This is a genomic window from Chelatococcus sp. GCM10030263 (genome assembly GCF_042666455.1).
GTDB lineage: Bacteria > Pseudomonadota > Alphaproteobacteria > Rhizobiales > Beijerinckiaceae > Chelatococcus.
On the sequence record NZ_JBHTDB010000009.1, the window covers coordinates 1 to 56,110 of the forward strand.

At 64.8% G+C, this 56,110-nt stretch carries 50 protein-coding genes, 1 tRNA gene and 2 pseudogenes (1 of these 53 cut by a window edge); 25 read left to right on the forward strand and 28 right to left on the reverse strand.

The genetic code is table 11. The features are described 5' to 3' along the window. The first annotated feature begins 15 nt into the window (after positions 1-15). Positions 16-92, forward strand: a tRNA-Met gene (locus ACFQU1_RS18875). Between the two features lie 153 nt (positions 93-245). Here ACFQU1_RS18875 and ACFQU1_RS18880 read toward each other — a convergent pair. Together ACFQU1_RS18880 and ACFQU1_RS18885 are read right to left on the reverse strand one after the other, a co-directional pair. Further along, positions 246-731, reverse strand: a complete 486-nt coding sequence (locus ACFQU1_RS18880; RefSeq protein WP_378135527.1) for a hypothetical protein — start codon at positions 729-731, stop codon at positions 246-248. A 541-nt stretch (positions 732-1,272) separates the two neighbouring features. Continuing rightward, the gene (locus ACFQU1_RS18885; protein ID WP_378135530.1) at positions 1,273-1,947 is read right to left on the reverse strand and encodes an alpha/beta fold hydrolase; all 675 of its coding nucleotides are present in this window, start codon (positions 1,945-1,947) and stop codon (positions 1,273-1,275) included. 111 nt (positions 1,948-2,058) lie between these two features. Between ACFQU1_RS18885 and ACFQU1_RS18890 the strand changes: the two genes are divergently transcribed. Next, the gene (locus ACFQU1_RS18890; protein WP_378135532.1) at positions 2,059-2,853 is read left to right on the forward strand and encodes an AraC family transcriptional regulator; all 795 of its coding nucleotides are present in this window, start codon (positions 2,059-2,061) and stop codon (positions 2,851-2,853) included. Between the two features lie 69 nt (positions 2,854-2,922). Here the strand turns inward: ACFQU1_RS18890 and ACFQU1_RS18895 are convergent. Then, positions 2,923-3,495, reverse strand: a pseudogene (locus tag ACFQU1_RS18895) (NADPH-dependent F420 reductase); the annotation flags it as partial. Positions 3,496-3,640: 145 nt separating this feature from the next. Then, positions 3,641-3,946 carry a putative quinol monooxygenase gene (locus ACFQU1_RS18900; RefSeq protein ID WP_378135534.1) on the reverse strand — a complete coding sequence of 102 codons (306 nt, stop codon included), beginning with the start codon at positions 3,944-3,946 and terminating at the stop codon, positions 3,641-3,643. 130 nt (positions 3,947-4,076) lie between these two features. Here ACFQU1_RS18900 and ACFQU1_RS18905 point away from each other — a divergent pair. Continuing rightward, positions 4,077-4,697 (forward strand): annotated as a pseudogene (locus ACFQU1_RS18905) (LysR family transcriptional regulator); the annotation flags it as partial. 25 nt (positions 4,698-4,722) lie between these two features. Then, positions 4,723-5,004: a LysR substrate-binding domain-containing protein gene (locus ACFQU1_RS18910; RefSeq protein ID WP_378135536.1), complete on the forward strand. Its 282-nt coding sequence runs from the start codon at positions 4,723-4,725 to the stop codon at positions 5,002-5,004. Positions 5,005-5,292: 288 nt separating this feature from the next. Here the strand turns inward: ACFQU1_RS18910 and ACFQU1_RS18915 are convergent, their stop codons facing one another. The 6 genes from ACFQU1_RS18915 to ACFQU1_RS18940 all read right to left on the reverse strand — a co-directional run bounded on the left by ACFQU1_RS18915 (position 5,293) and on the right by ACFQU1_RS18940 (position 9,987). Next, on the reverse strand, positions 5,293-6,111 hold the full coding sequence (locus ACFQU1_RS18915) for an SDR family oxidoreductase (RefSeq protein WP_378135538.1): 819 nt from the start codon (positions 6,109-6,111) through the stop codon (positions 5,293-5,295). Between the two features lie 23 nt (positions 6,112-6,134). Further along, on the reverse strand, positions 6,135-6,938 hold the full coding sequence (locus ACFQU1_RS18920; protein ID WP_378136761.1) for an HpcH/HpaI aldolase/citrate lyase family protein: 804 nt from the start codon (positions 6,936-6,938) through the stop codon (positions 6,135-6,137). 78 nt (positions 6,939-7,016) lie between these two features. Next, complete coding sequence (locus ACFQU1_RS18925; protein ID WP_378135540.1) at positions 7,017-7,748, reverse strand: amino acid ABC transporter ATP-binding protein; 732 nt, start codon at positions 7,746-7,748, stop codon at positions 7,017-7,019. Further along, entirely contained in the window at positions 7,729-8,385 is a 657-nt protein-coding gene (locus tag ACFQU1_RS18930; RefSeq protein WP_378135542.1) for an amino acid ABC transporter permease, read from the reverse strand. Before ACFQU1_RS18930 ends, ACFQU1_RS18925 begins: the two co-directional genes overlap by 20 nt. Beyond that, a complete protein-coding gene (locus ACFQU1_RS18935) occupies positions 8,382-9,104 on the reverse strand; it encodes an amino acid ABC transporter permease (RefSeq protein WP_378135544.1) in 723 nt (240 codons plus the stop codon). The genes ACFQU1_RS18930 and ACFQU1_RS18935 overlap by 4 nt, the downstream gene beginning before the upstream one ends. Before the next feature lie 70 nt (positions 9,105-9,174). After that, positions 9,175-9,987, reverse strand: a complete 813-nt coding sequence (locus ACFQU1_RS18940; RefSeq protein ID WP_378135546.1) for a transporter substrate-binding domain-containing protein — start codon at positions 9,985-9,987, stop codon at positions 9,175-9,177. Positions 9,988-10,379: 392 nt separating this feature from the next. Between ACFQU1_RS18940 and ACFQU1_RS18945 the strand changes: the two genes are divergently transcribed. Then, positions 10,380-11,150 (forward strand): FadR/GntR family transcriptional regulator, encoded by a 771-nt coding sequence (locus ACFQU1_RS18945; RefSeq protein WP_378135548.1) that lies wholly within the window; start codon positions 10,380-10,382, stop codon positions 11,148-11,150. 119 nt (positions 11,151-11,269) lie between these two features. Next, positions 11,270-12,187 (forward strand): NAD(P)-dependent oxidoreductase, encoded by a 918-nt coding sequence (locus tag ACFQU1_RS18950; protein ID WP_378135550.1) that lies wholly within the window; start codon positions 11,270-11,272, stop codon positions 12,185-12,187. Between the two features lie 210 nt (positions 12,188-12,397). Here the strand turns inward: ACFQU1_RS18950 and ACFQU1_RS18955 are convergent, their stop codons facing one another. The 5 genes from ACFQU1_RS18955 to ACFQU1_RS18975 form a co-directional block, all read right to left on the reverse strand. Then, positions 12,398-13,153, reverse strand: coding sequence for a CoA-transferase subunit beta (locus ACFQU1_RS18955; protein WP_378135552.1), 756 nt, complete (start codon positions 13,151-13,153; stop codon positions 12,398-12,400). Further along, a complete protein-coding gene (locus ACFQU1_RS18960) occupies positions 13,150-14,043 on the reverse strand; it encodes a CoA transferase subunit A (RefSeq protein ID WP_378135554.1) in 894 nt (297 codons plus the stop codon). The genes ACFQU1_RS18955 and ACFQU1_RS18960 overlap by 4 nt, the downstream gene beginning before the upstream one ends. A gap of 23 nt (positions 14,044-14,066) precedes the next feature. After that, a complete protein-coding gene (locus ACFQU1_RS18965) occupies positions 14,067-15,566 on the reverse strand; it encodes a tripartite tricarboxylate transporter permease (RefSeq protein WP_378135556.1) in 1,500 nt (499 codons plus the stop codon). A gap of 10 nt (positions 15,567-15,576) precedes the next feature. After that, positions 15,577-16,035 (reverse strand): tripartite tricarboxylate transporter TctB family protein, encoded by a 459-nt coding sequence (locus ACFQU1_RS18970; RefSeq protein WP_378135558.1) that lies wholly within the window; start codon positions 16,033-16,035, stop codon positions 15,577-15,579. A 100-nt stretch (positions 16,036-16,135) separates the two neighbouring features. Continuing rightward, positions 16,136-17,113, reverse strand: coding sequence for a tripartite tricarboxylate transporter substrate binding protein (locus ACFQU1_RS18975; protein WP_378135560.1), 978 nt, complete (start codon positions 17,111-17,113; stop codon positions 16,136-16,138). Between the two features lie 248 nt (positions 17,114-17,361). On the opposite strand from ACFQU1_RS18975, the gene ACFQU1_RS18980 reads away from it, so the two are divergent. Continuing rightward, positions 17,362-18,405, forward strand: coding sequence for a LacI family DNA-binding transcriptional regulator (locus tag ACFQU1_RS18980; protein ID WP_378135562.1), 1,044 nt, complete (start codon positions 17,362-17,364; stop codon positions 18,403-18,405). Between the two features lie 102 nt (positions 18,406-18,507). Continuing rightward, complete coding sequence (locus ACFQU1_RS18985) at positions 18,508-19,662, forward strand: iron-containing alcohol dehydrogenase (RefSeq protein ID WP_378135564.1); 1,155 nt, start codon at positions 18,508-18,510, stop codon at positions 19,660-19,662. A 37-nt stretch (positions 19,663-19,699) separates the two neighbouring features. Here ACFQU1_RS18985 and pcaF read toward each other — a convergent pair whose 3' ends face one another. From pcaF to ACFQU1_RS19005, 4 genes are all read right to left on the reverse strand, one after another. Continuing rightward, entirely contained in the window at positions 19,700-20,902 is a 1,203-nt protein-coding gene (gene pcaF / locus ACFQU1_RS18990) for a 3-oxoadipyl-CoA thiolase (protein WP_378135566.1), read from the reverse strand. 133 nt (positions 20,903-21,035) lie between these two features. Further along, a complete protein-coding gene (locus tag ACFQU1_RS18995; RefSeq protein ID WP_378135568.1) occupies positions 21,036-22,328 on the reverse strand; it encodes a TRAP transporter large permease in 1,293 nt (430 codons plus the stop codon). Further along, positions 22,328-22,855, reverse strand: a complete 528-nt coding sequence (locus ACFQU1_RS19000; RefSeq protein ID WP_378135570.1) for a TRAP transporter small permease — start codon at positions 22,853-22,855, stop codon at positions 22,328-22,330. Before ACFQU1_RS19000 ends, ACFQU1_RS18995 begins: the two co-directional genes overlap by 1 nt. A gap of 27 nt (positions 22,856-22,882) precedes the next feature. Then, positions 22,883-23,902, reverse strand: a complete 1,020-nt coding sequence (locus ACFQU1_RS19005) for a C4-dicarboxylate TRAP transporter substrate-binding protein (RefSeq protein WP_378135572.1) — start codon at positions 23,900-23,902, stop codon at positions 22,883-22,885. Positions 23,903-24,327: 425 nt separating this feature from the next. Between ACFQU1_RS19005 and ACFQU1_RS19010 the strand changes: the two genes are divergently transcribed. Continuing rightward, the gene (locus ACFQU1_RS19010) at positions 24,328-26,451 is read left to right on the forward strand and encodes an acetate--CoA ligase family protein (RefSeq protein ID WP_378135574.1); all 2,124 of its coding nucleotides are present in this window, start codon (positions 24,328-24,330) and stop codon (positions 26,449-26,451) included. Positions 26,452-26,691: 240 nt separating this feature from the next. Here ACFQU1_RS19010 and ACFQU1_RS19015 read toward each other — a convergent pair whose 3' ends face one another. The 3 genes from ACFQU1_RS19015 to ACFQU1_RS19025 form a co-directional block, all read right to left on the reverse strand. Continuing rightward, positions 26,692-27,522, reverse strand: a complete 831-nt coding sequence (locus ACFQU1_RS19015; RefSeq protein WP_378135576.1) for an enoyl-CoA hydratase/isomerase family protein — start codon at positions 27,520-27,522, stop codon at positions 26,692-26,694. Between the two features lie 104 nt (positions 27,523-27,626). Next, entirely contained in the window at positions 27,627-28,676 is a 1,050-nt protein-coding gene (locus ACFQU1_RS19020) for a cyclase family protein (protein ID WP_378135578.1), read from the reverse strand. A gap of 9 nt (positions 28,677-28,685) precedes the next feature. Beyond that, positions 28,686-29,453, reverse strand: a complete 768-nt coding sequence (locus ACFQU1_RS19025) for an enoyl-CoA hydratase/isomerase family protein (protein ID WP_378135580.1) — start codon at positions 29,451-29,453, stop codon at positions 28,686-28,688. Positions 29,454-29,680: 227 nt separating this feature from the next. Here ACFQU1_RS19025 and ACFQU1_RS19030 point away from each other — a divergent pair, with 227 nt between their 5' ends. Then, positions 29,681-30,781: a hypothetical protein gene (locus tag ACFQU1_RS19030; protein ID WP_378135582.1), complete on the forward strand. Its 1,101-nt coding sequence runs from the start codon at positions 29,681-29,683 to the stop codon at positions 30,779-30,781. A 79-nt stretch (positions 30,782-30,860) separates the two neighbouring features. On the opposite strand, the gene ACFQU1_RS19035 is transcribed toward ACFQU1_RS19030, so the two are convergent. Then, a complete protein-coding gene (locus ACFQU1_RS19035; protein WP_378136763.1) occupies positions 30,861-32,360 on the reverse strand; it encodes a SulP family inorganic anion transporter in 1,500 nt (499 codons plus the stop codon). A 420-nt stretch (positions 32,361-32,780) separates the two neighbouring features. On the opposite strand from ACFQU1_RS19035, the gene ACFQU1_RS19040 reads away from it, so the two are divergent. From ACFQU1_RS19040 to ACFQU1_RS19075, 8 genes are all read left to right on the forward strand, one after another. Beyond that, positions 32,781-33,443 (forward strand): GntR family transcriptional regulator, encoded by a 663-nt coding sequence (locus tag ACFQU1_RS19040; RefSeq protein WP_378135584.1) that lies wholly within the window; start codon positions 32,781-32,783, stop codon positions 33,441-33,443. Between the two features lie 112 nt (positions 33,444-33,555). Beyond that, positions 33,556-34,665, forward strand: a complete 1,110-nt coding sequence (locus tag ACFQU1_RS19045) for an isocitrate/isopropylmalate dehydrogenase family protein (RefSeq protein WP_378135586.1) — start codon at positions 33,556-33,558, stop codon at positions 34,663-34,665. An 82-nt stretch (positions 34,666-34,747) separates the two neighbouring features. Next, on the forward strand, positions 34,748-35,815 hold the full coding sequence (locus ACFQU1_RS19050) for an amidohydrolase family protein (protein ID WP_378135588.1): 1,068 nt from the start codon (positions 34,748-34,750) through the stop codon (positions 35,813-35,815). 50 nt (positions 35,816-35,865) lie between these two features. After that, a complete protein-coding gene (locus ACFQU1_RS19055) occupies positions 35,866-36,894 on the forward strand; it encodes an aldo/keto reductase (RefSeq protein WP_378136765.1) in 1,029 nt (342 codons plus the stop codon). Between the two features lie 74 nt (positions 36,895-36,968). After that, positions 36,969-37,964 (forward strand): TRAP transporter substrate-binding protein, encoded by a 996-nt coding sequence (locus ACFQU1_RS19060; RefSeq protein WP_378135590.1) that lies wholly within the window; start codon positions 36,969-36,971, stop codon positions 37,962-37,964. A 173-nt stretch (positions 37,965-38,137) separates the two neighbouring features. Further along, positions 38,138-38,674 carry a TRAP transporter small permease gene (locus ACFQU1_RS19065; protein ID WP_378135592.1) on the forward strand — a complete coding sequence of 179 codons (537 nt, stop codon included), beginning with the start codon at positions 38,138-38,140 and terminating at the stop codon, positions 38,672-38,674. After that, entirely contained in the window at positions 38,671-39,927 is a 1,257-nt protein-coding gene (locus tag ACFQU1_RS19070) for a TRAP transporter large permease (protein WP_378135594.1), read from the forward strand. The genes ACFQU1_RS19065 and ACFQU1_RS19070 overlap by 4 nt, the downstream gene beginning before the upstream one ends. Positions 39,928-39,949: 22 nt before the next feature. Beyond that, positions 39,950-40,702: an SDR family NAD(P)-dependent oxidoreductase gene (locus ACFQU1_RS19075; RefSeq protein ID WP_378135596.1), complete on the forward strand. Its 753-nt coding sequence runs from the start codon at positions 39,950-39,952 to the stop codon at positions 40,700-40,702. Positions 40,703-40,716: 14 nt separating this feature from the next. Here the strand turns inward: ACFQU1_RS19075 and ACFQU1_RS19080 are convergent, their stop codons facing one another. After that, positions 40,717-41,475, reverse strand: a complete 759-nt coding sequence (locus ACFQU1_RS19080; protein ID WP_378135598.1) for a PRC-barrel domain-containing protein — start codon at positions 41,473-41,475, stop codon at positions 40,717-40,719. Between the two features lie 741 nt (positions 41,476-42,216). Between ACFQU1_RS19080 and ACFQU1_RS19085 the strand changes: the two genes are divergently transcribed. From ACFQU1_RS19085 to ACFQU1_RS19095, 3 genes are all read left to right on the forward strand, one after another. Continuing rightward, entirely contained in the window at positions 42,217-42,687 is a 471-nt protein-coding gene (locus ACFQU1_RS19085) for a hypothetical protein (RefSeq protein WP_378135600.1), read from the forward strand. A 153-nt stretch (positions 42,688-42,840) separates the two neighbouring features. Continuing rightward, the gene (locus ACFQU1_RS19090; protein WP_378136767.1) at positions 42,841-43,374 is read left to right on the forward strand and encodes a superoxide dismutase family protein; all 534 of its coding nucleotides are present in this window, start codon (positions 42,841-42,843) and stop codon (positions 43,372-43,374) included. Positions 43,375-43,587: 213 nt separating this feature from the next. Further along, entirely contained in the window at positions 43,588-44,796 is a 1,209-nt protein-coding gene (locus tag ACFQU1_RS19095; RefSeq protein ID WP_378135602.1) for a saccharopine dehydrogenase family protein, read from the forward strand. Here ACFQU1_RS19095 and ACFQU1_RS19100 read toward each other — a convergent pair. Then, positions 44,720-46,351 (reverse strand): GMC family oxidoreductase, encoded by a 1,632-nt coding sequence (locus ACFQU1_RS19100; RefSeq protein ID WP_378135605.1) that lies wholly within the window; start codon positions 46,349-46,351, stop codon positions 44,720-44,722. The genes ACFQU1_RS19095 and ACFQU1_RS19100 overlap by 77 nt on opposite strands. Before the next feature lie 352 nt (positions 46,352-46,703). Here ACFQU1_RS19100 and ACFQU1_RS19105 point away from each other — a divergent pair, with 352 nt between their 5' ends. The 4 genes from ACFQU1_RS19105 to ACFQU1_RS19120 all read left to right on the forward strand — a co-directional run bounded on the left by ACFQU1_RS19105 (position 46,704) and on the right by ACFQU1_RS19120 (position 53,325). Beyond that, complete coding sequence (locus ACFQU1_RS19105; protein WP_378135607.1) at positions 46,704-47,669, forward strand: LysR family transcriptional regulator; 966 nt, start codon at positions 46,704-46,706, stop codon at positions 47,667-47,669. Between the two features lie 111 nt (positions 47,670-47,780). After that, positions 47,781-48,581, forward strand: coding sequence for an ImuA family protein (locus ACFQU1_RS19110; protein ID WP_378135609.1), 801 nt, complete (start codon positions 47,781-47,783; stop codon positions 48,579-48,581). Beyond that, positions 48,481-50,043, forward strand: coding sequence for a DNA polymerase Y family protein (locus ACFQU1_RS19115; RefSeq protein WP_378135611.1), 1,563 nt, complete (start codon positions 48,481-48,483; stop codon positions 50,041-50,043). Before ACFQU1_RS19110 ends, ACFQU1_RS19115 begins: the two co-directional genes overlap by 101 nt. Positions 50,044-50,055: 12 nt before the next feature. Further along, positions 50,056-53,325, forward strand: coding sequence for an error-prone DNA polymerase (locus ACFQU1_RS19120; RefSeq protein WP_378135613.1), 3,270 nt, complete (start codon positions 50,056-50,058; stop codon positions 53,323-53,325). A gap of 3 nt (positions 53,326-53,328) precedes the next feature. Here the strand turns inward: ACFQU1_RS19120 and ACFQU1_RS19125 are convergent, their stop codons facing one another. From ACFQU1_RS19125 to ACFQU1_RS19135, 3 genes are all read right to left on the reverse strand, one after another. Then, the gene (locus tag ACFQU1_RS19125; protein WP_378135615.1) at positions 53,329-53,757 is read right to left on the reverse strand and encodes an endonuclease domain-containing protein; all 429 of its coding nucleotides are present in this window, start codon (positions 53,755-53,757) and stop codon (positions 53,329-53,331) included. An 82-nt stretch (positions 53,758-53,839) separates the two neighbouring features. Continuing rightward, positions 53,840-54,829: a tripartite tricarboxylate transporter substrate binding protein BugD gene (locus ACFQU1_RS19130; protein ID WP_378135617.1), complete on the reverse strand. Its 990-nt coding sequence runs from the start codon at positions 54,827-54,829 to the stop codon at positions 53,840-53,842. Between the two features lie 54 nt (positions 54,830-54,883). Beyond that, positions 54,884-56,110, reverse strand: the 3' portion of a protein-coding gene (locus tag ACFQU1_RS19135) for a tripartite tricarboxylate transporter permease (protein WP_378135619.1). It continues 273 nt past the right edge of the window; the window shows 1,227 of its 1,500 coding nt (coding positions 274-1,500); its start codon lies off the right edge, out of view — the gene reads right to left on this strand; it ends in the stop codon at positions 54,884-54,886.

The following is a 56,110-nucleotide window of genomic DNA, read 5'->3' on the forward strand; positions in this document are numbered from 1 at the left end:
CCAGACATCAGTTGACGCGGGGTGGAGCAGCCCGGTAGCTCGTCAGGCTCATAACCTGAAGGTCACAGGTTCAAATCCTGTCCCCGCAACCAACGATTCTTGCGAAAGCAAGGCACCCAAAACCCCGGCCTCCGAAAGGACGCCGGGGTTTTTCTTGTTCGCCGCGAACCGAAGGACCGCGGCGAGGTCGCCGCGCAGCACGATCGCCAGCTCTGCATCGTCGGGCGCGAGCGTCACTTGATCGATCAGCGTGCGGAACACCTCAGCCGCCTCGGCTCGCCATCCTCACTCTGCAGGCTCTCGTACAGAGCGGCTACGCGCTGGCGGTAGATCTCCGCTATGTTCGGATGCAATAGCGACGTGGGCTCTTCGGCGTTGGAAAGCAAGTCGATCAGCGCGGCCTTTCGCGCCTCGAGCCGCTTCATATCCTCGACGATGGCTTCGATCGGACCGCCTGCCTTGATAGCAGCCAGCAACTTTCCGAGCTCGCGTTCGATACGCGGAAGCTCGTCGCGCGTGGCCGCAAGGCCCGCTCCACGCTCAATCCGCAGCCGGTTCGCCTCGCGGGTAAACTCGTCGCAGAATTCCTTGAACAGCTCCGGCTCCATCAGGTGCGTCCGCAAGCCGCTCAGCACCGAGGCTTCCAATGCATCGCGTCGGATATTTAGCCGGTTGTCACAGGTGCCCTTATTCCGTGCTGTCGCGCAGCTCAGCAGATCCTTCGAGATCATTGTGTATCGAACACGTCCGACGCAAACTCTTCGGCATCGTGGCGACGAGTTTAGCAGTGGAGCGCGAAGCGTGGCTGGAAGAAGCCCGATGCATGGCGCGCGACGCCCTGCGCCTGGCCGGGAGCGAATAATGCCAACTGCAATTGAGTACACACAATCGCCATCTTGATGCGCGGTTGCAGGCGTATCGAACTTGGCTCGCCGAGCTCGATGGCGAGCGCCGCAAGCTCAAACCTGATGCGCCGGTCTACAACCCGTTCATTCGCAACCAAGTGAACGTGCAGCTGTGCTAACCTGAAACAGCCGTGCGTAGAGGAGTGCGCATCGCAGCACCGTTCGACCTCCCGGCGGTAGTGAGGTAATCACGCCGCTAATCTTGGAATTTCCCGCACAACCAATCGCAAGAATCGGGTGTTGCGGGGCCCCCGCAACCACTCCACGCTGCGCCCGAACACGCACGCTTACGCTGTTATACGAAGGCGCTGGCGGAAGGCTTAATCTGGTCGCGCGCCCTCAACGGTGATGAAGGCCTGCGTAATCACTATCGCATTGCGTCGAGCTTGGTCAGGATTGCCAAGAACTGATCAGGCGCTGCAGCGATAATGTTGTGCCTGGTGGGCACCTCTTCGATCCGCCAGTCCGCGAGCTTTTTGAGGCGGTCGACCGTCGGAGGGAACGGGCTGTCGGTCCACCCTGTGGCGTAGACAAAGAGCTTCTCTCGAACCTCTTTCCATCGCCCGGCAAGTCGGATCTTCTGGAGAAACGACGCCATGGGATGCGGCCGGCAACGTGGGTCCATATGCGCGGGAGGTCGAACGCCAAAGCCGTCCTCGTCCGCCCCGTCAATGGCGATCGCTCGGAAGTGGTCGTTGACCAAGCCCCACCAGGAATCGCCATCCTCGGGCACAAGCGCGTCGATGTAGACGAGCGCAGATATGCGCTCGGGCATCCGATCCGCCACCCCTGTTATCACCATCCCACCGTAGCTGTGCGCGCAAAGAACGACGTCGGAAAGATCCTCGAATTCGAGTACGTTGGCCACATCGAGAATGTGTGTGTTTAGGTTAGGTCGCGCCGCCGCGAGGTGCACCCGTTCGCCCAATCCCGTGAGTGTTGGAGTAAAGACTTCATGTCCAAGTGCACGCAGCTTGCGGCCGAAAGGCGTGATCTCACAGCCTCCATGCCAGCCGCCCGCCACGATAACAACGTTCGCCATCCGTCAACTCCTCGTCAATGCCCTGCCGTGGGGCGCGTCAAGGGACTTAGCCCTTTTAGTCACGAAGGAATTTAGATATTCTACCAATCCATTATCAAAATCAGTCAATCAATGCGGCAGCCTCTTCAATATCCATGGACGGATTTCGATGTGGACGGAACCGTCGTTCCGGCAATTTCGGTGCGCGTTGACGTCATCGAAACGGGAGCGGAGGTAGCCGATCATCAGCACCGCAAGGGTCAGCTCGTTTTTGCGCTGGCGGGGGGCGTAACGTGTCGCGTTCCCATCGGCTTATGGATGGTACCGACGCATTGCGCGGTTTGGATTCCAGGAGGTATAAAACACAGCAATATCGCGACCGCCAATGCGAAGCTTTTCTTCGTTTATATTGAACCTGGCGCTGCTGATCTTCCGGCTCGATGCTGCACCGTTTCAATCTCGCCGTTGTTGCGCGAACTGATCGTTGAGCTTTCCGAACGTCCGGATACGAATGACGGTGATGAGCTTCTGACCAAGGTGCTGCTCGCCGAATTGCCACGTATGCCTGTCCAGCAGCTATATCTGCCGATTTCATCGGAACCGCGTCTCAGACACATTGCCGATGCATTGACCACGAACCCTGCCGACCGAACCACGTTAGGCGCGTGGGCCAGTCGCGTCGCACTCAGTGAGAGCAGCCTCAGCCGCTTGGTGATCAAGGAAACAGGATTGACCTTCGGACGCTGGCGACAACAGCTGCACCTGATCGTCGCTATACGAGAATTGTCCAATGGCGCGACAGTCCAGCAGGTTTCGGCCAACCTGGGCTACGAATCCGTCGCGGCATTCATCACCATGTTCAAGAAGGCACTCGGCAAGCCGCCGGCGAAATACCTTGCCAGTGTTATGCACGACAACCGCACATAGATGATCGATGCTAGAGAGCCGGCGAAAGGCCGAACCAGGGCAAAACTCTCCATTTCCATCTGGCGAGGCTCACGTGTGGCGCACCTTTGCGAAGGCGAAACCCCGCGGCTGGCCGCGCTTGGTCGCGAGGTCTATCCACAGCATGGCGAGCGACTCCAGGAGGCGCGCGGCGCGCAGTGGCCCGGCATCGATCGCATCGAATCCGAGATCCGCGACCAAACCGAGCAAGAGCGGCTTCCTGTCTTCGTCGTCGCCGGCCACGAGCATCATCGGCTTTGGCTGAAACGCGGCCGCGTCGGCTATATTCTCCGCGCCGGTCTGGTTCAATGTCTTGAACACGCTCGCCCCTTTCGCCCATTCGGCGACCTGTTCGCCACCCGAAGCGTCGAAGCCGATCGTGAGATGGAGGCCGTCCGCACCTATGCCGAGCGGGTTGGTGCAGTCGATCAGGACCACGCCGGACAGATCGCCCAGCGCCTCGATCGCGGGTCGGGCCGCCGAGAAGGGAATCGCGAGCACCACGATTTCAGCGTCGCGCCGTTCACTGGCTGGTTGCAGGCGCTCCTGCGGCAGGTCGGCATATTTCGGACTTTCGGGATGGAGGACGCCAAAACGGACGTCGTGCCCTTGCCCTAGCCAGCCCCGCCCGAGCGCCGACCTGGCCCGCTCCGACGATCAGGATTCGTTTCGTCATGTTTATACGCCCCTTCGCAGGCCAGTTTCGTTCCGGCCGACACTAAGCCAGCATCATCCTTGGCACGGCCCGCCCGGCGGACCCCAGCCCCGCTCAACGGGACCACTCCACGCCTGGGCCTATGTAGTGGCGCATCTCAATGATCTCGCTCACGAAGGGCTGGATGGCGGCGAAGAAGGGCGGAAAATGTTGGCCTTTCCGGAATTTCTGAAGATGGTCGGCGGTCGACGTCCAGCGGATACGCAGGATGAAGCAGGTCGGCGCCTCTTCGCACTGAGTGAGATCGAAGCCGAGACATTCGGGAGATGCCTGCAGGCTCTCGCCAGCTGTCTGGTAGGCCGAAATCAGATCGTTCCCACTATGCTCTGTCAGTTCGTAGCGGATATATTCGACGATCATGGTGTGGTTCTCGCGAAGGCTGCAGAATACGGGGACTGTAGTTAGCGTGGTCGTATCTCAGCGGTGAAATCGGGGTTCTGATAGCTTCGTAGACTTGCGCGCTTCGCAATGGAACTGATATCCGTTCATAATGGATATCGATAAAACTAAGATCAGGCAGCTCGATTTCTCGCTGCTCCTGATTTTCGACGAGCTTGTGCGCCATGAACGCACAACGGTCGTGGCCGCGCGGCTGGGCCTCAGCCAGTCGGCGATCAGTCACGCGTTGACGCGCCTGCGCAATCTTTTCGACGATCCGCTTTTCGCGCGCCGGCCGGACGGACTGACGCCCACCAGGCGCGCGCTCGAACTCGCGCCGAAAATCCGCGATCTCATGCGCTTGACGCAAGATGTCGTCGGCGGGCGCGCGACTTTCGATCCGGCTACCTCCGCAAGGCTGTTCAGGCTGGCCGCCAACGATCTCGTTTCCACGCTGCTCGGCGCGCCGCTCCTGGCGAAGCTGGCGACGGAGGCGCCGGGAACACGGCTGACGACCCGCTTCGCGGTCGGCGAGGCAGCTCTCGAAACCCTGCGGAAGGACGAGATCGATCTGGCGATCGGCCGCTTCTACGAGGTTTCCGACGAGTTCGAATCCAAGGTTCTCTTGCAGGAGAGCTTCGCTGTGGTGGCGCGTCGAGGCCATCCGGCCATCACCGCATCCCTCGATCTTGAGACCTATGTCGATCTCGACCACCTGCTCGTGTCTTTTTCCGGCAGGCTGACGGGTGTGGTCGACGATGCGCTCGCTTGCCCGGCAAGGACTGAAACGCCGCGTGCGTGCCAGCGTGCCTATGTTCCTGACAGCCTTCGCTGCCGTCGCCACCAGCGATCTCGTCGCGACTGTTCCTATTCGGCTTGCAAGGCGTTTCGGGGCGGAGTTCGACCTGCGGGTGCTGGACCCGCCCTTGGCGATCGAGAGCTTTCCCATCAGCGTGGTACGACATTCGTCTACCCGGTCCGACTCTGATCTCAGATGGCTGGTCGAACGCGTTGAGGAGGTCGCCGTTAGCCTGCGTTGACCCTTTGAAAATACTCGATGGCTACCATGATAACGTGCGACAGTCGGCGGCCATGTCGCAGAATATCACGCCATGGCGTGAAATTGGCGGGGTCGAGTCGAGAGGGATTCGAACCCGTTCTATATGGAGTGTCTAAGCGGCAAATCTGGGAATCGCCCTCTCGATCAATCGCAAGAATCGGGTGTTGCGCCCTCCCGCAACCAAATCACACAAAAAGGCCGTCCCCATACAAAGGGACGGCCTTTTTGCGTTTAGTCCGACCTCAACACCCCACACGGGGCGCCGCCCCTACCAGGCCGTGAAGCCCCCATCAACAACAACATTCGAGCCGGTCATGTATGACGACGCATCGGACGCCAGAAACCGCACGACTCCGTTGTATTCGTCGATCTCGGCCTGCCGGCCCATCGGTACACGCTCGATGAAGGCGTCGATGAATTCCTTGTCGAAGGTCGCCGTCTTGACCCCGCCGAAAGAGATGAGATTCACCCGCACCTTCTTCGGCGCCCAGTAGGTGGCGAGATAGCGCGTCAGATTGACGAGCCCCGATTTCGACGCCGCATAGGAGATCGCCTTGATGAAGGGAACGCCGTCCCGCTTCTCCCGATAGGCATAGAGCGCCTGGTTGGGTGACACGATGCCGTAGATCGACCCGACATTGATGATCGATCCACGCCGCTCGGCCGCCATCCGGCTACCCACGACCTGGCTCGTCAGCATGACGCCGGTCAGGTTGGTGTTGATGATCTCGTCCCAGTATTTCTGCGGATAGACCTCGAAGGGCGCATTCTGTTCGGCAGAACCGTCGGGCTTCGAATCGATGCCGGCGTTATTGACGAGGATATGCGGCACGCCCCAGTCGGCAACGAGCGTCTCGGTGGCGGTGTCGAGGGCGGCCTTGTCGGTCACGTTTGCCTCGTAGACGCGGATTCGCTCCTCCAGGCCGGTAAATTTCTCCGCGACCTTCGCCTTGTCGAAGGGGCGGCGGCTGAAGATCGCCACCTTCGCGCCGGCCTCCGCCAGCGACCTCGAGAACTGCGTGCCGAGTTGGCCGAGCCCGCCGGTCACCACCGCCACCCGGCCCTCGACGCTGAAAGGATCGTTCATCTGTTCGTCTCCTGCCTTGGCCGTCACGCCGTCTTCGCTGCGGTGTCGATCGCCTCGCGCACGCGGCGGCAGCCTTCATTGAGGAAGAGCACATCGTTGCCCATGATGATCATGTCCACGCCGCGCTTCTTCAGTGCGTCTACGTTCTCGGCGACGGGTGGAATGCACGGCGCCATCACCTTGATGTTGCGCTGGTGGCACTTCTCCACGAGCTCGGCGAGACGCTCGTCGACCTCGGGATGCGACATGGAATAGTCGATCGAGATGCGCCGCGAGATCGAGTAATCGGCGGGGCCGAAATTGATGACGTCGATGCCTTCGACCTCCAGGATCTCGTCGATATTGTCGAAGAACTCGTAGCTCTCGGCCATCGGGATCACGAGCTTGCTGGCGTTTTCACGCTCCATATAGCTGGACCATTGAAAGCCCGGTCCGGCAAAGCCGGCGGACCGGCAGGATGCGTCGCCGCCACGGCGGCCGATCGGCGGGAACTTCGCGGCGCGCACAATGGCGCGGGCCTCGGCGGCCGTGCCGACCTGCGGCACGATCACGCCCGTCGCCCCGAATTCGAGCGATTTGCGGATGTCCCATTCATTGGTGCCGCGCACCCGGACGAGCGGCGCAATGCCTGCCAGCAAGGCGGCGAGCACGAGCTTCTCGAGATGCGCATCGACATTGACCGGGGTGTGCTCGGCGTCGATGAAGGCGAAATCGAGCCCCCAATTTCCGGCCGCCTCTATGGCCGTGGTCGAGCCGGTGTAGAAGGTTGCGCCGAAGGTCGGTTCTCCACTTCGCATCTTCTGCGCAAGTTGGTGATTTTCTGGCACTGGCAACGGTTTGCTCCCTGGTTCCGGCGGGCGTTCGCACCGCTTTGAGGACTGATGAGGATGGCGACTGCGCCCGGTCTACTTCAGGCTCGGCGCGATGAAGCTGCGCAGCTCCGGCGTGCGGGGATTGGTGAAGATCTCTTCGGAGGAGCCTTCCTCCCAAACGCGGCCCTCGTGCATGAAGACGGTGCGTGTCGCGACCCGCCGGGCGAAGCCCATCTCGTGGGTCACGAGCACCATGGTCATGCCGGCCTCGGCGAGCTCGGCAATGGTCTTCAGCACTTCGCCGGTCAATTCGGGGTCCAGCGCCGACGTCACCTCGTCGAAGAGCATCACCTTCGGCTTCATGGCGAGCGAGCGCGCAATGGCGACGCGCTGCTGCTGCCCACCGGAGAGCTCGTCAGGATAGGCGCCTGCCTTTTCCTCCAGCCCCACGCGCGTCAGCACCTCCTTGACGAGGGCAGCCTGCTCGTCGCGGGGCAGGCGCTTCACCACGCGCGGCGCCAGCGTGATGTTCTCGAAGACGTTGAGATGCGGAAAGAGATTGTAGCTCTGGAACACCATGCCCACCTCCTTGCGCAGGGCGCGGAGATGGGTACTCGCGGTGTCGACCTTGTGCCCGGCCACTTCGATCGCCCCCTTCTGGAAGGGCTCGAGCCCGTTGATGCAGCGCAGCATCGTGCTCTTGCCGGAGCCGGAGCGGCCGATGACGGCAATCACGTCGCCATTCTCGACCGACAGATTGATGCCCTTGAGAACAGGCACAGCCCCGTAGGATTTCACGAGGTTTTCAATGCGCAGCGCGGGCACTTCTTCTCTCCTTCAGCGTCTCGCTCCAGAGTGAAAGCGGGTAGCAGACGAGGAAATAGATCACCGCCACAGCGAGAAAGACGTGGAATGGCTGGAAGGTCATGTTGTTCAGGAGCTGGCCGGCGCGGGTCAACTCGACGAAACCGATGAGTGCCGTCACCGACGTGTTCTTGACGATTTGGACCATGAAGCCGACGGTCGGCCCGAGCGCGATGCGGAAGGCCTGCGGCAGGATTACGTAACGCAGCTTCTGGACGGGGCCGAGCGCGAGCGCATCGGCGGCCTCCCACTGGGTGCGCGGAATGGCTTCGATGCAGCCCCGCCAGATGTCGGCGAGGAAGGCAGTGGCGTAGATGGTCAGCGAGATCGCAGCGGCGGCGAGCGGCGGGAAATAGAGCCCGAGGAAGCTCAAGCCGTAATAGGCGAGAAAGACGACGATCAGGAGCGGCGTCGCCTGCACGAGCTGGATGTAGGACGCCACGATCATCTGCAGCCAACGCGGCCCGAGCGCTCGCATCAGCGCGAAGATGAGCCCGAAGAAGCCTCCGCCGATGAAGGTCACGACCGAAAGGACCGCGGTCCACAGGAGGCCGTGGAGGAGAAATTCGATGCTCGACCAGCCGAATGATTGGATCATGCGTCCACCTCCCGCGCGGTGGCGATCGCAGGAACGCCCATCGAGGCCAGCTTCGGCCTGCGGCGGCGGAAGAGCCATAGGCCGATGAGCCAGTAAATCAGCCTGAAGGTGAAGGTTATCGTGATGTAGATCGCCGCAACGACGAGAAAGGTCTCAAGGCTGCGGAAGGTCTGCGACTCGATCTTGGAAGCGGCGAGCGTGAGCTCCGTCGCCGAAATCGACGAAGCGATCGACGACCCGAGAAGCGTCAACGTCAATTGCCCGGTCAGAGCCGGATAGATGACGCGCAGGGCGGGGATGACGATGATATAGCGCACCACCTGCAGACGCGAGAGCCCGAGCGCCAGCCCGGCCTCGATCTGGGTGCGCGGTATGGCGAGCAGCCCCGCACGGAAGATCTCGGTGGAATAGGCGCCGAGATTGAGCGACATCGCCAGCACCGCTGCCGTATCGGCGCTGAGCCTCACGCCCATATAGGGCAGGCCGAAGAACAGAAGGAAAAGCTGCACCAGGAGCGGCGTGTTGCGGAAGGCCTCCACATAGGCGGCCCCGCAGCCTGCGGCCCATCTGGGCCCGTCGATCCGAACGATCGCCACCGTCAGGCCGATGGCGAGGCCGATGGCGATCGACTGGCCCGAGAGCACGATCGTGTTGATCGTGCCCTGGATCAGTTCCGGCGCGCGGTCGAGCACCGGCGCAAACTGCATCTGGTAGGCCATGAGACCCTTGGCTCCAGAGTGGCCGAAGGCGGAACGGCTGAAACCTGGCGCTTCTCCGGCGCCTGCCGGATCAGAAGGTCGGAAGCTTGCCGCCGGGGATCGGCACGCCGACCCATTTCTTGTGCATGGCGTCGAGCTGGCCGGTTACTTCATAGTAATAGATGAAGTTGTTCAGCCAAAGGCGCAGTTCAGGAGCGTTCTTGCGCACCGCCATCGACCAGTAGAGCGTGAAGATCGGCACGTCCTTCTTCACTTCGAAGTTCTCGAGCTTTCGCTTGGCGATGACGTCGTTGGCGACCGTGGCGACGGCGGCCGTCACATCGACCTGGCCCGAGATCAGCGCCTGCATAGCCGTTGCATCATCGTCGAAGCGAACGACCTCCAGGCCCTCGATTCCATAGCCGCTGACGGCTGCATCCTGGGTGCTGCCCTTCGGCACCGAGATCCGCTTGCCCTTGAGATCGTCGAGCGAGGTGAGCTTCATCTCCTTCGCCGCGACGAAGCGCATTTCATAAGCGCCATAGGGATTTGTCATCAGGAACAATTTGGCCCGTTCGGGCGTCGCGGTCATATGCGCGATCAGCATGTCGACCCGGCCCGATTCAAGGGCTGCGGCGCGCGACGCATTATTGACCGGCACCACGTTGAGCTTGACGCCGAGCTCCTTGGCCACGGCTTTGGCGAGGTCCACTAGGAAGCCATCGGTATTCCCGCTCGCATCAACCGTGTCATAGGGTGGAATACCGGTCAGGACGCCGATCGTGATCTGACCTTTTTTCGTGATGTCGTCGACCGTCTGGGCGAAGACTGTTCTCGCCGGCAGGGCAACGGCCACAGCCAGTGCCACCACAACCGCCGCGCGGCGGGTCAATTGTCCAATCATACTCTTTCCTCCCCAGTTCCGAGTCCCGCCTCGAGGGTTGCCCCCTTCTCGCGGGATGGTCAGACCCGGCTCTCTCGCCCAGCCTGTCCGGCCGTCGGCGCCTTCGAGCCCGATCGCGCTCCGATCGAACATTTCAGAGCTTTTGTCCTGGAGAGGACCCGCCCTGCGTCCGTATCGCTCTTGACATATGACTTATGACATAAGCTAGTGTCAACAGCGTTGACGGGTGGAGCGATCAACGAATTTGCAACCTCGCATTCGGTGCGGATGCCGCAAACCGTTGTCCTGCGTTCCCATCGCGACGTGAGTGGCCACCTTTTCGATGGCGCGAAAGTTCACAGTCGGTAGAGACGGATTGTCCGCCGCGGCAGATTACGGAACGACGATCGATCATGGCGCCTGAAAGCAAGAAGCCTGTCAGTAACCCGGCCATACGCGGCCGCGACAAGCTGTATTCGTCAGTGGTGAGTGCCTTCGAGGCGCAAATCCTGTCTGGCGAATTGCCGATCGGCGAGCGGCTGCCCTCGGAAGGCGATATCGCGCGCGACTTCGGCGTCTCGACGCGGTCGGTGCGCGAGGCCATGCAGATTCTCGAGACCAAGGGTCTCATCCGCCGTCGCCACGGCGGGCGCTCGGTCGTCGTGCGTGACGACGTGGGCGAATTCCTCGGCACGCTGGCGGTGACCGTGCGGCAGCTCTTTTCGACGGATCCGCACTATCTCGTGCAGCTCATGGTCGTGCGGCGGATGATCGAGACCGAGGTTCTGAGCCTCCTGACGGAGCGCGAGAGCCAGGCGGTTGCGGAAGTCGAGGACGCCTTGGAAGCCATGCGGCGGGCGCGCGACAGCCGGGATTTCACGGGCTTCACCGAGGCGGATGCAGCATTCCACCTGGCTCTTGTCCATTCTGCCGGAAACGAAATTCTGTCCGTCTTCTACGACAATCTCTACAGCCTCATCACCGAGGTGATCCGCGTGACGAGCCGTGTGCCGACGAAATCGCTCGAGGCAGCCTATACCGAACATGCCGATATCTTTGCGGCTTTGCGGGCTCGCGACGAGGTCACGGCCAAGACGCTCATGCGCGGGCATATCGACAACAGCGCTGCCTACCTCCGCGTCGCGCTCGAAAAGATAAACCAGAAGAACCGCCAGACCGCGTAAGCTCTGCCTGATGGTCGCACGGCCACCTTCGTGGGGATCAGACGCGATAAGAGCTTGCGGGCCCGGCGATGCTCGGCTTTCTATCGGCAGAACGCCTGATGGAGCGATGGGAGGACTGGGTGCGCGCTGTTTTTGTCGATGCTAATGCGACCTTGGCGGCCGTCATGAGGCGCCTGGTGCGGCCCGATGACGTCGAGATCGTCATCAATGACGAGCCCGATGTCGAGCCGGAGGCGCTGCCGACACGACTGGCCGGCGCAGAGATCGCCATCATCGATCACACCGCCCTGCCGACGTCCATCGCCGGCCAATGCGCGGCGCTCAAACATGTGGTTTTCCTCGGGACAGGCGCGCGCAGCTATATGAATCCGGAGGAGCTCGCCGAACGCGGCATTTCGGTTCATATCATCAAGGGCTATGGCGATACGGCTGTTGCCGAATGCGCCATCGCCCTGATGTGGGCGGCCGCGAAAGGGCTGGCCGTCATGGATCGTGAGATGCGGGCCGGCCGGTGGCTGAGGACGGATGGCATCGAGCTCAAGGGCAAGACGATCGGCCTCGTCGGCTTCGGCGGCATCGCCGCCGAAGTGGCGCGCATTGCGGCGGGAAGCGGCATGCGCGTTCTCGCCTGGAACCGCACGCCGAAATCCTCGCCGCACGCGGAATTTGTGGATATCGACACGCTCCTCAAAGAAAGCCACGTCGTCTCCATGCATCTCCTCTTGAACGACGAGACGCGCGGCTTCCTCTCGCGCGAGCGGATGGCGGCGATGCGGCCAGGGGCGATCCTGATCAATACCGCGCGCGGCGCGCTCGTCGACGAGGCCGCGATGATCGAGGCGCTCCGAAGCGGCCATCTCGGCCATGCCGGGCTCGATGTGTTCGATATCGAGCCCCTGCCGCATGATCATCCGCTCATCACGCTGCCGAACGTTACCTTGTCCGCCCATTCCGGCTTCCGCACCCCCGAAGCGAGCGACAATCTCATCAATGCCGCGCTGGACCACTGCCGCCGGATCGCCCGGCTGGGCAACTAGCCCGCGCAAGCGCATTCGCCTGATCGGGTTGAAGGGCAGCTCGGCTCGGCCGCCGTCCGCAGCAGGAGCGGGGAGGGGCGCCCGCCGTAGCCCCTTATCGCGGCATCACGAGGCCGGCCGATAGGGCGCCGCCAATCTCCCATTGACGCTACGGGGGCGCGCGACCGCTGGGGCATGGCTGTCGCAACTGGGCTCGATCGTCATTCCCTCTCAATTGGCCTCACGACCCCAACGCGCGAGGATGTCGACCGAGGCCGCGGCGAGCGCCGGCGCGATCGGCGGCAACCTGCGCAGCTTCGCCGCCCGTGGCACCTCCCAGCGGAAGCCTTCGAGCGCGGCTGCCTCGTCCACCCCGTCGGCGAGTGCCTCGAGTGTCAATTCGCCGGCCTCGAAGGTGAAGCGCGCGCGGGGGGTCACCACGCAGCGCGGACCACCGCCGCGGATGGGCGTGTCGGCGAGGCCGTTCGCGGCCGTGTGGATGCCGGGGCTCGTGGCGAAATCGACTTTCGGCACGAAACGGCGCGGGTCGTGCGGCATGAGGATGACCACCGCGCGCGCCAGTACCGCGATGTCATGCGCCCCGCCGGAGCCGACGAGCCGCACCTTCGGCTTGTCGTAGGGGCCGAGCACCGTGCTGTTCAGATTGCCGTAGCGGTCGACCTGTGCGGCCGAGAGAAGGCCGAGGTCGAAGACCCCCTGCTGCAGCATGGAGAAGACGCCGAAACAGGAGGTGACCATGGCCGTGTCGGCGACGACCGAGGGGCTGCCGGTCGAGAGCGGCGGCACCGGCGGCTCGCAATCGATGGCACCCGATTCATAGATCAGCACCGCATCGGGCGCATGCACCGCCTTGGCGGCGATGGCGGCGAGCGACGGAACGCCGATGCCGACGAAACACACGTCGGCGTCGGCGATCTCCTGAGCGGCAAGCGCGACGAAACGGATGGGGTCGGTGATCTCGGTCATGACGCGCTCGACAGTTCGCGGGCGTTGGCCGCCTTGAGCGCCTCAAGGCGCCCCGGCGGGAGCTGCGCCAGATGATCGGCGAAGGATGAGGTTTTCCGGATCTCCCTGTCGATCCAGGCGGCGAGCGCGTCGCTGGAACGGGCGAGCTTGTCCCAGGCGGCATAGGCCTCGTCGTCGCGGCCATAGAAGCCCTCCACATAGGAGGGATAGGCGCCGCCTGGCACGTGGCAGACGGCCGAGATACGGAAGCCCGGCAGCACGGTGCGGTCCGGCCGTGCGCGGATGACCTCGCGCGGCACGATCTGCTCGACGGTCGCGATGATGCGCCGGCTCGCGAACGCGCCGTCGAGCGTGTCGCCGGAGAGGCCGTAAAGCTGCACATTGCCTTCGCTGTCCGCATATTGCGCGTGCACCAGCGCGACATCCGGATTGAGCGCCGGCACGGCGGCAAGCTGCTCGCCGGTATAGGGGCAGGTCACCCGCCGAACGTCGATCCTCCCCGGCAGATCGCCGCCGGTGAGAGAGGCCGTGGGCAGGAAGGGCACGCCCATGGCGCCGGCATGGAGCCGCAGCACCATCGCGAAATTGGTCCAGTCCTCGACCTCGATCGTTCCGGCCTCGGCGGCTCGGCGGAAGGCATGCGCCAGCCCTAGCCCGGGATTGCCGAGATAGCCGAACACGACCTTGCCGACCGAGCCGGCGGCGATCATCAGGTCGAAGAGAATATCGGCGCCGGAGCGACAGAGAGTCAGCCCTGTGATGTTCTGCCGGATGATCTCGTGAGCTGCGGCGAAGGGGATGCACTGGCCAAAGCCGCCGACGAAGACGGTATCGCCCGCATGGACATGCCGCGACACGGCCTCCGGCAGGGTCGTCAAACGATCTCTCAAGGCAGATGTCCTTCAGGCTTGAGCTAGACTTCCGAATCCCCGCCGCGGACGCGCGCCACCGTCTGATGCGTGGCGAGGCCGATGAAGGCGACCGCGACGAGAATGAGGGTGAGCGCGATGGGGCGGGTGAAGAAGACCGAGAAATCGCCGCCGGAAATCTCGAGCGATTGGCGCAGCGACTGTTCCATCAGCGGACCGAGGATCAGCGTCAGGATCATCGGCGCGAGCGGAATGTCGACCTTCTTGAAGAGATAACCCAGGATGCCGAATACCGTCATGGTGCCGATATCGAAGGCCTGCCCGTTGACGCTATAGGCGCCGAGCGCACAGAAGCCGAGCACGAAGGTGAAGAGGATGGCGCGCGGGATCTGGATGATCTTGATCCACAGCGGAATGAGCGGCAGGTTCAGCACAAGCAGAATGGCATTGCCGATGCAGAAGCTCGCGATGACGCCCCAGACGAGATCCGCGTGGTCGCGGAAGAGGAAGGGCCCGGGCACGATTCCGTTCATCATGAAAGCGCCCATGATGATGGCGACCGTCGGCGAACCGGGAATGCCGAGCGTAAACAGCGGGATGAGCGCGGCATTGGAATAGGCGTTGTTGGCTGTCTCGGGACCCGCCACGCCTTCGATCATGCCGGTACCGAATTTCTGCGGCGTCTTCGACAGCTTGCGCTCGGCCACATAGGACATGACCGTCGGCACGATGGCGCCGACGCCTGGAATGAGGCCGAGGAAGAAGCCGATGCCGGTGCCGCGGACGATCGGCATCGCCGAGCGGCGGATGTCGTCGCGCGTCAGCCGCAAGGTCGGCGCCTTCGCATTGAGCGAGGCGTCGCCCTCCTTGCGCTCAAGCCCGATCAGGATCTCACCGACGCCGAACAGGCCCATGGCGACGACGACCACGTCGATGCCGCCAAGCAGGTTGAGATTGCCGAAGGTGAAGCGCGGAGCGCCCATGACGGGGTCGATGCCGACCATGGCGACGAGCAGCCCAAGGATCGCGGAAATGAGCGCGCGCACCAGGGAATGGCCGGCGAGGCCCGTGACGAGCGACAGTCCGACCAGCATGAGCGCGAAGAACTCCGGCGGGCCGAATTTCAGCGCAAGGGTCGTGAGCGGGGCGGCGAGCAGCACGAGCCCGGCCGTCGCGACGATGCCGCCGATGAAGGAGCCGATCGCGGCGATGGCGAGCGCCTGTCCGGCGCGGCCCTGTTTCGCCATCTCGTAGCCGTCGAGGCAGGTGATGGCGGAGGCGCCTTCGCCGGGCACATTGACGAGCACCGAGGTGATCGTGCCGCCATACATGGCCCCGTAATAGATGGCCGCCAGCATGATGATCGCCGGCGTCGGGCCCATGGAGAAGGTGACTGGCAAGAGAATGGCCGTGCCCGCCACCGGGCCGATGCCCGGGAGAACGCCGACCAGCATTCCAAGGATGCAGCCGATGAAGGCGAAGGCGAGATTGGTGGGCTCAAGAGCCGTGCCGAAGCCGGCCATCAGCAGATCGAAACTCGTCATGGCCGCTGCCTCACCACGAGAAAAGCCCAGGCGGAAGCGGCTGGCTCAGGAGTTTTGTGAAGAGATAATACACGCCGAAGCTGCCTATGGCTGCCAGCACGACGATCTCGATTGGATTGCGGCGCCCGAAGACCGTCAGCAGGACGAGATAGAAGACAAAGGCCGTGATCGGGAAACCGAGCTGGCTCATGCCGGCGGCAATGCCGAGGAGACCGGCGATCGCGGCGATGATGCGAAGATACCCCGATCTTTCGGGAAAAAAATCGGCGGGCAGCGGCGGGGACCAGCCAAAGGTCGCTTGCGCGATCATGATGATGGCAAGCAGCGCGAGCAATCCGCAGAGCCAAAGCGGGAAAAAGCCCGGCCCCGGACCCATCACCGTCGCATAGGGCAGTTGCGCGGCCGTGTAGCCGAGAAGCGCAGCAACCGGCAGCAGAATGAAGCCCGTGATCTGAAGAGCAAGGCGCATGAGATGGATCGACCGCGCTGCGGAGTGAGTAATGAAATGCTTTACGAGCGTAGAAACGGCGATGGCGGCTGTCAACCGCCACCATCTCGTTGTCTAAGGCTCATTTCGCACGCATGTTCGCCATGATGGGCTTCATGCGCTCTTCGGTATCGACCCAGAAATTCTCGTAAGCAGCAGGGTCCAGATAATAGGGCCGGACACCGAATTCATTGAGTTTCTTCTGATGATCGGGGGATTCGACGACCTTCTTCACAGCCGCCGTCAGGACGTCGACGACCGGCTTCGGCGTCTTCGCCGGGGCGAGAATGCCGGTGGCTGAGGCCAGGATGACATCATAGCCTTGCGATTGCATGGTCGGCACGTCCGGCATGGCCGGATCCGGCTTGTCGGAGGCGACGCCGAGGGTGCTGAAGGTCCCCGCCTGCTTGTTGGCGAGCGCATCGGCGACGCCGCCCGCCATGGCCTCGACATGGCCTCCGAGCAGCGCCGTGACCGAGGGCGCCCCGCCGGTGAAGTGGACGGAGGCGAATTTGGCCCCGCTGGCCTGTTCGAGCGCCAGCACCATGGAATGCGGATTGGCGAGCAGGCCGCTGTCGCTGATGCGAATCGTTCCGGGCTTCGCTTTGGCGGCTTCGACGAAGTCCTTCAAGGTTTTGTACGGGCTCGTTGCCAGAACAGACAGCGTCATCGGCGTATAGTGATGCATGCCGATGGGCTGAAAGTCCTTGCGGGTATAGGCGGCGCCGCGCGTCGGATCGAGATAATGCGTGGTGACCGTCGGCAACACCGCATAGGACAGGGTATAGCCGTCCGGCGATGCGCGCATGAGCTCGGTCAAGCCGACCTGCGAGCCCGCGCCGGCCTTGTTGACGACCTGGACGGGCGTTTCGAGGGTCTGTTCGAGCCCCGCCGCCATCATGCGGGCGGCCGTATCGGTGACGCCGCCGGCCGCATAGGGCACGATGAGGGTGATGGTCTTGCCCTTGATCGGAAAGGCGGTCTCGGCTCGTGCCGCCTGGCCGACGGACAGCACGGCGATCAAGGGCAGCACGGCCTTCACGAGCGACGAAAGGGTCATTCCTGGGCTCCTCCTGGACTGAGATCGCTGGCCGATCTTCTGACTGAGCCGCCTCCCGGCGACGTCTTTGAACTGTTTCAAGCTAAGCCCTCTTGCCGGTCGCATCAATGCGTGGATAACAGTGGCAGCCAAGATTTCTGCCGGCGCCGGCCCGCAAGACACCGGATGTCGAGGCATGCCATCGCTGTTGCGCTTGACCCGGCGGGGGCCATAATCGAGGGTCGCGCTAGGGATGACGGGGTTTCGTCTTGGAAAAACGCAAACTGACGATCGCGGATGTTGCGGCGCTTGCCGGTGTCTCGGTCGGGACGGTGTCGAACGTCCTCAACCAGACGATTCCGGTGAGCAAGGCCAAACGCGATCGCGTGCTCAAGGCGATCAAGGACCTCGGCTATTCCCAGAACATGCTGGCCCATGGCCTGCGTCGCAAGCGCTCGCCGGTGGTGGGGCTATGCGTGCCGCATACCTCGATCGCGTATTTTTCCGCGCTGGTTGACGCCTTCGAGGAAGTCGCCTCGAGCAACGGCATCGAGATCATGCAGGTGTTGAGCCGGCAGGATTCCCGCACCGAATACGAGCGGGTGCAGTCGCTCCTGAAATACCATGTCGGCGGGATTCTGCTCGTGCCGAGCATGGAGCCCGAGGAGACCTTCGCTATGCTCAAGGCCTCGGGCGTGCCGGTCGTCGTCGTCGACAGAGCCCCGCAAGGCTTCGATTTCGATCGCGTGACCTTCGACAACACCACCGCCATGCGCCAGGCGACCCAGGAACTGATCGACCGCGGCCACCGCAACATTCTCTTCATCGTGCGCCAGCGCCGCCTCATCGTCACCGTGCAGCGTGTGCAAGGGCTGAACGAGGCGGCCGCCGCCGCCCCGAGCCCGGTGACCACGAAGGTCTTGGAATCCGGCCCCGACGAAGCGACCTTGACGGCGCTGCTCTCGATCGAGATGCAGAAGCCCAAGCGCCCGACGGCGATCATCGTCAGCAACAGCACGATTGCGGCCGAGGTTTTTCGGGCTCTGCGCGTGCTCAAGCTCAATTGCCCGAAGGACGTTTCGCTGCTCGCCTTCGACGAGCCGGAATGGGCCGATCTGATCACGCCATCCCTGTCGGTGGTGCGCCAGCCGACCCGCGAAATCGCGCGCATGGCCTGGACCTTTCTGATCCAGCGCATGAAGAACCAGGCGGATTCGACACAGCAGATTCAGTTGGAAGCGAAGGTCATCATTCGCGATTCCGTGCGCGCCGTCGGCCGGGATGAGCCGCTCGCCTTCAGCGCGATCGCGTGAGCCCCGAGGTGGCATCAAGCACATTGCTTCTGGCACAGACCACCTTACATCGGGGCTTGGCTGCGGAGACGTTGACGCACCGATGACGTGAGGAGAAGTTCTATGGTCAGCTTTCGGCTCTGCAACCCCACGGAGATCCTGTTCGGCTCCGGCCAGATCGCCCGTTTGTCGGATCTGATCGCTCCGGGGACGAAGGTTTTCCTGCTCTATGGGGGCGGCAGCATCAAGCGCAACGGCGTCTATGATCAGGTGATGGCCGCGCTCTCCCGCTGTGAGGTCGTCGAGCGTGGCGGCATCGAGGTCAATCCCGTTTACGAGACGATCCTCAATGCGCGGGATCTCGCGCGCCGATCGGGTTCGGAACTCGTCCTCGCGGTCGGCGGCGGCTCGGTTGTCGACGCCGGAAAATTCCTGGCCACCATCATCCCGCTCGATGTGGCCGATCCCTGGGATCATCTGGCGAGCGGCAAGCCTGCCGGGAAGACCCTGCCGGTCGGCGCCATCCTGACGCTGCCGGCGACGGGCTCGGAGAGCAATCCCGTTTCCGTGATCTCCAGCCGCGAACGGCATCTGAAGATCCCCTTCGCCAACGAGGCCGCTCGGCCGCGCTTCGCCATTCTCGATCCCGACACCATGGCGAGCCTCGACAAGCGCCAGTTGCAGAATGGCGTAGTCGACGCTTTTACCCATGTGGTGGAGCAATATCTCACCACGCCGGTCAATACGCCGGTTCAATACGGCTTTAGCGAAGTCATCCTGCAGGTGCTGATCGAATGGGGGCCGCGCCTCGTGGAGAAGAACGATGCCGAGGCCCGCGAGAACATCATGTGGGCGGCGAACCAGGCGCTTAACGGGCTCGTCGGTGCCGGTGTGCCGCAGGACTGGTCGACGCATATGATCGGCCACGCGATCACGGCTCTCTACGACATCGACCATGCTCGCACGCTGTCGATGGTGATGCCGGCGCTGATGCGCTTCAAGAGCAAGGACAAGCAGGCGATGCTCGCGCGCTATGCGCGGCGCGTCTGGCAGATCGACGAGCCGGACGCGGACAAGGCTGCCGAGGAAGCCATCCGCCGCACCGAAGACTTCTTCCGCCGGATGGGTTGCCCCGTCCGCCTCAGCGATGCGACACCGGTCGAGATCGCGGCCGACGACGTCGTGGCCCATCTCGAGCGCGCCGGCCAAACGGCGCTCGGCGAGCGCCACGACATCGGCACGACTGAGGTCCGGGAGATCCTGAAGCTCGCGGCTTGAGTGGAAGCAGGGCGTGCGTGTCGCCCGCCCGCTGCCATCAGACGCGTTCGATCAGCGCGGCAATTCCCTGGCCGACGCCGATGCACATGGTCGCGACGGCGAGGCGCGCGCCGCGGCTTTCAAGACCGTTGACGCTCGTCATGGCGAGCCGCGCGCCCGACATGCCCAAGGGGTGGCCGAGCGCGACGGCACCGCCATGCGGGTTCACATGCTCGGAATCGTCGCTGAGCCCGAGTTGCCGGAGCACGGCCAGCGACTGCGAGGCAAAGGCCTCGTTGAGCTCGACCAGCTCGATCTCCCGCATGCTCTTCGCCGTCCTCGCAAGCAGCTTCTGGACCGCAGGCACCGGGCCGATGCCCATGATGCGCGGCGGCACCCCGGCACTCGCCATCGCCAGGATGCGCGCCCGAGGCGTCAAGCCATGCTTCCGTGCCGCCTCCTCTGAAGCGATGATCAAGGCGCCGGCGCCGTCATTGACGCCCGAGGCATTGCCGGCGGTCACCGTGCCCGGATTGCGGAAGGGCGTCTTGAGCTTGGCGAGCGCCTCCAGCGTCGTGTCGGCGCGCGGATGCTCGTCGCGGTCGACAACTGTGTCGCCCTTGCGGCCCTTGATGGTGATCGGGACGATCTCCCGGTCGAAATAGCCGGTCTCCTGCGCCCGCACGGCTCGCTGCTGGCTGCGCAGCGCGAAGGCGTCCTGATCTTGGCGCGAGACCTGGAATTCGGCGGCGACGTTCTCGCCCGTCTCCGGCATGGAATCGACGCCGTATTGCGCCTTCATCAGCGGATTGACGAAACGCCAGCCGATCGTCGTGTCATAGACCTCGGCTGAGCGCTGAAAAGCGGCTTCCGCCTTGCCCATGACGAAGGGCGCGCGCGACATGCTTTCGACCCCGCCGGCGATGATGAGATCGGCTTCACCGGCCTTGATCGCCCGGGCGGCCGTGCCGACCGCGTCGAGGCCCGAGCCGCACAGCCGGTTGATGGTGCTGCCGGGGGTGCTGACAGGTAGGCCCGCGAGCAGGGCCGCCATGCGCGCGACATTGCGGTTGTCCTCGCCGGCCTGGTTGGCGCAGCCGAGGATTACCTCGTCGAGCGCCTCCCAGTCGACCTGCGCGTGGCGCTCCTTGAGAACGCGGATGGGATGCGCCGCGAGGTCATCCGCCCGCACAGCCGAGAGGCTGCCGCCGTAACGGCCGATGGGCGTTCGCGCGAAATCGCAAATATAGGCTTCTCTCACGATGCATCCTTTCTCGATCCGCCGCCTCTTGCGGGCAATATGATCATTCCTTCAGGGAATTGAAGCCTGACGATGCGAGGGGAACTGCGTTTCCACTCTGCGGCCGCCTTCGCCCGCCCGGCAATCTAGCACCCTACCGTTCCATTCCCATGAGCAGGTTGGGCAGGCCGATTGCCAGCACCGGAAACAGGATGAGGAGCGCCAGAACGACCATTTGGGCTGCGAGCATCGGAAGAATGCTGCGTGTGAAATCGGCGACCCTCACGTTCAGGATCCCGCAGGAGATGAACATGAGCGTGCCGACCGGCGGAGTTATCGCCCCGATCGTCAGATTGAGCACGATGAGCAGGCCGAGATGCACCGGATCGATGCCGACCGACAGCGCAACGGGGGCGAGCACCGGCGTCACCAGGATGAGCGCCGCCAGGCTCTCCAGGAACATGCCGAGCACGAGCAGGAAGGCGTTGATGATGACGAGCAGCAGAAGCGGATTGGAAGTGAGCGAGGTGAGGAAAGTCGCTGCATGCGAGGGCAGTTGCTCGAGCGTCATGTAATAGCCGAGCGCATCCGCCGCGCTGATGATGATCATGACGGCGGCGGTCGCCAGGGCCGCTTCCGTCAGGATGTCCACCGCGTCGCTGAGCTTCAGCTCGCGGTAGACGAAGGCGCCGATCAGCGTGGCATAGACCACGATGACGGCACCGGCTTCTGTCGGCGTGAAGAAACCGTAGCGCAGGCCGACGATGATGAAGACGGGAACGGTCAACGCCCAGGTCGCATCGCGGAGGGCCGTTGCGAGCTCCCTCGGCCGCGCCACTCTTGCTCGCACCGGTTGATAGCCTCGGCGCTTGGCGATGGCATGCGTGACGATCATCAGGCTCACGGCGATCAGGAGCCCGGGAATGAGGCCGGCGATGAAGAGCCGCCCGACCGACACATTGGCGAGATAGCCGTAGATCACGAATCCGAGGCCGGGCGGAATGATCGGCGTGATCACCGCGGAGGCTGCAACTACGGCTGCCGCGAAGGGCGGGTCATAGCCGCGCTTGACCATATTGGCGCCGAGGAGCTTCGCCTGCATGGCGGCATCCGCATTGCCGGAGCCGGATTCAAAGCCCATGAGGCCGGCCAGCACGACATTCGTTTGTGCGAGCCCACCGGGCAGATGGCCGACGAGACATTCCGCGAGATTGAGCAGCCGGGCCGTAATGCCCGAGTGATTCATGATCACGCCGGCCAGCGCGAACATCGGGATCGCCACGAGCGGAAAGGAATCGGAGGAATTCAACAGGCGCTGCGCATAGAGGGGCAGCGGCAGGCCGGTCTGGCTGAGAAAGAAGGTGAGTGCTCCGAGCGCGATCGCCACCGCGACCGGCACGTTGAGGAACATGAGGACGGTGAAGACGGCGAGTGGCACGAGGTCCATCAATGGGCTCCCGATCCGCGCAGGCGCCGCACGATGTGCTGCGCGCTGCGGAACGCCATCAGCCCGAAGCCGACCGTCAGGCCGAGATAGTTCACCCAAAGCGGAATGCGCAGGATGCTCGTGAAGGAGCCGGTGCTGGCGAGCGCCTGCTCGGCGCCGAGGAAGGCCGCATAGCAGCAGAAGCCGAGCACGAGGACCTCGACGACGAAGGCCAGCCCCCGCTGAAGTCCCTTGGGCAGGAGCGAGGTCAGGATGTCGACGCTGATATGCAGCCTGCGCCGATGCACTTCAGCCGCCCCGACGAAAATGAGCCAGGAGAAGGCGATGCTCGACACCTCCTCGACCCAGGCGGCCGGTGTGGTGACCACATAGCGCGACAGCACGCCCCAGATGATCGCGCCGGCGAGAACGACGAGCGCGACGATGGCGATGAGCTGTTCGAGTGTCTCGATACGGCGGCCGCGCGTTTTCCCCGGCGCTGCCGTCATGGCGTCCGGCGGCAGCGGGTGGGCATTCTCCAGCGCCATCGGAAAGCTCCAGTGGGGCTTGGGGGCTTAACGGTCGAGCAGGGCGCGAACCTTGTCGGGAAGGCCGGGCGTCCAGCCGGGGTAGTTATCGTAGACCACCTTGGTCGCATCCTTGAAGGCTTGCCTGTCCACATCGGTGATCACTGTCACGCCAGCTTTCTTGTAGAGCTCGATCATCTGCGTTTCTTCTTCCTTCTTCAGCTTGCTCATGTAGTCGGCCGCCTTATTCGCCTCGTCCAGGATGATCTTCTGGATATCGGGGGGCAGCGACTTGAAATAGGTCTCGCTCATGATCACCGGATCCCAGCCGATCATATGGCTGGTCAGCGTGACATATTTCGCCTGTTCGTAGAACTTCGAGGCATACATCGTCGGCAAGGGCGCCTCGAGCAGGTCAATGACCTTCTGCGACAGGCCGGTATAGACCTCGGCGAAGCCGGTGGTGATGGGTCGCGCACCGAACGCCTTGACCATTTCCACATACATCGGCGCAGCGGCTGCACGGAAATTCAGCCCCTTCAGGTCAGCCGGCTTATGGATCGGCCGATTGGCCAGGATCTGGCGCGTGCCGAAGTAATTGTTCCAGGAGATGACGCGGATGCCCTTGGCTTGGAGACGCTTGTCGAGGTCGTTCAGCCAGTCGCTCCCCAGGATCTTCCGGAAATCCTCCGGATTATCCATGAGATAAGGCGCCTGAAGGATGGCCGCGTCCGGCTCGACATCGCCGAGGAACAGGGCATCCGTCAGCTGGATGACATTGGCCCCCTGGCGGACCATCTCGCCGAGGTCCTTCTGTTTGCCGAGCTGGTCGGCCGGATAAACGGTGACCTCGACGCGCCCGTTGGTCGCCTTCTTGATGTTGTCGGCGAGATAGACCATCGCCTTATGCGCCGCGTCCGATGTGGTCAGCGGGTGGCCGAGGCGGATCTTGTACTCCTGGGCGGATGCAGTCGTCGCCGTCATGCCCAGCGCGAGCGCGCTCAAAAGTCCGGCGCTCAAAACCGTGCGTCGCAGCAGCGGCCTGCCGCTCACCTTGCCGAGTTTCATCCTGCTCCTCCCAATGGTTCAGGGGCCTTGCACGGCCCACCGTCTTCTTCCAGCCGGAGCTGATCAGTAGGCTCAACTGTGGCGCAGAACCATTTCGAGCGTCAATTGAAAAGTTTCAATGACGCATCCCTCCGAGGCGCGAATATGAGGCGCGAAGCGGTCTACCGGTTGGCCTGGAAAGCAAGGCCGGCGCTCACCGCTGTAGTCGAAAGCACAGCCCTGCGTCGGACCTGTGGACAAGAGGTCACAGGCAGACGCCATCCACCTATCAAATGGCTTGCGGTTCTGATCGAGCAATGTAAGTTGAAACAATTCAATCGGGCGCTGCAGGGCGGCGGCCCGCGTCTCCGCACGACGCAGGTCGCCTGTCATTGCAGGTAACAGGCCCGTATTCCGGTAGAGAGATCGCAATCCCGCAGGACGATATGCACGCACCCATAGAAGAGCCGCGGTTTCGCGATCTCACCCCGCTTCTGTCGCCCCGTTCCATCGCTATCGTCGGCGCCTCCGAGCAACCGGGAAATCTCGGCGGTGTCGCCGTTCATCTTCTCCAGAAATTCGGCTGTCCGGGCGAGATCTTTCCAGTCAATCCGCGCCGGCCTTCCGTGCACGGCATCGCCTGCGTGCCCTCCATCGCCGATCTGGCTGCGCCGGTCGATCTGGCCATCATCGCGACGGGAGCGGAATCGGTGCCGGCCCTCGTGCGCGAATGCGCGGCGGCCGGCATCCTGCAGGGTATCGTCTGGGCCGGGGGCTATGCGGAGACCGGCCCCGAGGGCGCGGCTTTGCAAGCAAATCTAGTCGCGGCCTGTCGCGAGACCGGATTCACGCTCGTCGGCCCGAACTGCATCGGCATCGTCAATACCGCCATGCCGATGGTGGCGAGCTTCGCCTCTTTCCTCCTCGAAGCCGAGGAGCTGAGACAAGGCGACATCGCCATGGTGAGCCAGAGCGGCGGGCTCGCCACCATGGCGCAGGCGCTCGCCCAGAAGGCTGGCTTCGGCTTCCGCTATATGATCAGTGCCGGCAACGAAGCCGTTCTGACGGCCGCCGACTACATCCATGCGCTCGCCGCGGATTCCGAGGTCAAGGTCATCGCCCTTTACATCGAGGGCGTCCGTGACGGCGCGCGTTTTCTCGCTGCGGTCGAGGCGGCGCGCGCCGCGGGCAAGCCGATTGTCGTTATGAAGGGCGGGGCGACCGTCGAGAGCGCGCGGGCCGCCGCCGCCCATACCGGGGCGCTCGCCGGCGAGAGCCGGGTATGGAGTGCGATCGTGCGCGAGCACGGCCTTATTCCCGTCGCGTCCCTCGAAGAACTGCTCGACGTCGTGCTGTTCCTGAGCAGCACGGATCTCGCCAAGCTTCCCAAGGGCCGGGGCATCGCCGCCATTACCTTTGGTGGCGGCAGCGGCGTGCTCTCGGCGGATCAATGTGCCGTCCACGGGCTGGTCGTCCAGCCGCTCACGCCGGAGACGCGCGAGCGGCTGGCACCGCTCGTGCCGCCGATCGCGTCGATCGCCAATCCGATCGACGTGACCCCCCAGGTCTACAACCAGGACAAGTGGTTCGCGTGTTTCAGCGAGGCGCTCGACGTCATCGCCGCCGATCCCGGCATCGACATCGTCTTCTGCCAGTTCGGGCCGATGTCCCAGCGCGGCAACGAGATCGCGACGATGATCGCCGATCTGCGCGAGCGGACGGGGAAGACCGTCTGCACGGCCTGGCCGCTGGCGCCGCGCGGCGCGCCGGACGTTTTGCGCAGCCGGGGCGTGCATGTCTTCCAGGAATATGAGCGGGCGATCGCCGTGCTCGGCAAGCTCGCCTCGCGCACCCCACGGGAAAGGCGTGCCACAGCCCCTGTAGAGCCGCTCGATTGGACGAGCGCCGGCCCGGTGGGCGAGGGCACCGTCATCTCCGAACACGAATGCCATCGGCTGCTCGCCGCGGCCGGCATCGATGTCGCCAAGGGCCGGCTCGCGACGACAGCGGAGGAAGCGGCGACGGCGGCCCATGCCGTCGGCCTGCCGGTTGCGATGAAGGGGATTTCCGCTGCGGTGACGCATAGGGCGGCGGCCGGGCTCGTCCGGCTCGATCTGCGCAGCCAGGCGGAGGTTGAGGCGGCCTATCAGAGCCTTACCGGCCGGGCGGCGGAGCTCGGGGTGAGCCTCGACGGCGTCTATGTGCAGACCATGATCAAGGGGGGCATCGAGATCATCGTCTCGGCTTTTCGCGATCCCGTCTTCGGCGTGATGGTGTCCTGCGGCGCCGGCGGCAACCTGACCGAGATCATCGACGACGTCACCATCGCCAGCGCCCCCCTCGACCAAGAGGAAGCGGTCGCCATGCTGGAGCGGCTCAGGATCGTGCGCGGCGCCCGCAAGCTCGATCCCGATGCCAAGCTCGCCGACCTTGTGGCTTTTGTGGCCCATGTCTCGCGGGTGGCGATGAGCGTGCCCTGGAGGCGCTTCGTGATCGAGATCAATCCCGTCAAATGGCGATCGGCGGGCGTCACCGCCGTGGATGGCCTGATCATCGTCGAAGAGCCCTGATTGGTCTCACCGGTCATCCCGGGCCGAGCGGAGCGAGGACCCGGGATCCAGAACCGATGCCACTGAACGGTTATTCGCGACGGCTTCCGCCGGCGTTCCCTTCAGATCCCGCATCGGTTCTGGATCCCGGACTCGATGCTGCGCATCGATCCGGAATGACCACAGAGGAGACGACATGACCCCGCAATCGAGGCCACCGTGGCCTCCATTGCGGGATGACGCCGAGTGGCGCGCCTCGCGTCAGCGCAGCTTCCAGACCGGCTTTCTCTTCTCGGCAAAGGCGCGGGCGCCTTCCACGCCGTCGTCCGTCTCGGCGATCTGCTGGTCGAGGTCGCGCGCCAGCGCTGTGAGTGAGGCCGGAAAGGCAGCGCTGAGCCGATAGAGCCGCACGGCGCCCTGCACGGCGAGTGGCGATCCCATCGCGATCATCTCGGCGAGTTTCTCGGCCGTCGGGATGAGCTGATCGCGCGGCACGACCTTGTTGACGATGCCGAGTTGCAGGCATTCCTGCGCGGAGAGCCGGCCGTTGCACAAGGTAAGGAAGGCGGCTGCCGTGCGCGGCAGGGCCTGATAGATCTCGTGCGGCGAGCCGAGCCGGCCGACATTGGTGTGCTGGTCGCCGATCCAGGCATCGTCGGCCATGACGCGCAGCTGGCATTGCAGAGCGATCGAGAGACCGACGCCGACGGCAAAGCCGTTCAAGGCGCAGATCAGCGGCTTGAAGAGCTCTACGTCCTGTGGCTGGCCGCCGCCGCCCCAATGGTAGGTCGGGCTGTTCGGGTCCTCGTGCGGGGTGCGCTTGCCGTCGCCCGCATGCTTGGCGAGAAACTTCACATCGCGCCCGGCGCAAAAGGCCGGCCCCTCGCCGGTGACGATGCCGCAATAGATCTCCGGGTCATTGGAGATGTCGCGCCAGCAGGAGCGCAGCTCGAGATAGGCATAGGTGTGCAGCGCGTTGCGCACCTCGGGCCGGTTGATCGTGACGTAAGCCACATGGCCCTTCTTCTCGTATTTCACGAATTCGAGGTTCTTGGGCGCATTGGCGGGATCGTATGTATTCTCGTATCGCATGGTCTCACCTTGGCTGGCTGGAACGAAAACGACGAATGGCATCCGGCCGCCGACGTGCGACTGGGCCGGGGCGGCGATCGCGCCGCCGACGAAGTCTCGGCCCGTCACACGGTGGCGACTGGCGTGGTGGGCGAGCCGACCGCGCCGGTAAGCCGGAGCGGCGGCGCGGTCAGGAGGAAACGGTGCCGCCGGTTGGCGCGCAGCCACGCGGCGAGCGGCGTCAGATGCCAGAGCTCGCCGATATGGATGCCGAGCTTGAAGAGGCAGTGCTCATGCAGCGGCGCAGCCGCGCAGCACTCCGGCTGCTCGACGGCGGGAAAGCTTTCGACGGCGAAATTGTCGGCGATGAGCACGGACAAGCCGGTGTCTGTGATCCAGTCGAGCAGGCGCTGGTCGCGCCCGTCGAGCACCGCGCAGGCATTGTGCAGGAGGTGCGGATCGGGCGTGCCACCCATCTCCAGGATCATGTCGGCGAAGCCTGTGTGCAGGCACACCATGTCGCCTTCCTCGATCGTGATGCCGTCCTCTTCGATGATGCGCATCACGTCGTCGTAGCGGATGACGGCGCGTTCCCGCCCGACGCGGTCATGGATGTCGATCATCACGCCGCGGCCCTGGACGCAGGTCGGCGCCATATTGCCGATGCCGAGGGCATGGGCGGCCGAGGTCGACTTCGCTTCGAAGACGCCGGAAGCGCCTGCATCCGCCGCATCGCTCGGGCCGACGATGTCGATGCCGCCGCGAAAGCCGTTGTAGTAGCGGGGCTCGGGAATGCCGTCGCCGTCCGCGTCGAACATGAAGCCGACATGGGAGAGCGCATCCCAATGGGTGGAATATTGCGTGTGCAGCACCACCGCATCGTCGCAGATGATGTCCGGCACGCGTGGCCCGTCGTCGGCGGACCTGTAGTTCATGCGGGGCCGGCCGTTGCGCACGGTCGGCCTGAGAACCGGCGGGAAGCGGCTCGGGCTCAGGGCATTGCCGCCGGGATATTCGAGCGGCAGGCTCAGGCAAAAGGTCTTTCCTTCGCGCACCTCCCGCATGGCCGCCATGACCCGTGCGGGCGTGAGCAGGTTGAGCCGCCCGAGCTGATCGTCGGGCCCGAAATCGCCCCAGTTCGATCCTTCCGGACGGCGTATCCAGCGCTCGCTCATGTCCTGTCCTCAGAAGACCGGCTTGCGCTTTTCGACAAAGGCGCGGCGCGCCTCCGCCGCATCAGCGGATTTGCTGAGCTCGGTCGTATAGGCCTGCTCGATGCGGAAGCCTTCGCGCAGATCGAGCCCTTCGACCGTCGCGAAGGAGCTGCGAATGGTGCGCACGGCCGTCGGGCTCTTCGCGGCGATCATCGATGCCACCCTGAGCGCCTCCGGCAGGAGCTCGCCTTCCGGCAGGCAGGCCTCGACGACGCCGAGGCGATAGAGCTCGGCGGCGCTGATGCGCTCGCCGGTCAACATCATGCGCCGCATCTTGGAAGGCGGCATGATGCGCTGCAGAAAGCTCGCGCCGCCACCCTGGCCGACATCGATCTCCGGCATGGCGAAGGTGGCGTTCTCGGCGGCGAAAATCATATCGCAGCAGGCGGCCAGCACGAAGCCGGCACCGAGCGCCGGACCGTTCACGGCAGCGATGACGGGCTTCCTGCTGTCGAAGACGCAGAAGAAGCCGTCGCGGGTGAGCCGGTTGGCGCGGAGATAATCGCCCTCTTCGGCGACCAGCGTCTCCTTCTCCTTGATGTCGGCGCCGGCGCAGAACACCTTACCCCGGGCGGTCAGCACGATGACGCGCACGTCGTCGCGCTCCTGCAGCGCCTCGAAGGTGCGGATGAAAGCCTCGCGCATGTCGCGGCTCAGCGCATTGACGGGTGGTCGCGCCAGCGCGACGACCGCGACATGGGGCGCCGCGATCTCGACCTCGATCATGTCCTGCTGCACGGTTCCTCCCACAAAGGCTCGCTTTTCGGCAGAGCATATCGGCTATTTGAATTGTTTCAATCGCTTTCTGCAAACAGGGACGACAGGAGCCTCAAGGGCCTATTCTACCCGCCTTGACCATCATGAAAGCATTCAATAGCCTGACTGATGCTGTGCCGGGAAATGGCACGCAAGCCTGCGCCGGCGGCGTCTAGGGAGCTGCCGGGCCACGGCAACGGGGGAAATCGATGGCGGATCACGTGAAGATCGCGACGGTGGCGGCGCTCGTCCTCATCGCAACATCCTGGACGCCGGTGTCGGCCCAATCCCTTGCCGATCTCAAGCCCGCGCCGGAACCGCTGGTGCTGCAGCAGCAGGGCAGCTTTTTCGTCGGTGGTCGCAAGATGACCAATCCGCGGACCGGCTGGAGCGAGCTCTCGCCCGATCTATTCGGCTCGCCGCAGGGCGATGTCATGGTCGACCAAATGTATGTGCAGTTCCAGAAGCCGGCGAATGCAGGCAATCACGTGCCGGTTGTCTTCGTGCACGGCTGTTGCCTCAGCGCGAAGACCTGGGAGACGACACCTGACGGGCGCATGGGCTGGTATGAATATTTCACCCGCAAGGGCTATCCCACCTATCTTGCCGAGCAGTCCGGCCGCGCCAGATCGGGCTTCAATACGGTCGGCTTCAACGAGGTACGCGACGGCCTGAAACCGCCGTCGACGCAGCCGCTGGTGCTGATGGCCACCGCCCAATTCGCCTGGCCGATCTTTCGCTTCGGCCCGAAATTCGGCGAGGCCTGGCCGGACCAGCAGTTCCCTATGGACAAGGTGGACGAGCTCTACAAGCAGGTCATCCCCGATCTCATCCTGACGCAGACTCCGGATCTTCTCGCCCAGTTCAGCGATCCGCGGACGAGCGTGCCGACCGTCGACACCATGGCGCAGCTCGCGGAGGACCTCGGCGGCGCCGTTCTCGTCGGCCATTCGCAATCGAGCGGCTTTCCCACCAAAGCGGTGCTCAAGGGCAGGCCGGGCATTCGCGGCATCATTCAGCTCGAGACGGGCTGCTACGGCAATCTCGATGCGGAGCAGGTCGCGGCCCTCGCGAAGGTGCCGATCCTGGTGGTCGTTGGCGATCATTTTTCGACACCGCAACCGCCGCCGGAATGCGTGAAGGAAATGGAGGCGGTGAACAAGGCGGGCGGTGACATGACCTTCATCGCGCTGCCGGACCTCGGCATGAAGGGCAACAGCCACATGTTCATGCAGGACAGGAACAACCTGCAGGTTGCCGACGTGCTCATCAAATGGATCGAGGAGCACGTCGAGCGGCGCAAGAACTAGGGACGCATCGGTGCCCCGATGCGTCCACGGGTCGGCAATCCCCAGCCACCCGTTGTCGCCTGCCGTCAGGGTGCGTCGATCAATGCGCCGCCAGGCGATCGAGGGCGCCGGGCTTGTCGTGAACGGCAAGCCTCTCGACGATCGTCTCGCTTGCTTCATTGAGGCCGACGATCGTCACGTCGGCGCCGCCGCGGCGGAATTTCAGCACGACTGTATCGAGCGCCGCGACGCTCGAAATGTCCCAGATATGGGCGCGCGAGACGTCGATGACGACGCGCGCGACCTTCTCCTTGAAGTCGAAGGCCGATACGAAAGTCTCGACCGATGCGAAGAAGACTTGGCCATCGACCCTATAGGTCCGGGTGATGCCGTCCTCGGAGAGGGAGGACGTGACGCCGACAAGGCGTCCGATCTTCCAGGCGAAGAAGATCCCCGAGAGGAGCACGCCGGTGAGCACCCCGAGCGCCAGGTTATGCGTCGCGACCACCACGATCACCGTCGCCAGCATCACGACGGATGAACTGCGCGGATGAACCACCAGGTTCTTGACCGATGCCCAGTTGAAGGTGCCGATCGACACCATGATCATGACGGCGACGAGGGCGGCCATGGGAATCCGCTTGGCCCAATCGCCGAGCACCACGCAGAGGATGAGCAGGAAGACGCCGGCGACGAAGGTGGACAGGCGGCCGCGCCCGCCCGACTTCACGTTGATGACCGACTGGCCGATCATCGCGCAGCCCGCCATGCCGCCGATGAAGCCGGTGGCGAAATTGGCGATGCCTTGCCCGACGCATTCGCGGTTCTTGTTGCTGGGGGTATCCGTGAATTCGTCGACGATGGCCGCCGTCATGAGAGATTCGAGCAGCCCGACGACGGCGATCGCCGCCGAATAAGGCAGCACGATCTCGAGCGTTTCGAGCGTCAAGGGAACGTCAGGCAGAAGGAAGACCGGCAGGGTGGAGGGCAACTGCCCCATGTCGCCGACGGTGCGCAGGTCGAGGTTGAAGGCGAGCGATATCGCCGTCAGCACGAGGATCGAGACGAGCGGTGAGGGGACCGCCTTCGTCACCCGCGGAAAGAGATAGATGATGGCGAGCCCGCCGGCGACCATGACATAAGTGGCCGAGGGCACGCCGATGAGCTGCGGCAGCTGCGCCAGAAAGATGAGGATGGCCAGCGCATTGACGAAACCCGTCATCACCGACCGCGAGACGAAGCGCATCAGATAGCCGAGGCGCAGTGCCCCGGCCGCGATCTGCAGCAAGCCGGCGACGATGGTGGCGGCGAGGAGATATTGCAGCCCGTGTTCCTTGACGAGCGTCACCATCAGAACGGCGGTCGCGGCCGTCGCTGCGGAAATCATCGCCGGGCGGCCGCCCGCGATCGCCGTGATCACCGCGATCGAGAAAGAGGCATAGAGCCCGACCTTCGGATCGACGCCGGCAATGATCGAGAAGGCGATCGCCTCCGGGATCAGCGCCATCGCCACCACGAGGCCCGCGAGGATGTCGCCGCGGATGTTGCCGAACCATTCGGACCGAAGCTTGAGCAATAGATCGCTGTTCAAGGAAGAAATCTCCAAGCGGACCCCGCCGCCTGGACGAGGGAAACCATAGGATCTGCGGAACAAGGCCGTGTAGATGCCAAGACGAGGGCTGCCGTCACGCGCAGCCGAGGACCGGAAAAGTGCGGTTCAGCAGGCGCGGAAGAAAAGGGGCAGGGTCGACTTACATTGGCGCGGGGGCTCTGAGAATCACGGCAAGATGTTGCTGCATTGCAGCAATTCACTGCATAGCGCCCCAGGCCGGTCGGCGCAAGGGCGGTTGTCGATTTCCTTCACATCCCCGGAAGGCGCTGGATTGCCGCCAAGCTTTTGACGGTCCTGCATTTCGCGACGCGGATCGGGACGCGCCCGGTGGTATGCGCAGACGCAGGCTCGCTTGCGTCCACGCGCGGCTGCGGGCAATGGATGATGGAATCTGGAGTGGAAAATCGCATGGCACGCGCCTCCGATGCGGCCTATGACGCCATCAAGAGCTGGATCCAATCCGCTCAGGTCCCGCCCGGCGGGCTGATCGACGAGGTGGATGCGGCCAAGCGCCTGTCCATGAGTCGCACACCGGTGCGCGAGGCGCTGCTTCGACTGCAGTCCGAAGGCTTCGTCGAGATCGCGCGCGGCCGCGGCATTCGCGTGCTGCCGCTCTCTGCTGGCGATATGCGTGACATCTACCAGGTCATCTCCGGCATGGAGGTCGTCGCTGTGTCGCTGCTCGCCCGCAGTCGGCCCTCGCGTCAGGCGCTCGCCAGCCTCCTCGATGCGACGAGCGACATGGAACAGGCGCTCGAGGCCGGCGAGATCGATCGTTGGGGCGAGGCGGATGAGCGCTTCCACCGCGAGCTGATGCGCCTCTCCGGCAACCGCAAGCTCTATGCGGTCGGCTGCCAGCTGCGCGATTTCGCCCAGCGCGCCCATATGGTGGCGCTGCGTCTGCAGAGTGATGCCTATCGCGCTCGCTCCACCGCCAACCACACCGCGCTCGTCGACATCATTCTCGCGGGCGACAGCCGCGCGGCGGCCGCCCGGCATTTCGACCAGCGCCAGCGCGGCGAGGAGGCGCTCATCGGCATCGTCGAGAAATTCAACCTCGCCAATCTCTGACTCCTCCAAATATATTTGTTGATATATGTAATCACCCGTCCTAACCTCTCGGCAAATGGGGCGGGCCAGCTGGCCACGTCCCGGAGGAAAGCCCAAGGTTGGACGGTGCAGGATGAAGACATACGAGATCGCGGTCGTTCATGGTGACGGCATCGGGCCCGAGGTCTGCCAAGCGGCGATCGACGTGCTCAAGGCAACGCCCGTGGCGAATGCGCTGAGCTTCGTGGAATATCCGGCTGGCGCCGGGCATTATTTGAAGGTGGGCAACGCCTTTCCGCCGGAGACCCATGCCGGCTGCACGAAGGCCGATGCCATCCTGCACGGCGCGGCCGGCATTCCCGGCGTGACCTACCCGGACGGCACCGAGACCGGCATCGAATTCGGTCTGCAGCTCAGGTTCCAGCTCGACCTCTATGCCAATGTGCGGCCGATCAAGCTGCGTCCCGGCGTGACCTCGCGCCTGCGCGACCGCAAGACCGGCGACATCGATTATGTGATCCTGCGCGAGAACACCGAGGGTCTTTATGCAGCCCGCGGCAATGGCGTGAACCTGCGCGACGAGCTGGCGGTCGATTCCCTGGTGGTGACGCGCAAGGGCATCGAACGGATCTGCCGTGCAGCCTTCGAGCTCGCCCGCAAGCGCAACGGCGCGCCGGGCGACGGCAAGCGGCGTGTCACCTGCTGCGACAAGGCCAATGTGCTCAGAACCTATGCCTTCTTCCGCAAGGTCTTCGACGAAGTCGGCGAGCACTATCCCGACATCGAGAAGGACTATGCCTATGCAGATGCCATGACCGTCTATCTGCTCGAACGCCCGGAGCATTACGACGTCATCGTCATGGAGAACATGTTCGGCGATATCATGTCGGATCTTGCCGCCGCCACCGTCGGCAGCATGGGCATGTCGCCGTCGTCCGAGATCGGCGACCATCACGGCTTCTTCCAGGCCGCCCATGGCTCGGCGCCGACGATCGCCGGCCAGAACATCGCCAATCCTTACGGCACTATTCTCTCCGCCGGTTCCATGCTGCAATGGCTCGGCGAGCGCCACAACGATCCGCGCTTGATCGATGCCGCCGATCTCATCGAGCGCAGCGTCGAGGCGGCGATGATGGCGCCAGACGGCCTGACGCGCGATCTCGGCGGCAGGGCGACCACCAGCGGCGTCACCGCTCTCGTGGTGAAGGGGCTCGCGAACGGGGTCGCCACCGCCGCCCAGTGAGGGCTCATCGTGAGGCGATAGGCGTCATGATCAGACCAGCCGCATTCGCGATCGAGACACCGAACCTCCGGGAGGAGACGCCATGAGCATTGCGCCCGGCGCTCCGAGCCCGCATTTCGCGGTGCGCCCGGACTGGCTCGCCCGCCATGACGAGCCGGTGCTCGAGCCCAATGTGGCCATCGTCGATGCCCATCATCATCTCTGGGATCGCCCGGAGAACCGCTATCTCTTCTTCGATTTCCTCGATGACGTGAATTCAGGTCACGACATTCGCGCCACGGTTTTCATGGAATGCGGCGCGATGTACCGCAGCGAAGGTCGGGCCGAGCTGCGCCCGCTTGGCGAGACGGAATTTGCGACTGGGGTCGCCGCCCTGAGCGCGAGCGGCGCCTATGGCGACACGAGGGTCTGCGCGGCGATCGCCGGCTTCGGCGATCTGCTCCTCGGCGACCGAATCGCGCCGGTGCTGGAGCGGCACAGGGTGATCGCCGGCGAGCGCTTCTGCGGCATCCGCCATATCGCCGCCTGGCATGCCGATCCCGCCGCACGCGGATCCATGGCGACGCCGCCGCCCGGCCTGCTGGGGGAAGCGCAGGCACGGCGCGGACTTCGCGAGCTCACGCGGCTCGGTCTCAATTTCGAGACCTTCGTCTATCACACCCAGCTCGGCGAGCTTACGGCGCTAGCGCGGGACTGCCCGGATCTCATCATCGTGGCAAACCACCTCGGCGGGCCGATCGGCATCGGGCCCTATGCGGCAAAGCGCGACGAGGTGTTTCGGCACTGGCGCGAGGGCATCCGCGACCTGGCGCGCTGCCCGAATGTCCGCATCAAGCTCACCGGGCTTGGCATGCGCGTCATGGGCTTTGGCTTCGGCGCGGGCGAGAGGCCGCCATCCTCTGCCGAACTCGCGGCGGCCTGGGCACCTTATGTAGAAACCGCGGTCGAGGTCTTCGGCGTAAGCCGGGCCCTCTTCGGCAGCAATTTCCCGGTCGAGAAGGGAAGCTGCAGCTATCGGGTGCTGTGGAATGCCTTCAAGCGAATAGTGGCCGGCGCGAGCCGCGACGAGAAGACTGCCCTGTTCAGCGGCACGGCATCCGACCTCTACCGATTGACGGCCGTGCCCGCACCCAATCCGATGGATGCGTGACCCACTCTCGCGGAAGGCAAGTCGTGCCAAGGAGGCAAGTCGTGGACCCGATGCAGCGCCGCCAGATTGCACAAACGACCCTCGCCATGCCGGTTCTCGGCTTCGGCGGCGCCACCTTGGGCGACGCCGGCGGGAGCATTCCCGAATATCAGGCGCTTTCGACCATCGAGGCGGCCTATGCCGCCGGCATCGATTATTTCGACACCTCGCCCTGGTACGGCAACGGCAAGAGCGAACTGCGCTTCGGCGCAGTGCTGAGGGCAAAGCCGCGCGCGTCCTATAGTCTCAGCACGAAGGTCGGCCGCGTCTACCAGCGTTGCACAGATCCCGACCACCCGAGCCAGCAGCGTTGGCGCGGCGGGCTGCCCTTCAGCCCGACCTTCGATTACACGCGCGACGGCGTGCTGCGCTCCTATGAGCAGAGCCTGCTGCGTCTCGGGATCGACAGGATCGATGCGCTCCTGATCCATGATCTCGACGAGAGCCATCTGGGAAGCCCCGCGGCGGTCGAGGCTCGCCTCGACGAGCTCGACGCTGGTGGGGGCTTTGCGGCGCTCGCCGCGCTCAAGGCGGCGGGCGAGATCGCGGCGATCGGCGCTGGCATCAATCGCCTCGGCATGATCCCGAAATTCCTCGACCGCTTTTCGATCGATTTCTTCCTGGTCGCCATGCCCTATACGCTGCTGAACCAGGAGGCGCTCGACGCGGAACTGCCGCTGTGCCAGGCCCGCGGCGCCTCGGTCGTCATCGGCGCGCCTTTCGCGTCCGGCATTCTCGCCATCGGCCCCGTCGCTGGCGCGACCTATGGCTACCAGCCGGCCCCGGATCCCGTTCTGCAGAAGGCGCGCGCCATCAAGGAGATCGGCGAGCGCCACGGCGTGCCGCTCGGTGCGGCCGCGCTTCAGTTCCCGCTCGCCCATCCGGCGGTCGCGGCGGTGATTCCCGGCCCGGTCAATGCCGACCAGTTGCGCGCCAATCTCAAATGGATGCGCCATCCGATACCGGCGGCCTTCTGGCAGGAGCTGAAAGCGGCAGGCCTTCTGCGCGCCGACGCGCCGGTGCCGGAAGGCCCGGGTTAGCTGAAGGGTTCACCGAGGAGGCGGCCCCAAAGATCAAAAAAGACGCCGCAGGCGTCGCACAGGAGGAGGAAGCAATGCTGATATCCCGTCGACAGATGACGTTCGGCCTCGCCGCCACAGGGCTCATGGCGCCCATGGCGCGCGCATCCGCCCAATCGCAGATCAAGCTGACGCTCGCCCACAATTCCGCGCCCTCCAGCCCCAAGGGCATGGGCGCGGACAAATTCGCCGAGCTCGTGGCGGCCAAGAGCAAGGGCCGTATTACCGTTCACGTCGCGCCGTCCGAGCAGCTCGGCAACGAGAATACCAACATGGCGGCACTACGCACCGGCACGCTGGATTTCGGCGCCTTGGGGCAGGGGGCGCTTCTGTCGGTCGCCCCAGAGGTGTCGGCGATCGGGCTGCCTTTTCTGGTCTCCACCCTGCCGCAGGCCTGGTCGATGCTCGATGGTCCGATCGGCCAGGAGCTCGCCAAGCGGCTGGAAGCCAAGAACGTCGTTTTCCTGTCCTGGTGGTGCAACGGCATCCGCCAGACCTCGAACAACAAGCGACCCATCCACACGCCCGAGGACTTCAAGGGGCTCAAGATCCGCACGCCCCTCGACGCCGCGACGGTCGACATGTTCTCGGCCATGGGCGCCAATCCCCAGCAGATCAGCTGGGGCGAGGTCTATCTCGCCCTGCAGAGCGGGGTCGTCGACGGGCAGGAGAATCCGCTCGCCAATATCTACGCGGCGAAGCTCTACGAGGTGCAGAAATATATCAGCTTCACCAATCATAAATACGAGCCGACCGGCCTCATCATGAGCACCGCCGCCTGGCGCCGGCTCAAGGACGACGATCGCGTCATGGTCCGCGAAGCCGCGACCGAGGCCGCCGCCTTCCAACGCAAGGCCATGGCCGACTCGGAAGAAAAGCTCATGGGCGAGTTCAAGAAGATGCCCTCCCTCACGCTGAACACGGTGGATACGGCGCCCTTCCGGAAGGCGACCGAAGTGGTCTGGGACAATTGGGAGAAGAAGCCCTTCGGCGACTTCGTCAAGCAATTGCGGGCGATGCGCGCCGCCTGAAGCAGAGAAGAGGTTAGGCGGGGGACGGTCTTCTTGCTGCTGGGGAACCCAAGACCGCTCATCCACTTCAGAGGGCAACTGACGGAACGCGGAGAACTCCCGCGTTCCTGTGATCGAATGATCCGAAATTCACGCCCGACTTGATCGGCATGAAGCAGAAGGACGAGCGGACCATGTGGCGAAGGCGCGCCGTATCCGTTGCACAGGCCATCGAATATCTCGTCGAACGCGCCTGCAACGGCCTCATGCTGCTGTCGGGTCTCAGCCTTTTGGCGCTGCTGACGGTCGTCGTCGGACTGCGCTATTTCTTCGAATCCGGCCTGAACTTCGCTCCGGATCTCACCGAGCTGCTCTTTGCGATCTTCGTGATGGCGGGTATCGCGCAGGCCGCGCGCCGCGGCGCACATGTGGCGAGCGAACTCCTGCTCAGCGTGCTCACCGGCGGCTGGCGGCTGGCGCTTTCGGTTTTCATCCATGCGGTCACGGCGACCGTCTATCTCCTGCTCGCCTGGTATGCGATGCAGAATGCCATCATCGCCAACGACCAGACGACACCGGTACTGCAAATCCCCTGGAGTGTCGGCTACGGCTGTCTCGCCGCCGGGCTGGCGCTCGTCGGGCTTTGCAGCCTGACGACGCTTGCCCGGCAGTTGCTCGGCGATGAGGAGGTCAAGGTGGATCTCACCGAGCCGGGAGTAGCGGTGACATGAGCCTCATCCTCGTCACGAGTTTCTTTCTGCTGCTCGCGCTCTCCTTCCCGATCTCGCACGCGCTCCTCGTCGGGGCGACGCTGGGCGTGATGTCGTCGGATTATCTGTCCCTCTACGGCATCATCCAGCAGCTCTATGTGCCGACCCAGAGCTTTCCGCTGATCGCCATTCCCTTCTTCGTCATGGCGGCGGAACTGATGATGACCGGCAAGCTCGGCCGGCATCTCATGGACTTCGCCACGGATCTCGTCGGGCGGTTCCGTGGCGGGCATGCACAGGTGAGCGTGCTCGGCTCCACGTTGTTCGGCGGTGTCTCCGGTTCGGCGGTGGCGGATGCGACGGCGCTCGGCAAGCTGCTGATCCCCTGGCAGATCAAGAACGGCTATCCGAGAGCCTTCTGCGGCGCGACGATCGCCGCGGCCTCGACGATCGACATCCTCATTCCGCCCTCGATCCCGCTGATCCTCTATTCGCTCGTCTCGAACGCCTCGATCGGCCATCTTTTCCTCGCCGCCGTTCTGCCCGGGCTCTTCCTCGCGGTCGGCTTCCTGGTGGTCTGCAACGTAAGCGCGCGGCTGCGGGGCTTTCCCTATCAACGCGAGCCGGTCGTCTGGCCGCAGATGATCCGGCGTGGTCTTTACGCCATGCCGGCACTATTGATGCCTGTTCTCGTTCTGATATCTCTGCGTTTCGGCGTGTTGACGCCGACGGAGGTCAGCACATCAGCCGTAGTTTATGCCATGCTGGTGTCGGCTTTCTTCTATAGAGACCTTACATGGGAGCGCGTAAAATCATCGGTCTACACCGCGGGGATGGCGACCGGGGTCGTTCTTCTTCTGATCATGGCCTCGACCGTGGCCGGCTGGATTCTCACGCTCGAAGAGGTGCCGCAGCGCTTCCTCGACTGGGCCAAGGGCAATTTCGACAGCAAGGTCTCGGTCATCCTGCTCATGAATGTCATGATGCTGGTGGCTGGCATGTTCGTCGATTTGCCGGCCGCTATTCTCTTGCTTGCGCCCTTGTTCGTGCCGCTGGCCAATTCCTACGGCATCGATCTCGTGCAACTCGGCATCATGATGGTCGTCAATCTTGCCATCGGGCTTTATACCCCGCCGGTCGGCACGACCTTGTTCATCGGCAGCATGCTGTCAAAGGCGAGTATCGGCCAGACCGTGAAGGAGCTTCTGCCCTTCTATGCGGTCGGCTTCCTGGTGCTCGCCTTGATGAGTTACGTTCCGGCACTGACGTTGTAAGCTTGCCGGCGAGAGGGACAGAATGAGCGCGACCAATCTTCCAATGCTGTTCAGGCTTGACGGCACAGTGGCTGCGGTGACCGGCGGCGATTCCGGTATCGGTCAGGCGAGCGTGCGGGCGCTTGCCGAGGCCGGCGCGACCGTCGTCGTGCTCGACCGAGCGCCCCAAGAGGGCGAGGCGGTCGAGAGGATCACCGTCGATGTCGCCGATGCGGAGGCAGTCCGCGCGGCCTTCGATGCCATCGCGGCGCGTCACGGCCGGCTCGACATTCTCGTCAACAGCGCCGGCACGGCCATTCGCAAGCCGGCGCTCGACGTCTCGGTCGAGGACTGGAACACCGTCGTGGCGGTCAATATGACCGGCAGCTTTCTTTGCGCGCGGGAAGCAGCTCGCCTCATGATCGCGGCCGGCCGGCCGGGGGCGATCGTCAATGTCGCCTCGATCATGGGACTCTCGGGCGGCGGGCTCTATCCCAACATCTCCTATCAGACCACCAAAGGTGCGATCGTCAATATGACGCGGGCACTGGCGGTGGAATGGGCGCCGAACGGCATCCGCGTGAATGCGGTCGCGCCCACCTATGTGCGCACGCCCTTCATAAGATCGCTTCTGGATCAGCCGGAGTTGATGCGTCGCATCGAGGAAATGACGCCGCTAAGGCGCCTCGCCGACCCGGAGGACATCGCGGCGGCCATCCTCTATCTCGCGAGCCCCGCCGCGGCCATGGTGACCGGGCACACGCTGCCGGTCGATGGTGGCTTCCTCGCCCAGTGAAGGGCTCGGCCCGGTTATAAGCCCAGCGCTGAACGGCTGCTCTGCGGGGTATATTCCGGCGCCTGCTTGATCTCTTCGCGACTGCGGCGCACTTGCATCGCCCGGTCGTTCCACCGGATGTCCTGCACCTCGTCAGGCGTGATCAGCACGAATTTGCCCGGCCACCAGTTCTTCGTATCGACGACGATATGGTGGATGGACCACGGCCGTGCCCCGTTGTTCTCGTCGATGAGAAAATCCTCCACATGGCCGATGTCGCCGTCCTGCGCCGCGATGGCGTAGCCGGTGACTTCATTGACACTGCGCAGATGCGTGTCTTCGACGCTCGGGCTCTCGTCTGCGTCGGGCCGGCCGCCGTCCGGCCCCTCGGCGGGATGGGCGATGTCCGGCGCCACATAGGGCGGTGCGGCCGGATAGCCCATACCGGCGCCGGTGAGGCCGACGGGGCCGAACCAATAGGGATCCCAGCCGTAATGGCCGTAGATGGCGGCCTCTGCCTGACGTGAGACCGGCAGATGGGTCTCGACGCCCGGGCTCGCCTTGACCTGTTCGCGCGTCAGCGCAACGGCGATCCTGCGTTGGTCCGCGTCGATGGCGTCGAGATGCGAGGAGGGCAGAAGAACCTGCCGGCCCGGAAGCCAGTTCCCCGTATCGACGACGAGCCAGCGCACGGTCCAGTTGTCGTCGTCGAAGAGGAGATCGACGACACTGCCGATCTCGCCATCGCGGGCATGGATGGCACAATGGGTGAGAGTGGAGGCTTCATGTGTCATGGCCAGGCTCCTCGCCGGGGACCCCGCCGGGCATGCGGCCCGGAGCGTCTCGAAAGAACAACGTTCGAACCATCAAAACGTTCGGAGCTCCTGAATTTGGGGCTAGTCGGCGGAACCGGAAAGCGCGACAATGGTTCTCGTAGAGGCTTCGTCTTTGTGATCGGCAGCCCAACATGCGGCTTGATGAAAAAGCCGGTTTCTCTCGTCATCGTCCCGTCTCCGCGGGGTGGACACCAGAGACTTGTGATCTATCTTTTGTAGATCCGAATAGGAGCGAAAGATATGGTCCGGCCATATCTGCCGTGCGGGGTTCCAGCGGCAGGCCGAGCCATGATCGGATAGACCCTGCAGCCGATCGCTTCGGACCGATGAGTGGGTCGTGGAGCATGAAGCCGGAACGAGGCACCCGCCTTTTCTAACGCGGACTTCGGATCGGGCAAGCTTATGCTTCGACGAGGCGATGAAGCGGACGGTGACCTGTAGGTCACCCGTATTGCGCTGGCCAAGCAGGGCGTGCGCGCAACGCCGCCGCGATGGGATGTGACCACCCGGTGCCGCTGCGTGGAACAATGGTGGCGCGATCTGCCAGCCCTCCGGCCCCGCGATCGATGTCGGGACGCACCACCTCTATCCGCCGCCGTCCTTGAACGCGGCGCGAAGCACCCCTGCGCGGACGACCGGCGACGCGTCTCCCCGGTGTGATCTTGGCGAGGGGCACGTCTTTCGTGAGGGAGAGATCAAATGGAATACAGGACATTGGACGAGATCAGGCCGGCCGGAACGGTCACGCCGGCCACACAGGAAGCGTCGCGTTCTCTGCGGCGGGAGAGATTAGAGCGTTTGGCTCACTTGCTCGAAGAGCATACCGGGCCGCTGAAGCTCCTGTCCGGAATGGAATATGTACATGGTGAGGCACGTTTGGCGTTGCGCGCGGACAATTCGCCGCTCGAGATCGCCTATGCGGATCCCGTCCTACGTGGGCAAGGGCTCAAGGGCGACACCTTGGGCGACGCGGTAGCGTTCTTCGATCTCTCCCAGTGGGAAGCGCATAACCTTTTCTGCGACTGTCACTATGTTGGCGCGATCACGTCGCGCGCAGTTGCAGGGCAGGCGCGTGCCATTGCGCGCAAGACCACTTTCCGCGACTTTTGGAGAAAGGTCTGGAGCGCGCTGCCGAGGTTCCGCGAGCCGGCGACGGCGCGCAGGATCTGAGCCTTTCTTGCGGGTTGCCGAAGCGGGGCGCGCCGCGGCGCGCCCCGTTGCTGTCCGGTTCGCGCCGCGATAGCGAAGGAGGATCGATGGACTGGAACCTTTTTCGCTCCTGTCCACTTCGCTCGAAAGCGCTCTAAGACAAGGAAGGTGTTCATGAAGCCGTTGTTATTGGGACTCTTGGTGGCCGGCAGTACGGGCCTCGCGGCCTTGGCTCAGTCCACGCCGACCGTCAAGGCGACCTTCCACAATGTCGAGGGCGAGTCGATCGGCACCGCGACCTTGACCGAAACCCCGAGCGGCGTGCTCGTTTCCCTCGATCTCAAAGGGCTGCCGCCAGGCGAGCACGCCTTTCACATCCACGAGACCGGCCGTTGTGATGCGGCGTCGGGCTTCGAATCCGCCGGCGGACACTTCGGGCCGGGTGATCGCCGCCATGGCTTCAAGGATGAGCATGGCCCTCATGCCGGCGACATGCCCAATCAATTCGTCGCCGCCGACGGGGTATTGAGGGCTGAGGTGTTCAACCCCAACGTCACTCTGGCGTCCGGCGACGCGGCGCATAGGGCTGCCCTGTTCGACAGCAACGGCGCTGCGCTGGTGATCCATGACGGTGTGGATGATTATGCCAGCCAGCCGTCCGGCGAGGCGGGCTCGCGGATCGCTTGCGCGGTGATCGAAAAATCGTGATGAGGCGGGGCTGCTTTGGTCCGGCGTCGGAGCCTCCCCGAGGCGATTGCGCGCCTTTTCGCCTGACGCCGTGAGGAATAATTCACGTCTCTGACCTATTCCTGATGGCTCGGGAAGGGTGCCTTGCGCAGCGCATGCGGATCGGTCGCTTGGCGCTTGGGCGGCAAGAAGTCATCGCTGCCCGCCGCCCTTCCCCGCGGATGGAGAGCGCCCATGACGAGTCACTCTCGCAAGATCCTGGTGCTCGGCGCCGGCCATATCGGCGCGGCGATCGCTGCGATGCTCGCGGAGGACGGCCATGCCGTCATGCTGGCAGATGCGAGCGAGGAGGCGGTGGCGCGATCGGCTGAGGAGGCCTTCACCACGGGGCGTATCGATGCTGCCGACCAGCAAGCCCTGCGCGCGGCGCTCTCTCATCAGGAGATCGTCGTCAGCGCCCTGCCGTATTTCCTGAACAGGGCCATCGCCCAGGCGGCGGTCGATACCCACACCCACTATTTCGACCTGACGGAAGATGTCGCGACCACCGCCTTCATTCGCGAGATCGCGACCGGTGCCGATGTCGCCCTGATGCCGCAATGCGGGTTGGCGCCGGGCTTCATCTGCGTGCTCGGCGCCGACATGGCCTCGCGCTTCGCGCGCGTGAAGGCGATCAGGATGCGCGTCGGCGCGCTGCCGCTCTATCCGACCAATGCGCTGCGCTACAACGTGACCTGGTCCATCGACGGCCTCATCAACGAATACTGCAATCCTTGCGAGATCATCGCCGGCGGCAAGCCCATCCACGTGCCCGCGCTCGATGGCCTCGAAAGCGTAATGATCGACGGCGTCGCCTATGAGGCCTTCAACACCTCGGGCGGGCTCGGCACCCTGACCGAGACGCTGGCCGGCAAGGTCGAGGACTTGTCCTATAAGACCCTGCGCTACCCCGGCCATGCCGATGTCATGAAGCTCCTGCTGCAAGGCCTCGGGCTCGCCGAGGATCGCGCGACCATGCGTTCGATCCTCGGCCGTGCCGCGCCCTTCACGCGCAAGGACGTGGTCGTGATCTTCGTCACCGGCATCGGCGAACGCGGCGGACAGATGGAGGAGGAGAGCATCATCCTGCGCTATGACGGCACGCCGGAACTCGCCGCCATCCAGCTCACCACCGCGGCGGGCTGCGTCGCCATGATCGAGCTCTTCCTCGCCGGCAAGCTCGCCCCGCGCGGCTTCCTCCGGCAGGAGGACGCGAAGCTCACTGACGTTCTCGACACAGCCGCCGGCCAACGGTTGATCGATGGCGCGCGTGGTCCGGACGCCGCCCAGCTTCTGCTGCGGCAGCGCGCCATCCGCTCACCCGCGGCTATGCCGACCGGCGCATCGACGCGGCCGCAGCCCAGTCCTCCAGCAACATCTCCGCCCCTTTTTCCGCAATCATGAGCGTCGGCGAATTGGTATTGCCGCTCGTGATCGTCGGCATCACCGAGGCGTCGATGACGCGCAGTCCCTCGATCCCGCGCACGCGCAGGCGCTGATCGGTCACGGCCGTGAGGTCATCGTCGCGGCCCATCTTGGCCGTACCGACCGGGTGGAAGATGGTCGTGCCCGTCTCCCGCGCGCCCTGCAGGATTTCCTCGTCGCTCTGCAGGTGATCGCCGGGCTTGTATTCGCGCGGGTTGTACTTCGCGAGCGCCGGCATGGCGACGACCCGCCGGACGAGGCGCAGCGCATCGATGGCCACCCGCTGGTCCTCGGGGGTGGCGAGCGAGTTGAGGCGGATCGCCGCCGGCGTGAGCGGGTCGGGCGATTTCAGCTTGATCGTGCCGCGGCTCGTCGGCCTGAGATTACAGACGCTCGCCGTAAAGGCCGGGAAGGGGTGCAGCGCATCGCCGAATTTATCGAGCGAGAGCGGCTGGATGTGGAACTGCAGATTGGGCGTCGCCTGCTCCGGCGACGAGCGCGTGAAGGCCCCGAGCTGCGACGGCGCCATGGTCAGCGGGCCGCGACGGAGAAAGGCATATTCCGATGCCATCAGGCCTTTGCGCATCAGTGAGCGGTAATCCTCATTCAGGGTGCGGACGCCGCTCACCTTGAAGATCGGTCGCAGCTGCAGATGGTCCTGCAGGTTTTCGCCGACGCCCGGCAGATGGTGCACGACATCGATGCCGTGCTCGCGCAACAGGTCGGCGTCGCCGATGCCGGAAAGCTGCAGGAGATGCGGCGAGCCGACCGCCCCCGCCGCGAGCACGACCTCCCGCGCCCGCACCTGGCGCAGCCTATCGCCCTGGCGGAATTCGACGCCCACCGCCCGCCGTCCCTCGAAGAGGATGCGCGTCACCTGCGCATGCGTCTCCACCTTCAGATTGGGCCGTGCGAGGGCCGGCTTCAGGAAGCCGCGCGCCGATGACCACCGCCGCCCGTTCTTCTGGTTGACGTGGAAATAGCTGATGCCTTCGTTGTCGCCGGTGTTGAAATCATTGGTGCGGGGAATGCCGGCCTGGACCGCCGCCTCGATGAAGGCGTCGAGCAGCGCCCAGCGCACGCGTGGCGGCTCGACCCGCCACTCGCCGCCCACCGCGTGATGCTCGCCATCGCCCAGGAAATGGTCGAGATGGCGGCGGAAGATCGGCTTCACATCCTCCCAGCCCCAGCCTTCCAGCCCGAGCTGGCGCCAATGGTCGTAGTCCGCGCGCTGGCCGCGCATATAGATCATCGCATTGATGGCGGAACAGCCGCCGAGCACCTTGCCGCGCGGATAATTGAGCACGCGGCCGTTGAGGCCGGGCTCGCTCTCCGTCTTGAACATCCAGTCCGAGCGCGGATTGCCGATGGCGAAGAGATAGCCGACGGGAATGTGGAACCAGATCCAGTTGTCTCGGCCGCCCGCCTCGATGAGGCAAACCTTGTTTCCCGGGTCCCGCGACAGGCGGTTCGCCAGGAGGCAGCCGGCGGTGCCGCCGCCGATGATCACGGCGTCGAAGGTCGGCTCGGTCATGGGGCTGTCCGTACAAACCGGGGGCAGGGATACTGCATGCGGCGTTTGCGTCTCCTCTCCCCGCTTGCGGGGAGAGGGACAGGGTGAGGAGCGTCAACTGTTGGCCGTAGGAAGTTCCCCCTCACTCGGGCGCTTCGCGCCCGACCTCTCCCCGCAAGCAGGGAGAGGTCAATCAGTGCCCGCCGACCATGTGACATAGCCTCCCCCTCAAGCCGAGGGTGAGGTGCCCCAGATGCCGGCCAGCGGTAAACCTTCATTGGACCTGATTCTGGCATGGTCCCCCTTGACTCTCGTGGGGTGACGATAGCTCTGCTTTTATAGCCAGACTATAGGCCGGAACGCCGATCAGGTAATGCAGAAATCCATATCCTCCAACGCCGGCTTCGACTGGGGAGACGTCCAGTTCTTTCTGGTGGCGGCGCGTGCCGGCAGTGCCGCGAAGGCAGCCCGGCGGCTAGCCGTCGACCAGGCGACGGTCAGCCGGCGCATTCGCGCGCTCGAGGAAGCCTTGCGCACGCCGCTCTTCCAGCGCGGCCCACGCGGCCATGTGCTGACGGCGGCCGGCGAGCGGCTGCTGCGGCGGGCCGAGGAGATGGAGACGGCGAGCCTGGCGGCGAACCGCGACCTGACGGAGGCCTCCTCCACCGTCACCGGCACCTTGCGCGTCGCGGGCCCCGAGGGCTTTCTCTGCGCCTTTCTCGCCCCGCGTCTGGGGCGCCTCGGCGAGGCCCACCCCGGCCTCGACGTGCAGCTCACGCCGATGCCTCATCTCTTGTCCGTCTCGAAGCGCGAGGCCGATATCGCCATCACCGTCGGCCAGGTACTCGAAGGGCGCGTCATCATGCGCCGCATCGCCGATTACTCCCTCGGCCTGTTCGGGTCGCGGGACTATCTCGCGCGGACGGAGCCGGTGATGCGGCGGAGCGATCTCTCGCAGCACAGGATCATCGGCTATATCGACGATCTCATCGTCATGCCCGAGCTCGATTATCTCGGTGAGATCCTGCCCGGGCTGCGCGCATCCTTCCAGTCGTCGAGCCTTATCGCGCAGATGGCGCTGACGGTGGCGGACGCGGGGCTCTGCGTCCTGCCGCATTATATGGCCGCCGCCGAGCCGCGGCTCGTACCGGTGCTCGGCGAGGAGGTGCGGCTCGCGCGCGCCTATTGGCTCATCGTTCACAAGGATATGAAGGAGACGGCCCCGAACCGCGCCTTCATCGATTTTGTGGTGGCGGAGGCGCGCCGCTGCCGCGACATCCTGCTGCCCGGAGCGGCCAGGGCTGAAGCGTCACAGCCGGGCTCCGTCTCGCCGCCCTGAGACACAGAGGCGGATTCCGATCAGGATCGCCAAGAGCGGTTGACTCCCGGGCAGGGCCGGAGTCATAAAGAACAAAATAGGAACATTTTTGAGAGATCGGGAGTGACTGCGGTGGCCAGTTCCATCGTTGCCACGCTCCGGCGGAGCATTGCCGGCTTGGAGCCCTATGGTGCGGAGAATGGGGGAAGCGCCCCCGTCTTCCGCCTTGGGCACCCGGCTGCCGATGCCGCCTTGGGCGCCATGCCTGGCGGTCTCCTGCACGAGGTCTTCGCCGCCACGGCGGCGGACCAAGGGCCGGCGACCGGCTTTGCCGTCTGCCTTTCGGCGCGCGCCATTGCCCGTGGCGCACCGATCGTGTGGATCCGGCAGGATTTTGTCGCGCGCGAAGGGGGCGAACTCCATGCCCATGGGCTCGCCGCGCTCGGCGTCGACCCGGGCCGCATTCTTCTCGTGCATGGCGCGGATGCTCGCGACGTGCTGCGGGCGGCGGGCGATGCCCTGGCGACGCGCGGCATCGGCGCGGTCGTCGTCGAGCCTTGGGGAGAGCCGAAGCTGCTCGATCTGACGACGAGCCGGCGGCTCGCGCTCCTGGCCCGCGAAAACGGCGTGACGGGCATTCTCCTGCGCGCCGCCGCCACGCCCGATGCGAGCGCGGCGGCGATCCGCTGGGAAGTTGCCGCGGCGCCCTCCACAGCCCTGCAGCGCGTGCCGGGCGTGGAAAGCCACGGGCCGGCGCGGCCGGCCTTTCGCGTCGCGTTGCTGCGCCACCGGCGCGGGATCACGGGCGCCTGGAATATGGAGTGGGATGGTCATGACCGTGCCTTCTGCGAGCCGCTATCTCTCCCTCTGGCTCCCGCTGCTGCCCATCGACCGCCTGCGGCGTGGCAGCCGCCCCATCGTGCCGCCGGATGAGCGGCCGCTCGTCGTCGTCGCCAAGGAGAACAACGCCCTACGGCTGACGGCCATCGATCCGCGTGCCGCCCGGCTCGGCCTCAAGCCCGGCATGGCGCTGACCGACGCCCGCGCGATGATCATCGATCTCACTGTGGCGGAGGCCGATTTCGCGGCCGATGCCGCCCTGTGCGAGGCCATCGCCGATTGGTGCGACCGCTTCACGCCGCTCGTCGCCGGCGACGGCCCGGCTGGGCTGATGCTCGACATTTCCGGCTGCGCGCATCTCTTCGGCGGCGAACGGGCCCTGGGGCGCGAGCTCATTCGCCGGCTCCTGGCGCAGGGCATCCATACGCGCGCCGCCATCGCCTCCACACCCGGCGCGGCGCGGGCGGTGGCGCGCTTCGGCGAGGGCGGTATCGTGCCGGCGGGTGGCGAGGCTGCGGCCCTCATGCCTCTGCCGGTCGCAGCCCTCGGCCTTGCCGGCGAGGTGGTGCAGGGGCTCGAACGCATGGGGCTTTTCACCATCGCCGATCTCGAAACGCGCGCCCGGGCGCCGCTCGCCGCGCGCTTCGGGCGAGGGCTGCTCCTCGCGCTCGACAGGGCGCTCGGGCGGCTGGAGGAGCCGATCACCCCGCGCCGGCCGCCGCCGGCCTTGATCGCCGAGCGCCGCTTTCCCGAGCCGCTGGCCGAGGCGACCGCCGTGCGCTGCGTGCTGCAGGGGCTCGCGGCCGATCTCGCCGGCATGCTGGAGCGGCGCGGGGAGGGCGCACGGGATTACGAGGCCTCCTTCTTTCGCACGGATGGTCAGCTTCGCCGCATCCGCATCGAGACCGGCCGGCCCTTGCGCGATCCCGAGACCATCGACCGGCTCTTTGCCCTCAAGCTCGACGCGCTTGCCGATCCCATCGACCCCGGCTTCGGCTTCGACATGATCCGGCTCGCCATCGGCGCGACGGACCCGCTCGACGCCCGCCAGGAGAGCCTCAATCGCCAAGATCTCCACGCCGGCATGGCCGGCGAGGGGGCGCAGGCGCTCATCAGCGATCTAGCCGACCGGTTGAGCGCCCGGCTCGGCATCCGCCGTGTTGCGCGTTTCGTGGCGCGCGACACGCATATTCCGGAAGAGGCGGCCCGCATTCTGCCGGCGCTTCGTGCCCCCGGCGGGCAGGACTGGCCGACAGGGTCGGCGATCCCCATGCGTCCCTTGCGCCTCTTCGATCGGCCGGAGCCGGTCGAGGTCATCGCCCAAGTGCCGGACGGCCCGCCGGCGCGCTTCCGCTGGCGCCGCGCCTTGCACGAAGTTGCCAAGGCCGAGGGGCCGGAGCGCATCGCCGGCGAATGGTGGATCGCCACCCGGCCGACGCGGGATTACTTCCGCGTCGAAGATACCGCCGGGCGCCGCTTCTGGCTCTATCGCGACGGCCTCTACGAGCGTGAGCCGGGGCGGCCGCAATGGTTCCTGCACGGGCTTTTCGCCTGAGGACGGGACCCCATGGCCTATGCCGAGCTCGCCGTCACCACCAATTTCTCCTTCCTGCGCGGGGCATCGCATCCGGAGGAACTGGTGGTCCGCGCCGCGGAGATGGGGCTTGCCGGCATCGGCATCGCCGACCGTAATTCGCTCGCCGGCGTGGTGCGGGCGCTCGTCGCCATGCGCGAGACGGATGCCGCTGAAACCGGGCTCAAGCTCGCGGTCGGCGTGCGCCTCGTCTTCACCGACGGCACGCCCGACATCCTCGCCTATCCGCGCGACCGCGCCGCCTATGGCCGGCTCTGCCGGCTGCTCACATTGGGCAAATTGCGCGCGCCAAAGGGCGAGTGCCACATCACGCTGGATGATCTGGAGGCGCATCTCTGGGGGCTTCTGCTCGCGGTAATCGCCCCGCGCGAGCCCGGCCCGGAGATCGAGGATCTCCTCGCGCGCTTGGCCCCGCGCGCCCGCGACAGCCTGTGGCTTGCCGTCGACATGCCCCATCACGGCGACGACCGCCGCCGCTACGACCGGCTCGCCGCCATGGCGGGGCGGGCGGGCGTGCCCGTGCTCGCCATCAACGACGTGCTCTATCATGGGCCCGAGCGCCGGCCCTTGCAGGACATCGTCACCTGCATCCGCGAGCATGTCACCATCGCGAGCGCCGGCCGGCGGCTCCAGGCCAATGCCGAGCGCCATCTGAAGCCGCCCGCCGAGATGGCGCGCCTCTTCCGCCATGCGCCCGAAGCGGTCGCCGAGACGCTGCGCTTCCTCGACCTCTGCCGCTTCTCGCTCGATGACTTGAAATATCATTATCCCGAGGAGCCGGTGCCGCCGGGCGTCACGCCCCAGCAGCATCTCACGGCCCTCACCTGGGCCGGCGCCGCCGAGCGCTTTCCCGACGGCATCCGCCCCGATATCCGCGCCACCATCGAAAAGGAGCTGGCGCTGATCGAGCGCCTCGATTACGCGCCCTATTTCCTCACCGTGCACGACATCGTGCGCTTCGCCCGCAGTCGAAATCCGCCGATCCTCTGTCAGGGGCGCGGCTCGGCCGCCAATTCGGTGGTGTGCTTCTGCCTCGGCGTTACGGCGGTTGATCCGCGGAAGATCGATGTCCTCTTCGAGCGCTTCCTGTCGGAGGAGCGGCGCGAGCCACCCGACATCGACGTCGATTTTGAGCACGAGCGCCGCGAGGAGGTGATCCAGTATATTTATGAGCGCTACGGCCGGGAGAAAGCGGGCATCTGCGCCACCGTCATCTCCTATCGCCCGCGCAGCGCCATCCGTGAGGTCGGCAAGGCGCTTGGCCTCACCGAGGACGTGACGGCCGCGCTCGCCAATACGGTCTGGGGCAGCTGGGGCAAGGACCTGCCGGAAAACCAGGTGCGGCAGGCCGGGCTCGATCCGTCAAATCCCATGATTGCCCGGGCGGTGGCATTCACGGCCGATCTCATCGGCTTTCCACGCCATCTGTCGCAGCATGTCGGCGGCTTCGTCCTGACCCGCGACCGTCTCGACGAGACCGTGCCCATCGGCAATGCAGCGATGGACCACCGCACCTTCATCGAATGGGACAAGGACGACATCGATGCGCTCGGTCTCATGAAGGTCGATGTGCTGGCGCTCGGCATGCTCACCTGCATCCGGAAGGCGCTCGACCTCATCGCCGCCCATGGCGGCAACCGCTACGAGCTCGCCACCATCCCGGCGGAGGAGCCCGAGGTCTATGCCATGCTGCGCAAGGCCGATTCCCTCGGCGTCTTCCAGGTGGAAAGCCGCGCGCAGATGAATATGCTGCCGCGCCTCGCCCCCAAAGAATTCTACGATCTCGTCATCGAGGTGGCGATCGTCCGCCCCGGCCCCATCCAGGGCGACATGGTGCATCCCTACTTGCGCCGGCGCCAGGGCAAGGAGACGGTGAGCTATCCATCGCCTGCGCCAGAACACGGCGAGCGCGATGAGCTGGAACGTGTTCTCTCGCGCACCATGGGTGTGCCGCTGTTCCAGGAACAGGCCATGCGCATTGCCATCGAGGCGGCCAAATTCACACCCGACGAGGCCAACAAGCTGCGTCGCGCCATGGCCACCTTCCGCCGCTCCGGAACCATCCATCTCTTCCGCACCAAGATGGTGGAGCGCATGGTCGAGCGCGGCTATGAGCGCGCCTTCGCCGAGCGCTGCTTTCAGCAGATCGAGGGCTTCGGCGAATACGGTTTTCCCGAAAGCCATGCCGCCTCCTTCGCGCTTCTCGTCTATGCCTCCGCCTGGGTGAAATGCTTCCACCCGGCGGCCTTCGCGGCCGCCCTCCTCAATTCGCAGCCCATGGGTTTTTACGCGCCCGCGCAGATCGTGCGGGATGCCCGTGAGCACGGCGTCGACATCCGTCCGGTCGATGTCAATCTGAGCGCCTGGGACAATACGCTCGAGGAGAGAGCCGATGGCACGCTGGCGCTCAGGCTCGGCTTGCGCCAGGTCGATGGCCTGGGTGAGACGGCGGGCGGGGCGCTTCTCGCCGCGCGGCGGGACTTCCCCGGCGGCTTCCCGCATGTCGAGGCACTGGCGCGGGCAAGCCGCCTGCCGCGCCGGGCGCTGATCCGGCTGGCGGAGGCGGACGCCTTCCGTTCCCTCGGTCTGGACCGGCGCGAGGCCTTATGGATGGTGCGCCGCCTGCCGGATGATCAGCCGCTGCCGCTGTTTGCGGCGGCTCATGCCGACGAGCTCGCGCCCGAGCCGGAGGTGCCCCTGCCGGCCATGCCGGCGCCCGAGCATGTCATCGCCGATTACCAAACGTTGCGGCTTTCCCTGAAGGGCCATCCCATGCAGTTCCTCAGGGCGCGTTTTGCGCGTGAAGGGGTGTTGAGCTGCACCGAGCTCGCCCGCGCGCGCGATGGGCAGGCGGCGCGGCTCGCCGGCATCGTCACCGTGCGCCAGCGCCCCGGCAGTGCCAAGGGCACGATGTTCATGACCATCGAGGATGAGACGGGCATCGCCAATGCGGTGGTCTGGCCGCGGCTCTTCGAGCGCTACCGCCGCCAGGCCATGGGCGCGCGGCTCATCCTTGTCTCGGGGCGGGTGCAGCGCAGTCCCGAGGGCGTCATTCACCTGGTCGCCGAGCGGCTCGACGACCGCTCGCAGGAGCTGTCGGCGCTTTCCGAGAGCCGTCTGCGCCCCGCGCTCGCCCGTGCCGACGAGCTCGGCCGCTTGCCCCTCGATGCGACCGAGGCGCCGTCACTAGGACGGCACCCCCGCAATCTGCGCATCCTGCCGAAATCGCGCGATTTTCATTGAGGATTATTCCCTCCCCCTCAAGGGGGGAGGGTTAGGGTGGGGGGTACTATTACGCGCGAGCCTCAGCCGGATCGTCTCAAGGACGCCGCCGAGATCATCGTAAATCTCACGGTTCCAGATGTGCAGGACGTCATATCCGCACATCCTGAGGCGGCTCTCCCTCTCGCGGTCATAGCTCATCTCCTTCGTGGTCGAATGTGTTGCCCCATCAACTTCGATGATGAGCCGCGCCTCGTGGCAGGCGAAATCCGCGATGAAGCCCTCGATCGGCACTTGGCGTCGAAACCGGAAGCCCTCAATCCGACGGTGGCGTAACCCCCACCATAGCCGCCGCTCGGCCTCAGTCATCCTTCGGCGTAAAGACCGTGCATTGCTGCGCAAGCGAGGGGAGACTAGGCGGTGCGAAGCCGGTCTATTCGTATCGCTCACCATCCCCCCCACCCTAACCCTCCCCCTCAAGGGGGGAGGGAAATGTGTGCTCCTTCCGGGACGCTTCGTTCAGGTTCCTGGCGCCTTACTTGCCGTTCGCGCCCTTTAGCACCGGCGTCCAGCGGGCGATCTCGCTGACCACGAGCTCGTGCAACGCCTCCGGCGAGCGGCCGGGCTTGTCGGCAATGACGCCGCCGAGATCGAGGATGCGCTTGCGCGTATTCGGATCATCAAGCGCCTTGACGAGCGCCGCATTCAGCTGGGCGACGACGTCGGCCGGCGTGCCCTTGGGCGCGAAGATCGCGTTCCAGGCGCTCACCTGATAATCCGGCAGTCCTGCTTCCTTCGTGGTCGGCACGTCCGGCAGCGACGGCGAGCGCTCGGGGATGGCGATCGCATAGGCCTTGATGGTGCCCGCCTCGATCTGCGGCACGAGATTGACGATCTGGTCGCACATGAAATCGACCTGTCCGCCAACAAGGTCGTTCAGTGCCGGCCCCGTGCCGTTATAGGGCACGAGTGTCGGCTTGATGCCGAGCTGCGAGGTGAGCAGCGTGCAGGTCGAGTGCGAGACCGAGCCGACGCCGGCATGCGCCTGGTTCAGCTTGTCCGCATTGGCCTTGAGGTAGGCGACGAACTCTTTGAGATCCTTCGGCGGAAAATCCTTTCGCGCGACGATCACGATGGGCGTGCCGGCGGCAAGACCTATCGGCTCGAAGTCCTTGGCCGGATCGTATTTGAGATTGGGGTAGAGGGCCGGCGCCGCGCCATGGGTGCCCATATGGCCCATGACGAGGGTATAGCCGTCGGGCGCGGCCTGGGCGGCACGCGTGCTGCCCGTGGTGCCGCCAGCGCCGGTGACGTTCTCGATGACGATCTGCTGGCCAAGGGTCTTCGACATGTCCTCGGCGACGATGCGCGCGATGATGTCGGTCGGGCCACCCGCCGCAAACGGCACGATCATGGTGATCGGCCGCTCGGGATAGGCTGCTTCGGCGGCGTGCCCGGATATCAGGCCAGCCGAAAGGGTGATGGCCGCCGCTGTGGCGATCAGTCCCCGTCTGGTGAATCCCATGCTCTCCTCCCTGCATGTGCTTGAGATTCACCGATAGTAGCGATTTGCGCCCGATTATTCCGTAAATACTTCGTCGCGTCCCCGACGGATGGACGGGATGACGGCGAGGGCGAGAACGGCGAAGGCGATGAGGAGCAGCACTGCGCTCACCGGCCGCTCGATGAAAGTCATCATGTCGCCGCGCGAGATGATCATGGCGCGGCGCAGGTTCTCCTCCATGAGCTTGCCGAGCACATAGCCGAGCAGAAGCGGCGCCGGCTCGAATCCGAATTTGATGATGCCGTAGCCGATGAGGGCGAAGACCGCCGTGATCACGACGTCGGCGGGCGAATTATTGATGGAATAGACGCCGATGCTGGAGAAGATCAGGATCGCCGGGAACATCAGGCGGTAGGGTACCTTGAGCAGGCGCACCCAGACGCCGATCAGCGGCAGGTTGATGATGAGGAGCGCCAGATTGCCGATCCACATCGAGGCGATCATGCCCCTGAACAGGTCGGGGCTGCGCGTCATGACGAGCGGCCCCGGCACGATGCCGTGAATGGTCATGGCGCCGACCATCAGCGCCATCACAGCATTGGGCGGAATGCCGAGCGTGAGCAGCGGAATGAAGGAGGTTTGCGCTCCGGCGTTGTTGGCCGATTCCGGGCCGGCGACGCCCTCGATGGCGCCGCGACCGAAGCGCTTCGGATCCTTGGCGATCTTTTTCTCGAGCGAGTAGGAGGCGAAGGGGCCGAGCACCGCACCGTTGCCCGGCAGAATGCCGAGCGTGCCGCCGATGAGGGTGCCGCGCAGGATGGGCGCGGCGGACTTCTTGAAATCGGCGAGGGAGGGGAGAAGCCGGCCGATCGCCTGCCTCACCACGTCGCGGGTTTCGGTGAATTCGAGGTTGCGCAGTACCTCGGCGAAACCGAAGATGCCCATGGCCAGAATGGCGAAATCGATGCCGTCGGAAAGCGGCGCATAGCCGAAGGTCATGCGCTCCTCGCCGGTCTCGAGATCGGTGCCGACGGTCGAGAGTAGAAGCCCGGCCAAAACCATCGCGATCGCCTTGAGCACCGACCCGCGCGCCAGCACGACGGCGAAGGCGAGCCCCATGGTCATCAGCGAGAAATATTCGGCCGGCCCGAAGAGCAGCGCGAGCCGCGTGAGCGGCGTGGCCACGGCGGCAATGACGAGGGTTGCGACGCAGCCGGCGAAAAAGGAGCCGATGGCCGCAATGCCCAGCGCCGTGCCGGCGCGGCCTTGCTTGGCCATCTGGTGGCCATCGAGCGTCGTCAC

Coding starts and splice junctions, on each gene's coding strand:
- ACFQU1_RS18880 (WP_378135527.1), bottom strand. CDS start 731: ATGATCTCGAAGGATCTGCTGAGCTGCGCGACAGCACGGAATAAGGGC.
- ACFQU1_RS18885 (WP_378135530.1), bottom strand. CDS start 1,947: ATGGCGAACGTTGTTATCGTGGCGGGCGGCTGGCATGGAGGCTGTGAG.
- ACFQU1_RS18890 (WP_378135532.1), top strand. CDS start 2,059: ATGCGGCAGCCTCTTCAATATCCATGGACGGATTTCGATGTGGACGGA.
- ACFQU1_RS18900 (WP_378135534.1), bottom strand. CDS start 3,946: ATGATCGTCGAATATATCCGCTACGAACTGACAGAGCATAGTGGGAAC.
- ACFQU1_RS18910 (WP_378135536.1), top strand. CDS start 4,723: ATGCGCTCGCTTGCCCGGCAAGGACTGAAACGCCGCGTGCGTGCCAGC.
- ACFQU1_RS18915 (WP_378135538.1), bottom strand. CDS start 6,111: ATGAACGATCCTTTCAGCGTCGAGGGCCGGGTGGCGGTGGTGACCGGC.
- ACFQU1_RS18930 (WP_378135542.1), bottom strand. CDS start 8,385: ATGATCCAATCATTCGGCTGGTCGAGCATCGAATTTCTCCTCCACGGC.
- ACFQU1_RS18935 (WP_378135544.1), bottom strand. CDS start 9,104: ATGGCCTACCAGATGCAGTTTGCGCCGGTGCTCGACCGCGCGCCGGAA.
- ACFQU1_RS18940 (WP_378135546.1), bottom strand. CDS start 9,987: ATGATTGGACAATTGACCCGCCGCGCGGCGGTTGTGGTGGCACTGGCT.
- ACFQU1_RS18945 (WP_378135548.1), top strand. CDS start 10,380: ATGGCGCCTGAAAGCAAGAAGCCTGTCAGTAACCCGGCCATACGCGGC.
- ACFQU1_RS18955 (WP_378135552.1), bottom strand. CDS start 13,153: ATGACCGAGATCACCGACCCCATCCGTTTCGTCGCGCTTGCCGCTCAG.
- ACFQU1_RS18965 (WP_378135556.1), bottom strand. CDS start 15,566: ATGACGAGTTTCGATCTGCTGATGGCCGGCTTCGGCACGGCTCTTGAG.
- ACFQU1_RS18970 (WP_378135558.1), bottom strand. CDS start 16,035: ATGCGCCTTGCTCTTCAGATCACGGGCTTCATTCTGCTGCCGGTTGCT.
- ACFQU1_RS18975 (WP_378135560.1), bottom strand. CDS start 17,113: ATGACCCTTTCGTCGCTCGTGAAGGCCGTGCTGCCCTTGATCGCCGTG.
- ACFQU1_RS18985 (WP_378135564.1), top strand. CDS start 18,508: ATGGTCAGCTTTCGGCTCTGCAACCCCACGGAGATCCTGTTCGGCTCC.
- ACFQU1_RS18995 (WP_378135568.1), bottom strand. CDS start 22,328: ATGGACCTCGTGCCACTCGCCGTCTTCACCGTCCTCATGTTCCTCAAC.
- ACFQU1_RS19000 (WP_378135570.1), bottom strand. CDS start 22,855: ATGGCGCTGGAGAATGCCCACCCGCTGCCGCCGGACGCCATGACGGCA.
- ACFQU1_RS19005 (WP_378135572.1), bottom strand. CDS start 23,902: ATGAAACTCGGCAAGGTGAGCGGCAGGCCGCTGCTGCGACGCACGGTT.
- ACFQU1_RS19010 (WP_378135574.1), top strand. CDS start 24,328: ATGCACGCACCCATAGAAGAGCCGCGGTTTCGCGATCTCACCCCGCTT.
- ACFQU1_RS19015 (WP_378135576.1), bottom strand. CDS start 27,522: ATGCGATACGAGAATACATACGATCCCGCCAATGCGCCCAAGAACCTC.
- ACFQU1_RS19020 (WP_378135578.1), bottom strand. CDS start 28,676: ATGAGCGAGCGCTGGATACGCCGTCCGGAAGGATCGAACTGGGGCGAT.
- ACFQU1_RS19030 (WP_378135582.1), top strand. CDS start 29,681: ATGGCGGATCACGTGAAGATCGCGACGGTGGCGGCGCTCGTCCTCATC.
- ACFQU1_RS19040 (WP_378135584.1), top strand. CDS start 32,781: ATGGCACGCGCCTCCGATGCGGCCTATGACGCCATCAAGAGCTGGATC.
- ACFQU1_RS19045 (WP_378135586.1), top strand. CDS start 33,556: ATGAAGACATACGAGATCGCGGTCGTTCATGGTGACGGCATCGGGCCC.
- ACFQU1_RS19050 (WP_378135588.1), top strand. CDS start 34,748: ATGAGCATTGCGCCCGGCGCTCCGAGCCCGCATTTCGCGGTGCGCCCG.
- ACFQU1_RS19055 (WP_378136765.1), top strand. CDS start 35,866: ATGCAGCGCCGCCAGATTGCACAAACGACCCTCGCCATGCCGGTTCTC.
- ACFQU1_RS19060 (WP_378135590.1), top strand. CDS start 36,969: ATGCTGATATCCCGTCGACAGATGACGTTCGGCCTCGCCGCCACAGGG.
- ACFQU1_RS19065 (WP_378135592.1), top strand. CDS start 38,138: ATGTGGCGAAGGCGCGCCGTATCCGTTGCACAGGCCATCGAATATCTC.
- ACFQU1_RS19070 (WP_378135594.1), top strand. CDS start 38,671: ATGAGCCTCATCCTCGTCACGAGTTTCTTTCTGCTGCTCGCGCTCTCC.
- ACFQU1_RS19075 (WP_378135596.1), top strand. CDS start 39,950: ATGAGCGCGACCAATCTTCCAATGCTGTTCAGGCTTGACGGCACAGTG.
- ACFQU1_RS19080 (WP_378135598.1), bottom strand. CDS start 41,475: ATGACACATGAAGCCTCCACTCTCACCCATTGTGCCATCCATGCCCGC.
- ACFQU1_RS19085 (WP_378135600.1), top strand. CDS start 42,217: ATGGAATACAGGACATTGGACGAGATCAGGCCGGCCGGAACGGTCACG.
- ACFQU1_RS19090 (WP_378136767.1), top strand. CDS start 42,841: ATGAAGCCGTTGTTATTGGGACTCTTGGTGGCCGGCAGTACGGGCCTC.
- ACFQU1_RS19095 (WP_378135602.1), top strand. CDS start 43,588: ATGACGAGTCACTCTCGCAAGATCCTGGTGCTCGGCGCCGGCCATATC.
- ACFQU1_RS19100 (WP_378135605.1), bottom strand. CDS start 46,351: ATGACCGAGCCGACCTTCGACGCCGTGATCATCGGCGGCGGCACCGCC.
- ACFQU1_RS19105 (WP_378135607.1), top strand. CDS start 46,704: ATGCAGAAATCCATATCCTCCAACGCCGGCTTCGACTGGGGAGACGTC.
- ACFQU1_RS19115 (WP_378135611.1), top strand. CDS start 48,481: ATGACCGTGCCTTCTGCGAGCCGCTATCTCTCCCTCTGGCTCCCGCTG.
- ACFQU1_RS19120 (WP_378135613.1), top strand. CDS start 50,056: ATGGCCTATGCCGAGCTCGCCGTCACCACCAATTTCTCCTTCCTGCGC.
- ACFQU1_RS19125 (WP_378135615.1), bottom strand. CDS start 53,757: ATGGTGAGCGATACGAATAGACCGGCTTCGCACCGCCTAGTCTCCCCT.
- ACFQU1_RS19130 (WP_378135617.1), bottom strand. CDS start 54,829: ATGGGATTCACCAGACGGGGACTGATCGCCACAGCGGCGGCCATCACC.